Origin of the sequence: Pseudomonas sp. PARCl1, assembly GCF_947311875.1 — a bacterium.
GTDB classification, from domain to species: Bacteria; Pseudomonadota; Gammaproteobacteria; order Pseudomonadales; family Pseudomonadaceae; genus Aquipseudomonas; species Aquipseudomonas juntendi.
Genome location: NZ_CAMZMX010000038.1, coordinates 1 through 54,068, shown reverse-complemented (window position 1 = coordinate 54,068; position 54,068 = coordinate 1). Strand labels below are relative to the sequence as shown.

At 62.2% G+C, this 54,068-nt stretch carries 49 protein-coding genes and 6 tRNA genes; 35 read left to right on the top strand and 20 right to left on the bottom strand.

Translation table 11 applies throughout. The features are described 5' to 3' along the window. The first annotated feature begins 272 nt into the window (after positions 1–272). Both QME24_RS18685 and QME24_RS18680 read left to right on the top strand, forming a co-directional pair. Complete coding sequence (locus tag QME24_RS18685; protein ID WP_192439888.1) at positions 273–2,081, top strand: ABC transporter ATP-binding protein/permease; 1,809 nt, start codon at positions 273–275, stop codon at positions 2,079–2,081. Between the two features lie 49 nt (positions 2,082–2,130). Continuing rightward, entirely contained in the window at positions 2,131–2,691 is a 561-nt protein-coding gene (locus QME24_RS18680) for a histidine phosphatase family protein (RefSeq protein WP_192439889.1), read from the top strand. On the opposite strand, the gene QME24_RS18675 is transcribed toward QME24_RS18680, so the two are convergent. The 3 genes from QME24_RS18675 to QME24_RS18665 form a co-directional block, all read right to left on the bottom strand. Continuing rightward, entirely contained in the window at positions 2,673–3,458 is a 786-nt protein-coding gene (locus QME24_RS18675; RefSeq protein WP_009682648.1) for a sulfite exporter TauE/SafE family protein, read from the bottom strand. The two genes, QME24_RS18680 and QME24_RS18675, sit on opposite strands and share 19 nt — an antisense overlap. A gap of 132 nt (positions 3,459–3,590) precedes the next feature. Continuing rightward, positions 3,591–5,477: a methyl-accepting chemotaxis protein McpA gene (gene mcpA / locus QME24_RS18670; protein ID WP_192439890.1), complete on the bottom strand. Its 1,887-nt coding sequence runs from the start codon at positions 5,475–5,477 to the stop codon at positions 3,591–3,593. Positions 5,478–5,619: 142 nt separating this feature from the next. After that, positions 5,620–6,498: a LysR family transcriptional regulator gene (locus tag QME24_RS18665; RefSeq protein WP_280091448.1), complete on the bottom strand. Its 879-nt coding sequence runs from the start codon at positions 6,496–6,498 to the stop codon at positions 5,620–5,622. Between the two features lie 101 nt (positions 6,499–6,599). Between QME24_RS18665 and QME24_RS18660 the strand changes: the two genes are divergently transcribed. Then, a complete protein-coding gene (locus QME24_RS18660) occupies positions 6,600–7,028 on the top strand; it encodes a PACE efflux transporter (protein ID WP_009682645.1) in 429 nt (142 codons plus the stop codon). Between the two features lie 86 nt (positions 7,029–7,114). Here the strand turns inward: QME24_RS18660 and QME24_RS18655 are convergent, their stop codons facing one another. The 4 genes from QME24_RS18655 to folD form a co-directional block, all read right to left on the bottom strand. Continuing rightward, on the bottom strand, positions 7,115–7,783 hold the full coding sequence (locus tag QME24_RS18655; RefSeq protein WP_054905976.1) for a GntR family transcriptional regulator: 669 nt from the start codon (positions 7,781–7,783) through the stop codon (positions 7,115–7,117). Between the two features lie 16 nt (positions 7,784–7,799). Beyond that, positions 7,800–8,504 (bottom strand): FCD domain-containing protein, encoded by a 705-nt coding sequence (locus QME24_RS18650; protein WP_009682643.1) that lies wholly within the window; start codon positions 8,502–8,504, stop codon positions 7,800–7,802. A gap of 44 nt (positions 8,505–8,548) precedes the next feature. Further along, positions 8,549–9,859 carry a C4-dicarboxylate transporter DctA gene (locus QME24_RS18645; RefSeq protein WP_009682642.1) on the bottom strand — a complete coding sequence of 437 codons (1,311 nt, stop codon included), beginning with the start codon at positions 9,857–9,859 and terminating at the stop codon, positions 8,549–8,551. 427 nt (positions 9,860–10,286) lie between these two features. Further along, the gene (folD, locus tag QME24_RS18640; protein ID WP_009682641.1) at positions 10,287–11,141 is read right to left on the bottom strand and encodes a bifunctional methylenetetrahydrofolate dehydrogenase/methenyltetrahydrofolate cyclohydrolase FolD; all 855 of its coding nucleotides are present in this window, start codon (positions 11,139–11,141) and stop codon (positions 10,287–10,289) included. 270 nt (positions 11,142–11,411) lie between these two features. Here folD and QME24_RS18635 point away from each other — a divergent pair. The 13 genes from QME24_RS18635 to QME24_RS18575 all read left to right on the top strand — a co-directional run bounded on the left by QME24_RS18635 (position 11,412) and on the right by QME24_RS18575 (position 21,321). Beyond that, positions 11,412–11,488 (top strand) — tRNA-Arg (locus QME24_RS18635). 41 nt (positions 11,489–11,529) lie between these two features. Further along, a tRNA-His gene (locus QME24_RS18630) sits at positions 11,530–11,605 on the top strand. A gap of 51 nt (positions 11,606–11,656) precedes the next feature. Beyond that, positions 11,657–11,741: transfer RNA gene (locus QME24_RS18625), tRNA-Leu, on the top strand. A 36-nt stretch (positions 11,742–11,777) separates the two neighbouring features. Continuing rightward, positions 11,778–11,853: transfer RNA gene (locus tag QME24_RS18620), tRNA-His, on the top strand. Between the two features lie 51 nt (positions 11,854–11,904). After that, positions 11,905–11,989 (top strand) — tRNA-Leu (locus tag QME24_RS18615). A 36-nt stretch (positions 11,990–12,025) separates the two neighbouring features. Further along, a tRNA-His gene (locus QME24_RS18610) sits at positions 12,026–12,101 on the top strand. Positions 12,102–12,297: 196 nt separating this feature from the next. After that, complete coding sequence (locus QME24_RS18605; protein ID WP_009683823.1) at positions 12,298–12,597, top strand: DUF6388 family protein; 300 nt, start codon at positions 12,298–12,300, stop codon at positions 12,595–12,597. 247 nt (positions 12,598–12,844) lie between these two features. Continuing rightward, a complete protein-coding gene (gene tig / locus QME24_RS18600; protein ID WP_029884960.1) occupies positions 12,845–14,158 on the top strand; it encodes a trigger factor in 1,314 nt (437 codons plus the stop codon). Positions 14,159–14,250: 92 nt separating this feature from the next. Then, positions 14,251–14,892: an ATP-dependent Clp endopeptidase proteolytic subunit ClpP gene (clpP, locus tag QME24_RS18595; protein WP_009683825.1), complete on the top strand. Its 642-nt coding sequence runs from the start codon at positions 14,251–14,253 to the stop codon at positions 14,890–14,892. 108 nt (positions 14,893–15,000) lie between these two features. Next, positions 15,001–16,284, top strand: coding sequence for an ATP-dependent Clp protease ATP-binding subunit ClpX (gene clpX / locus QME24_RS18590; RefSeq protein ID WP_009683826.1), 1,284 nt, complete (start codon positions 15,001–15,003; stop codon positions 16,282–16,284). Positions 16,285–16,447: 163 nt separating this feature from the next. Beyond that, entirely contained in the window at positions 16,448–18,844 is a 2,397-nt protein-coding gene (gene lon, locus QME24_RS18585; protein ID WP_009683827.1) for an endopeptidase La, read from the top strand. A 152-nt stretch (positions 18,845–18,996) separates the two neighbouring features. Continuing rightward, entirely contained in the window at positions 18,997–19,269 is a 273-nt protein-coding gene (gene hupB / locus QME24_RS18580) for a nucleoid-associated protein HU-beta (protein ID WP_009683828.1), read from the top strand. Positions 19,270–19,449: 180 nt separating this feature from the next. Continuing rightward, positions 19,450–21,321 (top strand): SurA N-terminal domain-containing protein, encoded by a 1,872-nt coding sequence (locus tag QME24_RS18575; RefSeq protein ID WP_009683829.1) that lies wholly within the window; start codon positions 19,450–19,452, stop codon positions 21,319–21,321. Between the two features lie 66 nt (positions 21,322–21,387). Here QME24_RS18575 and QME24_RS18570 read toward each other — a convergent pair whose 3' ends face one another. After that, positions 21,388–22,428 carry a patatin-like phospholipase family protein gene (locus QME24_RS18570; protein ID WP_054905356.1) on the bottom strand — a complete coding sequence of 347 codons (1,041 nt, stop codon included), beginning with the start codon at positions 22,426–22,428 and terminating at the stop codon, positions 21,388–21,390. A gap of 178 nt (positions 22,429–22,606) precedes the next feature. On the opposite strand from QME24_RS18570, the gene QME24_RS18565 reads away from it, so the two are divergent. From QME24_RS18565 to QME24_RS18555, 3 genes are all read left to right on the top strand, one after another. Continuing rightward, positions 22,607–22,885 (top strand): hypothetical protein, encoded by a 279-nt coding sequence (locus QME24_RS18565; RefSeq protein WP_003259403.1) that lies wholly within the window; start codon positions 22,607–22,609, stop codon positions 22,883–22,885. A 14-nt stretch (positions 22,886–22,899) separates the two neighbouring features. Next, positions 22,900–23,679 (top strand): CHAD domain-containing protein, encoded by a 780-nt coding sequence (locus QME24_RS18560; protein WP_281690943.1) that lies wholly within the window; start codon positions 22,900–22,902, stop codon positions 23,677–23,679. A 77-nt stretch (positions 23,680–23,756) separates the two neighbouring features. Beyond that, a complete protein-coding gene (locus QME24_RS18555) occupies positions 23,757–24,554 on the top strand; it encodes a thioesterase family protein (RefSeq protein WP_054905358.1) in 798 nt (265 codons plus the stop codon). A gap of 23 nt (positions 24,555–24,577) precedes the next feature. On the opposite strand, the gene QME24_RS18550 is transcribed toward QME24_RS18555, so the two are convergent. The 3 genes from QME24_RS18550 to QME24_RS18540 form a co-directional block, all read right to left on the bottom strand. Next, positions 24,578–24,946 (bottom strand): Mpo1-like protein, encoded by a 369-nt coding sequence (locus tag QME24_RS18550; RefSeq protein WP_054905359.1) that lies wholly within the window; start codon positions 24,944–24,946, stop codon positions 24,578–24,580. A 74-nt stretch (positions 24,947–25,020) separates the two neighbouring features. After that, complete coding sequence (locus QME24_RS18545; protein WP_054905360.1) at positions 25,021–26,499, bottom strand: methyl-accepting chemotaxis protein; 1,479 nt, start codon at positions 26,497–26,499, stop codon at positions 25,021–25,023. Positions 26,500–26,637: 138 nt separating this feature from the next. After that, positions 26,638–27,432 (bottom strand): TatD family hydrolase, encoded by a 795-nt coding sequence (locus tag QME24_RS18540; protein ID WP_054905361.1) that lies wholly within the window; start codon positions 27,430–27,432, stop codon positions 26,638–26,640. A 153-nt stretch (positions 27,433–27,585) separates the two neighbouring features. On the opposite strand from QME24_RS18540, the gene QME24_RS18535 reads away from it, so the two are divergent. From QME24_RS18535 to greB, 4 genes are all read left to right on the top strand, one after another. Beyond that, positions 27,586–28,989, top strand: a complete 1,404-nt coding sequence (locus tag QME24_RS18535) for a transglycosylase SLT domain-containing protein (RefSeq protein WP_280091445.1) — start codon at positions 27,586–27,588, stop codon at positions 28,987–28,989. 113 nt (positions 28,990–29,102) lie between these two features. After that, positions 29,103–29,540 (top strand): DoxX family protein, encoded by a 438-nt coding sequence (locus QME24_RS18530; RefSeq protein WP_009683838.1) that lies wholly within the window; start codon positions 29,103–29,105, stop codon positions 29,538–29,540. 248 nt (positions 29,541–29,788) lie between these two features. Then, complete coding sequence (locus QME24_RS18525) at positions 29,789–30,097, top strand: hypothetical protein (protein ID WP_009683839.1); 309 nt, start codon at positions 29,789–29,791, stop codon at positions 30,095–30,097. Between the two features lie 10 nt (positions 30,098–30,107). Then, positions 30,108–30,581, top strand: coding sequence for a transcription elongation factor GreB (greB, locus tag QME24_RS18520; protein ID WP_009683840.1), 474 nt, complete (start codon positions 30,108–30,110; stop codon positions 30,579–30,581). Between the two features lie 48 nt (positions 30,582–30,629). Here the strand turns inward: greB and QME24_RS18515 are convergent, their stop codons facing one another. Next, positions 30,630–33,137, bottom strand: coding sequence for an FtsX-like permease family protein (locus QME24_RS18515; RefSeq protein ID WP_192439896.1), 2,508 nt, complete (start codon positions 33,135–33,137; stop codon positions 30,630–30,632). Further along, positions 33,137–33,820 carry an ABC transporter ATP-binding protein gene (locus tag QME24_RS18510; RefSeq protein WP_054905364.1) on the bottom strand — a complete coding sequence of 228 codons (684 nt, stop codon included), beginning with the start codon at positions 33,818–33,820 and terminating at the stop codon, positions 33,137–33,139. The genes QME24_RS18515 and QME24_RS18510 overlap by 1 nt, the downstream gene beginning before the upstream one ends. Positions 33,821–33,830: 10 nt before the next feature. Here QME24_RS18510 and QME24_RS18505 point away from each other — a divergent pair, with 10 nt between their 5' ends. The 3 genes from QME24_RS18505 to QME24_RS18495 all read left to right on the top strand — a co-directional run bounded on the left by QME24_RS18505 (position 33,831) and on the right by QME24_RS18495 (position 35,876). After that, on the top strand, positions 33,831–34,436 hold the full coding sequence (locus tag QME24_RS18505; RefSeq protein ID WP_009683844.1) for an arylesterase: 606 nt from the start codon (positions 33,831–33,833) through the stop codon (positions 34,434–34,436). Between the two features lie 58 nt (positions 34,437–34,494). Further along, positions 34,495–34,785, top strand: a complete 291-nt coding sequence (locus tag QME24_RS18500; RefSeq protein WP_009683845.1) for a hypothetical protein — start codon at positions 34,495–34,497, stop codon at positions 34,783–34,785. 113 nt (positions 34,786–34,898) lie between these two features. Beyond that, entirely contained in the window at positions 34,899–35,876 is a 978-nt protein-coding gene (locus tag QME24_RS18495; RefSeq protein ID WP_009683846.1) for a L,D-transpeptidase family protein, read from the top strand. 129 nt (positions 35,877–36,005) lie between these two features. Here the strand turns inward: QME24_RS18495 and oprI are convergent, their stop codons facing one another. Further along, positions 36,006–36,257 carry an outer membrane lipoprotei OprI gene (gene oprI, locus QME24_RS18490; protein WP_003259780.1) on the bottom strand — a complete coding sequence of 84 codons (252 nt, stop codon included), beginning with the start codon at positions 36,255–36,257 and terminating at the stop codon, positions 36,006–36,008. A 507-nt stretch (positions 36,258–36,764) separates the two neighbouring features. Between oprI and QME24_RS18485 the strand changes: the two genes are divergently transcribed. Further along, a complete protein-coding gene (locus QME24_RS18485; RefSeq protein WP_009683847.1) occupies positions 36,765–37,046 on the top strand; it encodes a GNAT family N-acetyltransferase in 282 nt (93 codons plus the stop codon). Positions 37,047–37,095: 49 nt separating this feature from the next. Here QME24_RS18485 and QME24_RS18480 read toward each other — a convergent pair whose 3' ends face one another. Further along, on the bottom strand, positions 37,096–38,172 hold the full coding sequence (locus tag QME24_RS18480) for a 3-deoxy-7-phosphoheptulonate synthase (protein WP_009683848.1): 1,077 nt from the start codon (positions 38,170–38,172) through the stop codon (positions 37,096–37,098). A gap of 232 nt (positions 38,173–38,404) precedes the next feature. On the opposite strand from QME24_RS18480, the gene QME24_RS18475 reads away from it, so the two are divergent. The 3 genes from QME24_RS18475 (at position 38,405) to cysB (ending at position 41,078) form a co-directional block, all read left to right on the top strand. Next, on the top strand, positions 38,405–39,352 hold the full coding sequence (locus QME24_RS18475) for a putative 2-dehydropantoate 2-reductase (RefSeq protein ID WP_054905365.1): 948 nt from the start codon (positions 38,405–38,407) through the stop codon (positions 39,350–39,352). A gap of 126 nt (positions 39,353–39,478) precedes the next feature. After that, positions 39,479–39,976 carry a universal stress protein gene (locus tag QME24_RS18470; protein WP_009683850.1) on the top strand — a complete coding sequence of 166 codons (498 nt, stop codon included), beginning with the start codon at positions 39,479–39,481 and terminating at the stop codon, positions 39,974–39,976. A gap of 127 nt (positions 39,977–40,103) precedes the next feature. Further along, entirely contained in the window at positions 40,104–41,078 is a 975-nt protein-coding gene (gene cysB, locus QME24_RS18465) for an HTH-type transcriptional regulator CysB (protein ID WP_009683851.1), read from the top strand. Positions 41,079–41,130: 52 nt separating this feature from the next. Here cysB and QME24_RS18460 read toward each other — a convergent pair whose 3' ends face one another. From QME24_RS18460 to QME24_RS18440, 5 genes are all read right to left on the bottom strand, one after another. Then, positions 41,131–41,865 (bottom strand): phosphoadenylyl-sulfate reductase, encoded by a 735-nt coding sequence (locus QME24_RS18460; protein ID WP_009683852.1) that lies wholly within the window; start codon positions 41,863–41,865, stop codon positions 41,131–41,133. Positions 41,866–41,951: 86 nt separating this feature from the next. After that, entirely contained in the window at positions 41,952–43,295 is a 1,344-nt protein-coding gene (gene pabB / locus QME24_RS18455; RefSeq protein ID WP_280091444.1) for an aminodeoxychorismate synthase component I, read from the bottom strand. 169 nt (positions 43,296–43,464) lie between these two features. After that, on the bottom strand, positions 43,465–44,445 hold the full coding sequence (locus QME24_RS18450; protein WP_009683854.1) for an alpha-L-glutamate ligase-like protein: 981 nt from the start codon (positions 44,443–44,445) through the stop codon (positions 43,465–43,467). Next, positions 44,445–45,980 carry an inactive transglutaminase family protein gene (locus tag QME24_RS18445; protein ID WP_029884945.1) on the bottom strand — a complete coding sequence of 512 codons (1,536 nt, stop codon included), beginning with the start codon at positions 45,978–45,980 and terminating at the stop codon, positions 44,445–44,447. The genes QME24_RS18450 and QME24_RS18445 overlap by 1 nt, the downstream gene beginning before the upstream one ends. Before the next feature lie 5 nt (positions 45,981–45,985). Then, on the bottom strand, positions 45,986–46,522 hold the full coding sequence (locus QME24_RS18440; protein ID WP_029884944.1) for an ATP-dependent zinc protease: 537 nt from the start codon (positions 46,520–46,522) through the stop codon (positions 45,986–45,988). 307 nt (positions 46,523–46,829) lie between these two features. Between QME24_RS18440 and QME24_RS18435 the strand changes: the two genes are divergently transcribed. From QME24_RS18435 to prpF, 5 genes are all read left to right on the top strand, one after another. Continuing rightward, a complete protein-coding gene (locus QME24_RS18435; RefSeq protein WP_009683857.1) occupies positions 46,830–47,546 on the top strand; it encodes a GntR family transcriptional regulator in 717 nt (238 codons plus the stop codon). Then, complete coding sequence (gene prpB / locus QME24_RS18430) at positions 47,543–48,433, top strand: methylisocitrate lyase (protein ID WP_029884943.1); 891 nt, start codon at positions 47,543–47,545, stop codon at positions 48,431–48,433. The genes QME24_RS18435 and prpB overlap by 4 nt, the downstream gene beginning before the upstream one ends. Positions 48,434–48,548: 115 nt before the next feature. After that, on the top strand, positions 48,549–49,676 hold the full coding sequence (gene prpC, locus QME24_RS18425; protein WP_054905367.1) for a 2-methylcitrate synthase: 1,128 nt from the start codon (positions 48,549–48,551) through the stop codon (positions 49,674–49,676). Positions 49,677–49,800: 124 nt separating this feature from the next. Further along, the gene (gene acnD / locus QME24_RS18420; protein WP_154211285.1) at positions 49,801–52,389 is read left to right on the top strand and encodes a Fe/S-dependent 2-methylisocitrate dehydratase AcnD; all 2,589 of its coding nucleotides are present in this window, start codon (positions 49,801–49,803) and stop codon (positions 52,387–52,389) included. A gap of 164 nt (positions 52,390–52,553) precedes the next feature. Beyond that, positions 52,554–53,744 carry a 2-methylaconitate cis-trans isomerase PrpF gene (prpF, locus tag QME24_RS18415; RefSeq protein ID WP_054905369.1) on the top strand — a complete coding sequence of 397 codons (1,191 nt, stop codon included), beginning with the start codon at positions 52,554–52,556 and terminating at the stop codon, positions 53,742–53,744. Positions 53,745–54,068 lie beyond the last annotated feature (324 nt).

Here is a 54,068-nt window from a genome sequence, read left to right as displayed (position 1 = left end):
TCGCCGATGGTAGTGTGGGGTTTCCCCATGTGAGAGTAGGTCATCGTCAAGATTCATTTCGCAAAACCCCTATCTGCGCATGCAGGTAGGGGTTTTGTCTTTGTGCTCCCCAAAAGGCCCCCGGCCTCACAACAATCCCTGTGGGAGCGGGCGTGCCCGCGAACACGGGCGCAGCCCGTGCCAGCCAGCTTTCATGAAATGTACGTCATGTATGCCTGAAGCGTTATAGGGCAGTGCTACGCTCGCGGAAATACTCAGCACGGACATTCACCATGGACATGAACTGGCACCAGGCCTTGCAAGAGAGCCTGAGTTGGCTGGCAATCGCCTCGTTCATCACCTTTGTCGGCTTCACAGCCGCCGCTATTCTGGCCGTACGCTACACCCGCTGGGGCAGCCAGTTCTGGCAACTTGCGGGGCCTTATTTCAGTTATAAACGCAGTTGGCGGCCACTGCTGGTGTTTGCGTTGCTGCTGGTGCTGACGTTGTTTTCCGTACGCCTCAATGTGCTGTTCTCGTTCTGGTACAACGGGTTTTACAGCGCTTTGCAGGGGCTGGACCAAGGGGCATTCTGGTACCTGCTCGGGGTCTTCGCCGTGCTGGCCAGCATCCATGTGCTGCGCTCGCTGTGCTCTTTCTATGTGAACCAGGCCTTCAGCATCACCTGGCGGGTATGGTTGACCGAGCGCCTGACCCGTGACTGGATGCACGGTGATGCTTACTACCGTGGACAATTTCTTGCTGAACCGATCGACAACCCCGACCAGCGTATCGAGCTGGACGTAAACGCCTTCGTCAGCAACTCCCTGTCCTTGGCCTTGGGGGCAGTCAGTGCGCTGGTGTCCCTGGTGGCGTTCACCGGGATCCTCTGGGGGTTGTCAGCGCCGTTGGCCGTGGCCGGTGTTGAAATTCCCAGGGCGATGGTGTTTGCCGTGTACCTGTATGTGGTCGTCGCCACCTGGATCGCCTTCCGCCTGGGCCAGCCTTTGATTCGCCTGAACTTCCTCAACGAAAAGCTCACCGCCAACTTCCGCTATGCGCTGATGCGCCTGCGTGAGAATGCCGAGAATGTCGCTTTCTACCAAGGTGCCGAGGTTGAGCGGGGCACCTTGCTGGGGCGCTTCGCGGCACTGATCGTGAATGCCTGGGCGCTGGTATTCCGAAACCTCAAGTTCAGTGGTTTCAACCTGGGGGTCAGCCAGGTGGCAGTCGTGTTCCCGTTCATTCTGCAGGCACCGCGCTTCTTCAGCGGGGCAATCAAGCTGGGTGACGTCATGCAAACGTCTCAGGCATTTGGGCAGGTGCAGGATGCACTGTCGTTCTTTCGTGAATCGTACGATGCATTCGCGCAGTACCGGGCTACGCTGGACCGTCTGACCGGTTTTCTCGATGCCAACGCGCAGGCAAGGGTATTGCCGCGGGTACTCACCGCGGAGCAGGCCCATGCGCTGCAGATTGCCGACCTGAAAGTGCTGCGCCCGGATGGACACGCCCTGATCACTGATCTGAACCTGAGCCTGCAAGCTGGCCAGGCGCTGTTGATCAAGGGGCCTTCAGGCAGCGGCAAGACTACCCTGCTACGCGCCCTGGCCGGCCTGTGGCCCTATGCCGAAGGGGAGGTGCGGCGCCCACTGGGCCATCAGGCGCTGTTCCTGTCGCAGCGTCCCTATTTGCCTTTGGGGGACCTGCGCACGGTCATTGCCTACCCGGCGGTGGGGCAGCCCGAGGATCAGGCGCGTATGCAGCAGGTACTGCACCAGGTCAATCTTGGGCACCTGGCCGAGCGCCTGGAGGTCAGCTGCGATTGGGCGCATATTCTGTCGGTGGGCGAGCAGCAGCGCCTGGCTTTTGCCCGGGTTCTGTTCAACCGGCCGCAGGTGGTGTTTCTTGATGAGTCCACCTCAGCGATGGATGAGGGGCTCGAGCATGCCCTGTATGCGCTGCTGCGCTCGGAAATGCCTGGGGCACTGTTGCTCAGTGTCGGGCACCGCAGCACCCTGGCAGGTTTTCATACTCACCGGCTGGAGGTGGATGGGCGTGGCGGTTGGTCATTGGTGGCGCAGGCGCCTGCGCTGGCATAGTGTTCAGCATGCCAAGCACTGTGCACCAGCCCGCCACCCGAGGCACTTGATGAAAGCTACCCGTTTGACCCTTATTTGCCATGCCCTGACTCAGGCCCAGAAGACCGGGCGCCTGCACTGCGCTGAAGACGGCATCCTGCCGCTTTCGCAACCGCCGGCGCCTCTCCTGCCAGCGGTGCAGTTGCTGACGGCGCCAGAGCGGCGCGCCTGCGAAACAGCGGCGTGGTTGTCGAGCACGGTGCATGTCGAGCCCGCCTTGGCCGATTGCGACCTCGGGCATTGGCAGGGCATGGCGCTGAAGCAGTTGCAGGCCGAGCAGCCAGAAGCGTTGGCCGATTGGTTGCAGGAGCCAGCCAGTAACGTGCATGGCGGGGAGTCGTTCGCTGCGCTGTGCCAGCGGATGGCCGCCTGGCTGGCGGCTTTCGACAGGCCGGGTGAATGGCTGGCGGTAACCCATCCGCAGGTCATGCGTGCCGTGCTGGTGCAGGTACTGGGCTGCCCGATGAGTGCCGGGCAGCGTATCGATGTGTTGCCGCTGTCACGCCTGGAACTGAGCCATACCGGGCAGTGGCGGCTGCGCCTGGGTGAGGTTCAGAACGCCAGCTTGTAGCCGATCAACAACAGCATGGCGGCCAGGCACGGACGCAGCACGCGGTCGGAGATCCGCCCGGTGAGGTGGCTGCCCAGGTAGATGCCCGGCAGAGAACCCAGCAGCAGGTAGCCCAGTAGCGACCAGTCCATATTGCCCATGCCGGCATGGCCAAGGCCTGCCACCAGCGTTAGCGGCACGGCATGGGCGATTTCCGTACCGACCAGGCGACGGGTGACCAGAAACGGGTACAGCAGGAATAACGCCACGGTACCCAGGGCGCCGGCGCCGATGGAGGTCAGGGTCACCATCACCCCCAGCACCACGCCGGTCAGCACGGTGAGGGTATTCAGGGTACCTGCGCTGAGGTGGTAGTGATCGCCGGCATGGTGGCTGGCGAAAGCCTGCAGCCGCGACTTGAACAGAATGGCCAACGCGGTGAGGATCAACACCACCGCCAGGCCTTGCTTGATGATGGCATTGAGCGCCGATGTGTCGGTATGCAGGGTGCTCAGGAACCACAGGGTCAATGCGGCCGCAGGCACGCTGCCGAGGCTGAGCAGGCCGGTGATCTTCCAGTCGATGTTCTTGTTGCGTGCATGCACCCAGACACCACTGGCCTTGGTGATGGCGGCATAGAGCAGATCGGTGCCGACGGCCGTCGCCGGGTTGATACCGAACCACAACAGGATCGGGGTCATCAGCGAACCGCCACCGACGCCGGTCATACCGACGATGAAACCCACGACCAGTCCCGCAATGGTGAAACCAAAAGAACCTACATCCATACGCTACTCGACCGCCCAACATTGCCCGTTATCGGATGCAGCCAGCATATAGATTTTTTTATAGCCAAATAGACTTGTTCGTTATTAGGTTATAACCGCGTAAAGATGGGGGCGCTGGGCGCCCCCGGCTTCTCAGATCCGGAAACTCCCCACCAGCTGCTTCAAGCGGCCGGCCTGCTGCGCCAGTTGATCGCAGTGGCGCAGGGTTTCATTAAGGTTCTCCACCCCTTGCTGGTTCAGCGCATTGATTTGGGTAATGTCCAGGTTGAGGCTTTCGACCACGGCGGTCTGCTCTTCGGTAGCGGTGGCCACCGACTGGTTCATGCCGTCGATCTCGCCAATACGCTGGGTGACGCTGGCCAGCCGTTCACCGGCCTGGTTGGCCACTTGCACGGTTTGCTCGCTGGACACCTGGCTGGTGTTCATGGTGTGCACCGCTTCGCGTGAACCGACTTGCAGGCTGGTGATCATGCGGTGGATTTCTTCTGCCGATTCCTGAGTCCGGTGGGCCAGGTTGCGCACCTCGTCGGCCACCACGGCAAAGCCTCTACCCGCTTCGCCCGCGCGTGCTGCCTCGATCGCAGCGTTCAGCGCCAGCAAGTTGGTCTGCTGCGAGATGCCTTTGATCACGTCCAGGATCTTGCCGATTTCATCAGTGCTGGCATTGAGCGTTTCAATCTGTGCGCACGATTCGCTGATGCGCTGCGACAGCGCAGTCATGGCGTTGATCGCTTCTTCCACCACTTCCCGGCCACCGTTGGCCTGCTCGCTGGCACCACTGGCATGCTGCGAGGCATCTGCGGCGTTGCGCGCGATTTCCTGGGTCGCGGCGCCCAGTTCGTTGATGGCTGCGGCCACGCTGTTGGTGCGCATGCTCTGCTCTTCGGAGCCACTGATCGACGCATTCGACGCGCTGACCACTTTCTCCGACAGGTCATGCACCAGGCGGGTGGCCGACGACACTTCGCTGATCGAGGCGTGAATGCGTTCGACAAAGCGGTTGAACGACGTTGCCAGTTCGCCGAATTCGTCCTGGTTCTGCACCACCAGACGGCGGGTCAGGTCGCCTTCACCCTCGGCGATATCGCGCATGGCACGGCCCATGGTGGTCAGCGGGCGCATCAGTAGTGGAATCAGCAGGCCCAGCAGGCCGGCAATGGCCGCCACGGCAATCAGCATGGCGATGATGGCCGATGTGCGGAACTGGCTGAGTGCGGCGTAGGCCTTGTCCTTGTCGATCGACAAGCCGATGTACCACTGGGCCGAAGGCAGCCCGGCGACCGGCGCGAACGAAATGATCCGGTCCTGGCCGTTCAGGGTGACATCCTGCATGCCGGCAGCGACGCGCAGGTCGCTGCCGGGGTAGATGTCCTTCAGGTTTTTCATGACCTGGTCTTTGTTCGGGCTGACGATCACCTGGCCATTGGCATCGGCGAGGAAGGCGTGGCCGAGCCCACCGAAATCCACCGAGTTGATGATCTCCACCAGGGTATCGAGGGTCAGGTCACCGCCAACCACACCGATCATTTCCCCCGTGGCCTTGCTTTTCACCGGGGTGGCGATAGTGACCATCAGGCCGCCGACCGCACCCTGGTACGGTGGCGTCAGCACCGTTTGCCCGGCATTGGCCGCCGCTGCATACCAGGGCCGTTGCCGTGGGTCGTAGCCGGCAGGCATCTGGGCGTCCGGGCGCTGGGTGAACACCCCGTTGGCCTGACCGAGGTAGGTGAACAGGAAGTTGCGGGTGTAGGAGGGTTGCTCGATCAACCCGGCCAGGGTCTCGCCGGCACCCTGCTGGCCGATATCCTGGGCCAGGTTTTCCAGCACCAGGATGCGGCCGCTCATCCAGTTTTGCACGCTGCTGGCGGTCAAGGCCCCGGCCTGCTGCACCGAGGCTTCTATGTTCTGGCGGATAGTGTTGCGTTGCAGGTAGTCGTTATAAAGCGTGAACAGGGCGAATGCCAGGACCACGACGCCGCAGGCACTGAGCAGGATCTTGTGGCGAAATTTCAGGTTCATGTTTCGAGACCTTGAGCCAATGTGGGGAGGACGCAGCGCGCTTATGACGTTCTGCGGGGCCTATCGACCGGGATATCGGCTCGGGGGGTAAAACATTGAAGTACTTACAGTAATTTCTTACAGACCTTTCGACAGACGGCACTCAGCCCTTGGCCAGTTGCTCTATCAGCAACCTCGCCGCTTGCTGCAGTGGCTGTTGTTTGCGCCACAGGATATGCACCGGCAGTTGCAACTCGTTGCGCGTATTACGAAAGGCCAGGCGCACCAAGCGCCCGGTTGCCAGCAGTGGGGCTACCCGAGACAACGGCAGGTCGCCCCAGCCCAGGCCGGCTTCGACCATCTGCAGGGCCAGGTCGAAGCTGTCGGTCGACCAGTGCGTGGCGCCGATCAGCGGGCGTGGATCGGCCAGCGGCAGGTCCCGGCTGCGCACGAGGATCTGGCGCACCCGGGTCAGGTCTTCGAGGTAGTGGATGCGTGCTTCACGCAGCGCCGGGTGGCTAGGGGCGAGGGTGGCTACCAAGGCTTCCATACCGATGTGCTGAAAGCCCCGGCGCGCATCCACCTGCAGGCCAGCGAAGGCCACGCAAAGATCGGCGCGGCCGCTGTCCAGCAAGTGCAGGGCCTCTTCCTGCGGGGCGCTGAGCAAAGCGATATCGAGCAATGGGTGGCGCACACCGAGGTCGGCGATAGCCGCCAGCAACGGGCGGTGATCGATGTCCGGCACCACCACCAGCGTCAGGCTGCTTTCAAGCCCCTGTGAGAGCTCCAAGGCATGGACTTGCAACAGCCCGAGTTGCTCGGCAATCAGCCTGGCGTGCGGTTCCAGGGCCAAGGCCCGGGCGGTAGGCCGAACTTCGCGGGGCCCGCGTTCGAACAAGCTGTATCCCAGCTCCGCTTCCAGATTGCCAATGGCCATGCTGACCGCCGACGGGACCCGTTTGAGGGCGCGAGCGGCGGCGGAGAACGAGCCGCGGTCGAGCACGGCAAGAAACAGCTGGATGTTGTCGCTGGAAAAGTTCATGGCAGCCTCCTGTCAGTAGATCTGACAGCTGCTGACTTTTGCTGTCAAGCGAGGTGAAGCATTATCGCGCCCTTCGTTATTGGGATTGGAGGGAAATGCAGGTGCAGGGTTTGAAGCGCAAGCTGGTGTACGTGACGTGCTATGAGCTGATAGGGCTGAGCATGTCGACCCTCGGGCTGGCTTATCTGTCAGAGACCCAGGCGTCGCATACCGGGCCATTGGCGGTGATGATCACTACCATTGCCATGCTCTGGAACCTGATTTTCAACACGTTGTTCGAGCGCTGGGAAAGCCGCCAGGCCAAGCGCGGCCGCAGCGTGGCGCGACGGGTGGCGCATGCGGTCGGCTTTCAGCTGACCCTGGTGGTGTATCTGATCCCGCTGATTGCCTGGTGGCTGGACATGACACTGGTAGAGGCACTGCTGGTGGACATGGCGTTCATTGTGCTGATCCCTTGCTACACCTTCGCCTACAACTGGGTGTTTGACCGGATCTTCGGCTTACCGACCTCGGCCATGGCCAAGGCTTGACTCGGGCGCTACAGGCCACCGCCTGGCACACCCGCTGCTGGACCGGTGCATGGCCGTCAGCAGCGGGCTTGGCCCTTGGGCGCGGGCTACGCCAGGTCGAGTTTCTCTTCCAGCCGGTCGAGGTGGGTGTGCATCAGCCCCAATGCCGCCTCGGCATCGCCTTGCTCCACGGCATCGATGATCGCCGCGTGTTCTTCCCACGCACAATGTTCGCAGCACGGCGACTCGTAGCGGGCAATGATCAGCGAGGTCATCGGCACCAGGCCGTTGAGAAACCGTGCCAGGGGCGCATTGGCCGCCACTTGCGCCAGTTTGAGGTGGAACTCGCCACCCAGGCGGATCGCCGCGCAACGCTCGCCACTTTCATGGTGCTGGCGCTCACGTTCAACCAACTGGCGCAGTTGGCGTATCTGCGCAGGGCGGGCGCGCTGCGCGGCCAGGGTGATCAGGGTGGTCTCCGCCAGCCGCCGGGCACTGAGCACCTGCCGCGCCTGCTCGGGGTCGGGGGCTGCCAGGTGCGCGGTGTGGCTAGGGCGCTGCACCACCACTTGCTGGTCACACAGGCGCCCGAGCACGCGGCGGATCACGGTACGGCTGACCCCAAACGCCTGGCCCAACGCCTGCTCGGGCAGCAGGCTGCCGGGGGGCAGGCGCTGCTCGAGAATGGCGTCGAACAGCCGTGGGTAGATTTGCTCGGCCGACAGGCGGGTTTCGCCGGCCGCGAGCAGGGCAGGCAAGTGGGGGGCGGCGTTCATGGTCGCTCTCCTCTGGTCATGGATGCAGGTGTTCATCCGGGATGTTCAGCGGGATGCCCATGCGCGCGCCCTCGGCCAGGATGTGCTGGCGCATCTGGGCACTGGCCAGGGCACTGTTGCGTTCGCGAATGGCGCGTACCACGGCCTCGTTCTCCTTCAGCCTTGCAGCCAGATGCTCCGGTGAGTTGCGCAGCATGTCGGCGCTCTGTTTAAGGGCGTTGCCGGTCTGCTGCACGACACTCTGGAAGATCGGGTTGGTGGTCAGGGCGAAGAGGGCCTCATGGAAAGCGATATAGGCCCTGACCCCAGCTTCGCTGTCATCGGCCTCCAGCGCTTCGCGCATGTCCATCAGGGTGAGGCGCAACTGGCCAACATCCTGGCTGTTGGCCGATTGTGCCACCAGGCCGACGATGAACGGTTCAAGGGTGTAGCGCAGTTCCAGTACGTCAGCCAGGCTGGCGGCGGCGCTGGTATCCAGCCCCGGTTCCAGGGCGGCAGCTTCGGCATCCAGCACCAGTACACCCTTGCCCGGCAGCGCGCGCACCAGGCCCAGGGTTTCCAGCACGGTTACCGCCTCGCGCAGGCTGGGCCGGCTGATGCCCAGTTGTTCAGCCAGCTCGCGCTGGCCTGGCAGCATGTCGCCGCTGCGCCACTGGCCGCGGGCCAGGGCCTGGCGGAGTTTTTCCACCACTGAATTGACGACGGTCGATGAGCTGATCACGGTTCGCTCCTTGAAGGGCCGGCATCAGTGCCGGCCACGTTCGCTCAGAATTCCTGCTGGTGGGCATTGGGCTGTTTGCGTGGCAACGGGGCAAAGCCGGGTTTGCCTGCCAGTACGTTGTTGGCACGCTCCAGGTCGATGTCCTTTTCCCAGCGGGCAATCGCCACGGTGGCTACACAGTTGCCGATCAGGTTGGTAAGTGCCCGGCCGATGCCCATGAACCAGTCCACCGCAAGTACCAGCACCAGGCCGACAACCGGAATCGCCGGTACGGCAGTCAACGTGGCCGCCAGGATCACCAGCGCCGAGCCAGGGATGCCGTGCGCGCCTTTCGAAGTTACCAGCGACACCAGCAGAATGGTCAGCAGGTCAGTCATCTCCAGCGGGGTGCCGGTGGCGTTGGCGATGAACACGATGGCCAGCGTCAGGTAGATGGAGAAACCGTCCAGGTTGAACGAGTAGCCGGTGGGAATCACCAGCCCCACCGTGGAACTGCCGATGCCCAGGTGTTCCAGCTTGCGCATGATCTGCGGCAGAACGGCGTCGGAAGAGGCGGTGCCCAGCACGATGGTCAGCTCTTCACGCAGGTACTTGATCAGTGGCAACAGTTTCAGGCCCGACAGGCGCATCACGGTACCCAGCACGATCAGCACGAAGCCTGCACAGGTCAGGTAGAACAGCGCTACCAGGCCGCCCAGGTGCTGCAGCGATTCCAGGCCGTACTTGCTGGTGGTGAAGGCGATGGCACCGAATACACCGATCGGGGCGAGGCGCACGATCATGCCCATGATGCGGAAGATCACATGGCTTAGTTCGTTGATCAGCCGCGAAATGCCGGCGGCCGAGTCGCCCACCAGGTTCAATGCGCTGCCGAACAGCACCGAAAACAGCAGCACCTGAAGGATGTTGTTGTCGGCGAAGGCGCCGATCACCGAGGTAGGGATCAGGTCCATGAAGAACGCTGCGGCGCCATGGATGTGTTGACCGCGCTCGGCCAGGCTGCTGGCATCGGCACTGGACAGTTGGTCCAGGTGAATATTGGCGCCGCTGCCGATGCCGCTGCTGAAGGCGAATACCAGGCCGATCACCAACGCCAGGGTGGTCAGCACTTCAAAGTAGATTACCGACTTCAAGCCGATGCGCCCGACCTTTTTCAGGTCGCCCGCGCCCGAGATACCACTGACCACCACGCAGAACACGATCAGGCCGATGAGCATCTTGATCAGCTTGATGAAGCCGTCGCCTAGGGGTTTGAGTTGTAGCGAAAGGTCGGGGAAGCTGAGGCCGCAGGCAATGCCGAGGGCAAGGCCAAGCACGACTTGCAGGAATATCGAACGCGAGCACCATTTGAGCATGGGAGAAGTCTCAGATCGGTGTCCTTGCTTCGGTAGCCGCACGGGGCGAAAGAGCGCAGGACTTAATTATTGTGGTCTTACCGGTTTGTTCAGCGCCAGGCCATAAAAGCGCGAAAAATCGTTCTTTGCAAGGATTTTTGGCCTTACCGGTCTGACCAGTTATGGGGCGAGTGGGCCTGCCGCGCTCTAGTTCGGTGCGCAGCGGGAAGTTCATGATTGAGCAGGGCGCGTGAGCGAACACGCCCCCGGTGCCGGTGATACCCTTGAACCTGATTCGAGCAGGGCCCGCCCCCTACGGCCAATGCAAGCTACCTGCCAATCCCGCCTTGCGGTCGCCATTTCTTCTCTTTGCATCAAGCCCGGGCCCTCGAGCCGGGCAAAAAAAAACGGCACCTGCCAGAGGTGCCGTTTTCGCTAGGTGCGAATTTTACTTGTGCAGCTCTTGCGCCGCGTACAGCGTGTTCTCCAGCAGGCACGCCCGGGTCATTGGCCCAACCCCGCCCGGTACTGGGGTGATCCAGCCGGCGCGGGGCAGGGCAGTCTCGTAGACCACATCGCCGACCAGCTTGCCATCTGCTTGGCGGTTGATGCCCACGTCGATCACGATGGCGCCTTCCTTGATCCACTCACCTTTGACCAGGCCCGGCTTGCCTGCGGCCACCACCACCAGATCGGCGCGGCCTACATGGCCGGCCAAGTCCTTGGTAAAGCGGTGGCATACAGTCACGGTGCAGCCGGCCAGCAGCAGCTCCATGGCCATTGGGCGGCCAACGATGTTGGAAGCGCCGACGATGACGGCGTTCATGCCGTACAGATCCTGGCCGGTGCTTTCCAGCAGGGTCATGATGCCTTTTGGTGTGCACGGGCGCAGCAGCGGAATACGCTGGGCCAGGCGGCCGATGTTGTACGGGTGGAAGCCGTCCACGTCTTTGTCAGGGCGAATGCGCTCGAGCAGCAGCGACGCCTCCAGGTGCGCCGGCAGCGGCAACTGCAGCAGAATGCCGTCGACGGCCGGGTCGTCGTTAAGACGGTCGATCAGCTCGGTCAGGGCTTCTTGCGTGGTCTCGGCGGGCAGGTCGAAAGCCTGCGAAATGAAGCCGACCTCTTCGCAGTCCTTGCGCTTGTGCGAGACATAGACTTGGGAGGCGGGGTCGGTGCCGACCAGGATCACCGCCAGGCCCGGCGTACGCAGGCCTTGCTGGCGACGCTCCACGACACGTTGAGCGATCTGCTGGCGCAGGCTGGCGGCGATTGCCTTGCCATCGATTAGGTGTGCAGTCATAGACGCGTGATTAACCATCGAGAAGGAAACAATAAAGAGCGCGCATTCTCGCACGACATGGGCGAAGGGCAAAGGCGGGTGGTCGGGCAAATCCCCTAAGCCCTTAAATAATTTAAATTTTTTTGAAAAAGGTGTTGACGACTTTCGGGGTCGCCTATAAGATTCGCCGCACTTGTCGGGCACAGCCTAGCACTGGTTGGCTAAGTCGGGCAGAATGGGTCGTTTGGCAGTTAGCTGTTAAATACTTGTTCGGTTAGGCTTGAAGCTTAAGCGCCCGTAGCTCAGCTGGATAGAGCATCCGCCTTCTAAGCGGATGGTCGCAGGTTCGAGTCCTGCCGGGTGCGCCATTAGGCAGCTTTGGCAAGCAAGTTGGCTGTAATGCAATATGGTGGGCGTAGCTCAGTTGGTAGAGCGCTGGATTGTGATTCCAGTTGTCGTGGGTTCGATTCCCATCGTCCACCCCATATTTTCGAAGGCGCCTCGATAGCATCTGGCGCCTTTGTTTTAAGCGTTACGCGGACGTGGTGAAATTGGTAGACACACTGGATTTAGGTTCCAGCGGCGCAAGCTGTAAGAGTTCGAGTCTCTTCGTCCGCACCATGTTTTTGTAAGGTTGTACCGTAACACCGCACTATGGTGGGCGTAGCTCAGTTGGTAGAGCGCTGGATTGTGATTCCAGTTGTCGTGGGTTCGATTCCCATCGTCCACCCCATATTTTCGAAGGCGCCTCGATAGCATCTGGCGCCTTTGTTTTAAGCGTTACGCGGACGTGGTGAAATTGGTAGACACACTGGATTTAGGTTCCAGCGGCGCAAGCTGTAAGAGTTCGAGTCTCTTCGTCCGCACCATGTTTTTGTAAGGTTGTACCGTAACACCGCACTATGGTGGGCGTAGCTCAGTTGGTAGAGCGCTGGATTGTGATTCCAGTTGTCGTGGGTTCGATTCCCATCGTCCACCCCATATTTTAAAGAGGCGCCTTGGTCGTGAGATCAGGCGCCTTTTTTGTTTTCATTGCTCCGTCATGCGGGCACTGCACGGTTCAGCACAAAATCTTCGTGATTCCCCCCTTGCAATGCTCTGGTGGCAGCCCAATAAAAGCTGTTAGATTTCAGCCGGTTGAAGCACCGGCCCCGTTGGCCGGCAGAGGAACAGCCCGATGATTGCAAAAGAAGCCCGTCAGGCCTTGGCGCTGCAGCGCTTTGCCGACGCCAACCCGCAGCTGCTCGAGGAGATTCGCGAGCTGGATGCGCGCGAGCAGGCCCAGCAAATCGAGTGGGCGTTCGAAGATGCGGCCCAGGAGCAGGGGCTGCAGCCCTGGGAGCTGGCGCTGCAACTGATCGCCGAAAGCCCGGAACAGTTGCGGGCCATGCGCCTTGAAACGCACCGCGAGGTCGCCGAGGCGCTGGGCCTGGAGTGGGAAGAATACTGTCAGTTCAACGAAATCGACCCTGAATAAAGGCAGCGAATTCGCCACTGGCAGTTGTTTGACAAGTTATTACGGCTGCACTGCGCCATGGGCAGGGTGCCGCTCTTGATGAAGGAGGCCCGGCGGCACGCCGTGCGGGCCTTGAAAGCTAATCGACCGGCGTGGTTTCCCGTCGTCCCGTGTGGGGTGACTTCTGCCGCGCGACTCACTAGAATGCTTGCCCTTGATTCTGGAGTCGGGCTAACGCCGGCTAACGTCTGTGCAACGAGGAATATCCATGCAAGTTTCTGTTGAAAACACTTCCGCTCTCGAGCGCCGCATGACCATCGCCGTTCCGGCCGAGCGCGTCGAGAACGAAGTCAACAAGCGTCTGCAACAGACTGCCAAGCGCGCCAAGGTTGCCGGCTTCCGCCCAGGCAAGGTGCCAATGAGCGTGATCCGTCAGCGCTTCGAAGCCGATGCACGCCAGGAGGCGTTCGGTGATCTGGTCCAGGCTTCCTTCTATGAGGCCATCGTTGAGCAGAAGCTGAACCCTGCAGGTGCCCCATCCGTCGAACCCAAGTCGTTCGAAAAAGGCAAGGACCTGGAGTTCGTCGCCATCTTCGAAGTGTTCCCGGAGTTCACCGTTTCCGGCCTGGAGTCGATCAACGTCGAGCGCCTGAGCGCCGAAGTGGCCGACGCCGACCTGGACAACATGCTGGAAGTGCTGCGCAAGCAGAACACTCGCTTCGAGGCTGTCGAGCGCGCCGCGCAGAACGATGACCAGGTCAACATCGATTTCGTTGGCAAGGTCGACGGTGAAGCGTTCGCCGGTGGCTCTGCCAAAGGCACCCAGCTGGTACTGGGTTCCGGCCGCATGATCCCGGGCTTCGAAGACGGTCTGGTGGGCGCCAAGGCTGGCGAAGAGCGCGTTGTCAACGTGACCTTCCCTGAGGACTACCAGAACCTGGACCTGGCCGGCAAAGCCGCCGAGTTCACCATCACCGTCAACAGCGTTTCGGCCCCTGTGCTGCCTGAGCTGAACGAAGAGTTCTTCGCCCAGTTCGGTATCAAGGAATCGACCCTGGAAGGCTTCCGCGCCGAAGTTCGCAAGAACATGGAGCGTGAGCTGCGCCAGGCAATCAAGACCAAGGTGAAGAACCAGGTCATGGACGGTCTGCTGGCCGCCAACCCGATCGAAGCGCCGAAGGCCCTGCTGGAAAACGAAGTCAACCGTCTGCGCGTCCAGGCTGTTCAGCAGTTCGGTGGCAACATCAAGCCTGACCAGCTGCCTGCCGAGCTGTTCGAAGAACAAGCCAAGCGCCGCGTAGTGCTGGGCCTGATCGTCGCCGAAGTGGTCAAGCAGTTCGAGCTCAAGCCGGACGATGCCAAGGTTCGCGAGATGATCGAAGAAATGGCTTCGGCTTACCAGGAGCCTGAGCAGGTCATCGCTTGGTACTACAAGAACGACCAGCAAATGAACGAAGTGCGTTCGGTTGTGCTGGAAGAGCAAGTTGTAGATACTGTTCTGCAGAAAGCTACTGTGACCGACAAGTCGGTCTCGTACGAAGATGCCGTAAAACCAGCCCAGGCACCTGCCGAAGCTGAGTAATACGTTTTCTCTCGTAGGAAAACCCCACAAGCCAGCCTTCGAGCTGGCTTGTGCGTTATCAAGCCATGACTATTTGGGAGTGAGCGCAGGACATGTCCCGCAATTCTTATATTCAGCAGAGCTCTGACATCCAGGCCGCAGGCGGCCTGGTCCCGATGGTTATCGAGCAGTCCGCCCGTGGCGAGCGTGCGTACGACATCTATTCGCGCCTGTTGAAGGAGCGAGTGATTTTCCTGGTTGGCCCGGTTGAAGACTACATGGCTAACCTGGTCGTAGCGCAGATGCTGTTCCTCGAAGCGGAAAACCCGGACAAGGATATCCATCTCTACATCAACTCCCCGGGCGGCTCCGTCACCGCGGGCATGTCGATCTACGACACCATGCAGTTCATCAAGCCGGACGTCTCGACCATCTGCATCGGCCAGGCCTGCAGCATGGGCGCCTTCCTGCTGGCCGCAGGTGCCAAGGGCAAGCGTCACTGCCTGCCGAACTCGCGCGTGATGATTCACCAGCCGCTGGGCGGCTTCCAGGGCCAGGCGACCGATATCGAGATCCATGCCCAGGAAATCCTCAATATCAAGGCGCGCCTGAACGAGTTGCTGGCCTACCACACCGGCCAGGATCTGGAGACCATCAAGCGTGACACCGAACGTGACAACTTCATGAGCGCCTCGCGCGCAGCCGAGTATGGTCTGATCGACTCGGTCTACGACAAGCGGCAACTGGCCTCCTGAACCGGGGGGTCAGAGCAGGTGGGTGCGCGAAGCGTCCACCTGCGGACTTGAAAAAGCCCGCAATTGCCTTCATCTTGTGTTGCAAGCCTACCGGATTGGATCGATCGAATGACTGACACCCGTAACGGCGAGGACAGCGGCAAATTGCTCTATTGCTCCTTCTGCGGCAAAAGCCAGCACGAAGTGCGCAAATTGATTGCCGGGCCCTCGGTATTTATCTGCGACGAGTGCGTCGACCTGTGCAATGACATCATCCGTGAGGAGGTGCAGGAAGCCCAGGCCGAGAGCAGCGCGCACAAATTGCCTTCGCCGAAAGAAATCAGCGGCATCCTGGACCAGTACGTCATTGGTCAGGAGCGCGCGAAAAAGGTGCTGGCTGTAGCGGTGTACAACCACTACAAGCGCCTTAACCAGCGTGACAAGAAGGGTGACGAAGTCGAACTGGGCAAGAGCAACATCCTGCTCATCGGGCCTACTGGCTCGGGCAAGACCCTGCTCGCCGAAACCCTGGCACGCCTGTTGAACGTACCGTTCACCATTGCCGACGCCACCACCCTGACCGAGGCCGGTTATGTGGGTGAAGACGTCGAGAACATCATTCAGAAGCTGTTGCAGAAGTGCGACTACGACGTGGAAAAGGCCCAGATGGGCATTGTCTACATCGACGAAATCGACAAGATCTCGCGCAAGTCGGACAACCCGTCCATCACCCGTGACGTCTCGGGCGAGGGCGTGCAGCAGGCGCTGTTGAAGCTGATCGAAGGCACCGTGGCCTCGGTACCGCCGCAAGGGGGGCGCAAGCACCCGCAACAGGAGTTCCTGCAGGTTGATACCCGCAACATCCTGTTCATCTGCGGTGGCGCGTTCTCGGGCCTTGAAAAGGTCATTCAGAACCGTTCCACCAAAGGTGGCATTGGTTTCGGCGCTGAAGTGCGTAGCAAGGAAGAGGGCAAGAAGGTTGGCGAGTCCCTGCGTGAGGTCGAGCCGGACGATCTGGTCAAGTTTGGCCTGATTCCGGAGTTCGTCGGCCGCCTGCCGGTTCTGGCTACCCTGGACGAGCTCGACGAGGCTGCATTGGTGCAGATCCTCACCGAGCCGAAGAACGCCCTCACCAAGCAGTATGCCAAGCTGTTCGAGATGGAAAGTGTCGACCTGGAGTTCCGCAGCGATGCGCTCAAGGCCGTGGCACGCAGGGCTTTGGAGCGCAAAACCGGCGCCCGTGGCCTGCGTTCTATTCTCGAAGGCGTGCTGCTCGACACCATGTACGAGATTCCTTCGCAGAAGGATGTCAGCAAGGTAGTGATCGACGAGAGCGTCATCGACGGCACTTCGCAGCCGCTGATGATCTACGAGAACACTGAGCCGCAAGCCAAGGCTGCGCCAGACGCCTGATACAGGCAAATGCCAGTTTGTGGTTGCAAGCATGAAGGGGCCTACGGGCCCCTTCATGCTTTTCCTGTGCTAATGCTTGTAATTTCCCAAGCCTGCCCCCACATTAGGTCCAAGCATCATTTCCACCGGTTTCCGGCCACAAGGCCGCTGTAGAGGCGAAATCATGAAGACCACCCTCGACTTGCCTCTTTTGCCATTGCGCGATGTCGTTGTATACCCGCACATGGTTATCCCGCTGTTTGTGGGGCGTGAAAAGTCCATTGAAGCCCTTGAGGCCGCGATGACGGGCGAAAAGCAGATCCTCCTGCTGGCCCAGAAAAACCCAGCCGATGATGACCCTGGCGAAGACGCCTTGTACCGTGTCGGTACTGTTGCCACCGTGCTGCAACTGTTGAAGCTGCCTGATGGCACCGTCAAGGTGCTGGTCGAAGGCGAACAGCGTGGCGCCGTCGAGCGCTTCACCGAAGTGGAAGGGCACATCCGTGCCGAAGTTTCGCTGATCGACGAAACCGACTCCGCCGAGCGCGAGTCGGAAGTTTTCGTGCGCACGCTACTGTCGCAGTTCGAGCAGTATGTGCAACTGGGTAAAAAAGTCCCTGCCGAAGTGCTGTCGTCGCTGAACAGCATCGAAGAGCCAGGGCGGCTGGTCGATACCATGGCTGCGCACATGGCCCTGAAGATCGAGCAGAAGCAGGAAATCCTCGAAATTGTCGACCTCACCGCCCGCGTGGAGCACGTGCTGGCACTGCTGGATGCCGAAATCGACCTGTTGCAGGTGGAAAAGCGCATTCGCGGTCGGGTCAAGAAGCAGATGGAGCGCAGCCAGCGCGAGTACTACCTGAATGAGCAGATGAAGGCCATTCAGAAAGAGCTCGGCGATGGTGACGAAGGCCACAACGAAGTCGAAGAGCTGAAAAAGCGCATCGAAGCTGCCGGCCTGCCCAAGGATGCCTTGACCAAGGCCCAGGCTGAGCTCAACAAGCTCAAGCAGATGTCGCCCATGTCAGCCGAGGCCACCGTGGTGCGCTCGTACCTCGACTGGCTGGTGCAGGTGCCGTGGAAGGCCCAGAGCAAAGTCCGCCTGGACCTGGCCAAGGCCGAGGAAATCCTTGATGCCGACCATTATGGTCTGGAAGAGGTCAAGGAGCGCATCCTCGAGTACCTCGCCGTACAGAAACGGGTGAAGAAAATCCGTGGTCCTGTGCTGTGCCTGGTAGGCCCACCCGGCGTCGGCAAGACTTCGCTCGCCGAATCGATCGCCACCGCCACCAACCGCAAGTTCGTGCGCATGGCACTGGGCGGGGTGCGTGACGAAGCCGAGATCCGTGGTCACCGTCGTACCTACATCGGTTCGATGCCGGGCCGCCTGATCCAGAAGATGACCAAGGTGGGTGTACGCAACCCGCTGTTCCTGCTCGACGAAATCGACAAGATGGGCAGCGACATGCGTGGCGACCCTGCCTCGGCGTTGCTCGAAGTGCTCGATCCGGAGCAGAACCACAACTTCAATGACCACTACCTGGAGGTCGACTACGACCTCTCGGACGTCATGTTCCTGTGCACCTCGAACTCGATGAACATTCCACCGGCGCTGCTGGACCGCATGGAAATCATCCGCCTGCCGGGGTACACCGAGGACGAGAAGATCAATATCGCCATCAAGTACCTGGTGCCCAAGCAGGTCAAGGCCAACGGCTTGAAGAAAGACGAGTTGGAGGTCGATGTCTCGGCGATTCGCGACATCATCCGCTTCTACACCCGTGAAGCCGGTGTGCGTGGCCTGGAGCGGCAGATCGCCAAGGTTTGCCGTAAAGTGGTCAAGGAACATACCGGGCAGAAGCAGGTCAAGGTCAAGGTGGCCAGCGAACAGCTGGAGCACCTGCTGGGCGTGCGCAAGTTCCGCTACGGCCTGGCCGAGCAGCAAGACCAGATCGGCCAGGTTACCGGCCTGGCCTGGACCCAGGTGGGCGGCGAGTTGCTGACCATCGAAGCCGTGGTTATCCCGGGCAAGGGCCAACTGATCAAGACGGGCTCGCTGGGCGATGTCATGGTCGAATCGATCACTGCCGCGCAAACCGTGGTGCGCAGCCGCGCCCACAGCCTGGGTATAGCCGCCGGCTTCCACGAGAAGCACGACGTGCACATCCACATGCCCGAAGGGGCCACACCGAAAGACGGCCCGAGTGCCGGTATCGGCATGTGCACGGCGTTGGTCTCGGCCCTTACGCAGATCCCGGTGCGCGCTGATGTCGCCATGACGGGTGAAATCACCTTGCGCGGCCAGGTGCTGGCAATTGGCGGGTTGAAGGAAAAACTGCTGGCAGCACACCGGGGCGGTATCAAGACGGTCATCATTCCGGAGGAGAACGTTCGCGATCTGAAGGAAATTCCGGAAAATATCAAACAGGATCTGCAGATCAAACCCGTCAAATGGATTGACGAAGTCCTGCAAATTGCGCTGCAATACGCCCCGGAGCCCTTGCCAGATGTGGCTCCCGAGATCGTCGCGAAAGAAGAAAAGCGCGACAGCGATGCCAAGGAAAGAATCAGCACGCATTAGTGGTTTTTGGCTGGGAGGCTTTCCTTGACAGTTTTTTCGAGGCCTTGCTATAAAGCGGCTCGTTATTGTCAACAAGCCTCCCAACGTACGTTTCGTAAGCTTTCCATTACATACTTAGAAACAAACTCAATAGAGAAATAAGGGGACTTAGAGTGAACAAGTCGGAACTGATTGACGCTATCGCCGTATCGGCTGACATTTCCAAAGCTGCTGCAGGTAAGGCTCTGGACGCTGTGATCGACTCCGTAACCGGTGCCCTGAAAGCAGGCGACGACGTCGTTCTGGTTGGCTTCGGAACCTTCACGGTCAAAGAGCGCGCCGAGCGCACTGGCCGTAACCCACAAACCGGCAAGGCGATCAAGATTGCAGCCGCCAAGGTTCCAGGTTTCAAGGCAGGCAAAGGCCTGAAAGACGCCGTCAACTAAGTCGTCTTCAGCCGGACCCGGCCAGGCCTGGTCCGAGCACGCTGATGGCGGGGCGCAAACGTTCCCGCCTGACACGTTTGCTAAGCAAAGGCGCATCCTCGGATGCGCCTTTCTTTTATCAGGATTCTACCCACGCTCCGCGGTTGTCGACGCAGTGGTACAGCCGTTTCTGGGGGACGCATGCTGCAAAATATCAGGGACAATTCACAAGGTTGGATTGCCAAGTCCATCATCGGCCTAATCGTCGTATTGATGGCGTTGACCGGTTTCGAAGCCATTTTTCAGGCCGCCACACATAGCCAGGACGCCGCCAAGGTAAACGGCCAGACCATCAGCCAGAACGAGCTGAGCCAGGCGGCCGACATGCAGCGCCGCCAGCTGATGCAACAGTTGGGCAAGGACTTCGACCCAGCGCTGCTGGATGAAAAACTGCTGCGTGAAGAGGCCCTCAAGGGCCTGATCAGCCGCAAGCTCTTGCTGCAGGGGGCTGAAGACGCCAAGTTTGCCTTCTCCGATGCCGCGCTGGATCAGGTGATCCTGCAAACGCCGGAGTTCCAGGTAGACGGTAAATTCAGCGCCGACCGCTTCGACCAGGTCATTCGCCAGATGGGTTATGGCCGCATGCAGTTCCGCGACATGCTGGCCGAGGAAATGCTCATCGGCCAGTTGCGCACCGGCCTGGCCGGCAGCAGCTTCGTCACCGACCAGCAAGTCGATGCCTTCGCCCGCCTCGAGAAGCAGACCCGCGACTTCGCCTCCCTGACCTTCAAGGCCGACCCGGCCGCGGTCAAGGTCAGCGACGCCGAGGTCAAGGCGCACTACGACCAGCACGCCAAGGAGTTCATGTCGCCTGACCAGGTGGTGATCGACTACATCGAGCTGAAAAAGTCTGCGTACTTCGACCAGGTCAAGGTGACCGACGAAGAGCTCAAGGCCCAGTACGAGAAAGAAATCGCCAACCTCGCCGAGCAACGCCACGCGGCGCACATCCTGATCGAAGTGAACGACAAGGTCAGCGACGCACAGGCCAAGGCCCGTGCTGAAGAGATCGAGCAGCGCCTGGCCAAGGGTGAGAACTTTGCCACCCTGGCCAAGGAGTTCTCCCAGGACCCGGGTTCGGCCGGCAACGGTGGTGACCTTGGTTTCGCCGGCCCGGGTGTGTATGACCCGGCCTTCGAAGAGGCGCTGTACAAGCTGCAGGATGGCCAGGTATCGGCGCCGGTGCGTACCCAGTTCGGTTACCACCTGATCAAGCTGTTGGGCGTACAGGCGCCAGAGGTGCCGAGCTTCGCCAGCCTGAAGGACAAGCTTACCCGTGACCTGAAGACCCCGCTGGTCGAGCAGCGTTACGTGGATGCCAGCAAGCAGCTGCAGGATGCTGCCTATGAGGCTTCCGACCTGGCCCAGCCGGCCCAGGACCTGAACCTCAAGGTCCACACCTCTGCACCATTCGGTCGCGAAGGCGGCGAAGGCATTACTGCCAACCGTTCGGTGGTGCAGGCTGCGTTTTCCGAAGAAGTACTCGACGAGGGGGCCAATAGTACCGCCATCGAGCTCGACCCGGAAACCACCGTGGTATTGCGCGTCAAGGAGCACCGCAAGCCTGAGCAACTGCCGCTGGAGGCAGTGGCCCAGAATATCCGCCAGCACCTGGCCAAGGAGAAGGCCACGGCCGAACTCAAGGCCAAGGCGGACAAGCTGATCGCCGGCCTGCGCGACGGTTCCATTGCTGCTGGCAGTGTGCATGAGGGCCAGGGCTGGAAAACCCACGAAGCCGTGACCCGCGGTGAGGAAGGCATCGATCCTGAGGAACTGCAGGCGCTGTTCCGCCTGGCGAAACCGCAAGCCAAGGACAAGCCGGTGTATGGCAGCGTCGTGCTGCGTGACGGTAGCCTGGTGGTGCTGCAGCTCAAGGGCGTCAACGAAGGCACTACCGCCACCGACGAAGAGAAGCAGCAGATTCGCCGCTACCTCGCCTCGCGTGCCGGCCAGCAAGATTTCGCGGCCTACCGCAAGCAGCTGGAAGCCAATGCCGACATCACCCGTTACTGACGTGATCGCTGCATGACGAACGGGCCGCCTAGTGCGGCCCGTTCTGTTTCTGCTGCCTGCTCCGGCCTAGCGCTTCACCCCTTCATGATTATCCAGCGTGTCCCGCGCGATCTCCCGCCCCAGGGCAATCAGCTCGGGCGCCTTGTAGAATTCGAAGAACCGGCATACCCGTTTCGGCACGTTGATCAGCACATCCGGCGGATAGCCGGCGATCTTGTACTGCGCCAATGAGGTCTGCATGACCTCGAAACTCTGGTTGATCAAGTCCAGCAGCGAGGCTGGGCCCACGTTGTCGATGATGAACGAACCGGTAGCCGACTTCGGCGCGCCTTCGCGCTCTGGCGCAGCCGCCGGCTGCTGTGTGCCCGGGCTGGCGGCTTCGCTTTGCCATGGGTTGGGCTGTGCCAGCCCTTCAGCGACGATTTCCTGTTCGATGCGGATCAATTCTTCGGCCGGTTTGCGCCGGAACGGCAGGTGTGCGCCCAATGAACTGAGCAAGGCATCGAAGCGCATCTTGAACGCCGCCGGGCGTTCGATCACCGGCAGCTGGTACTGCTTCTGGTTGGTGGCGTTGAGGTTGACCGCGATGATCAGGTCGCAATGGCTGGACACCACCGGTACGATCGGCAGCGGGTTCAGGATACCGCCATCAACCAGCATACGGTTGCCCTGCATTACCGGTGTAAACAGGCTGGGGATGGCCGCCGAGGCGCGCATGGCCTGGTGCAGGCAGCCCTCCTGAAACCATATCTCCTGCTGGTTGGTCAGGTCGGCGGCAACCGCCGTGTAGGGGATGCGCAGTTGCTCGATATTGATCTCGCCGACGATCTTGCGGATCTGCCCGAACACCTTGTCACCGCGGATGGCGCCCAGGCGAAAGCTGACATCCACCAGGCGCAGCACATCCAGATAATCAAGGCTCTCGATCCAGTTGCGGTACTCGTCCAGCTTGCCGGCGGCATAGATGCCACCGATGACTGCACCCATGGAGCAGCCAGCGATGCAGGCGATATCGTAACCCCGGCGCTCGATTTCCTCGATCACGCCTATGTGCGCATACCCTCGAGCCCCGCCCGAACCCAGTACCAGTGCCACGCGTTTACTCATCAACTTTCCCCGGCCAGTGCCATCATGCCCCTACAATGCACCCATCGTTGCCTCTGCTTCAATGTAGATTGTGTGCAGCTACTGTAGTAAAACCGCTTTGGCAAAGCCGGCCGGGCAGGGCACTTTTGAACTGCCGGGGCGTCGAAATGCCACCGTTTTTTTCCTTGAGGTATCACCGATGAAAGCCTGGATCTGCCTTCCCCTGATTGCTCTGGCCCTTGCCGGCTGCGCAGGCAAGACGGCCTACCGAGAAAGTTGTGCGACCCAGCTGGATGCCGCCTGGAAGGAGCTTGACCTGGCCAAGGCCGAAGGCTTTGCCGGCGCCGTGAGTTATTCCAAGGCTTTGTCGTTACTCACCGGTGCTAAAACCCAGCAGCAGTTCGAAGGTTATGAAAGCTGCACGCGCAAAGCCGAGAAGGCGCGCTTCTACATTCGTGAGTCCCGCGCCGGGCGTTGATCGAGGAGCGTTCCATGTCTGCCATGCTTGACTCCGTCGTTGCCCAGATACTGGCCTTGCAGGTGCGCCTGCTGGCGTGTCGCGAACGCCTGGCTGCCGATACCGACAGCGAGGCCCTGCATGACCTGCGTATTGCCGTACGGCGGCTACGCAGCCTGCTGCGGCCACTGAGGGGGCTGCCAGGGGTGGAGCAGCTGGAGGCCGCTGCAAGCGCGCTGGGGGCCCTGACCACGCCCTTGCGTGACCATGAAGTATTGGCTGCGCAACTGATCGCTAGCGGTTACACCGAAGCTGGGCAACGCCGCATGCAAGGCCGCGGTAGTGCATACGCCAGCGTTGCCCGCAGCCAGCAGTTGGCCCGGGTGCTGGCGATTGCAGATGCCTTTCCACTGTTCCTGCGCGCAGCGGGCCGCGAAGGCTTGGCCAAGGCATTGGGCAAACGCGTCGACAAGCGCTTGGTCAAGCAGTGGCACAAACTGCACCACGCCTTGCAGGACCCCAACCACGACCGTCACCGGCTACGTTTGTTGATCAAGCGTGCGCGCTATGGCGACGAGGCCTACCCGCAATTCCAGCATGCCAGCCAGAAACTGCAGCGTCTGCTGAAAAAAGCCCAGGCCGACCTGGGCGACTGGCACGATCGCTTGCAGTGGCTGCTACAGGCGCGCGACCACGCCGACCTGGCACCTTGCCAAGCCGTTTGGCAGCAGCAGTTGCAGGAGGCCGAGCAACGAGCCGATGTGACCTTGGCCGCGCTGGCCAAGGCCATTGCACGGCGCCAGCCCGGAAAATGACCGAAATGAGGGCTGTTCGTCCCGCGTTAGCTGGCTAGGATGGGCACACCCTTTTCGCCGCAGGCAGGAGCCGGTCCATGAATTTCAATCAACTGCTCGACGCCGTGCGGGCCAACCCCGACGCAGTCAGCATTCCGCCGACCTGGGCGCAAGGCCGAGCGGCATTTGGCGGCCTCATGGCGGCCCTTGTGTACGAGGCGATGCGCCTCAAGCTGTGTGACAGCCGCCCAGCGCGCTCCCTGGCCATCACCTTCGTGGCCCCTGCAGCGGCAGACGTACCTATCCGCTTCGAGGTGGAGGTGCTGCGCGAGGGCAAGGCGGTCAGCACCTTGCTTGGCCGCGCGGTACAGGAGGGCCAGGTGGTGACGCTGGTGCAAGGCAGCTTCGGGGCAGGGCGGCCTTCGGTCGTACAGGTACCGGCGTTACCGGCTACGGAAATGAAGGCGCTCGAAGAGGCGGCACCGGAGCTGCCCTATATCAAGGGGGTCACGCCGGAATTCATGCGCCATGTGGCCTTGCGCTGGGCCGTGGGCGGGCTGCCGTTCAGTGGTAATCAGTCGAGGAAGATGGGCGGTTGGGTGCGCTTGCGCGATGTCGCCGACGAACGCGTCAATGAGGCGCACCTGCTTGCCTTGGTCGATGCGTGGCCGCCGAGCCTGATGCCGTTCCTGAAGCAACCCGCAGCTGGCAGCACGCTGACCTGGACGATCGAGTTCATTCAGCCTGTGGTCACGGTGTCTACCCAGGACTGGTGCCGCTATTGCGTTGAAACCGAATATGCCCGGGATGGCTATGGCCATGCGGCAGCAGCCCTGTGGACCGCTCAAGGTCAATTGCTGGCGCTGAGCCGGCAGACTGTCACCGTGTTCGCCTGACAGGCCGGCACAGGGCCATCGGCTCAGCGCCGGTGCTTGTGGCGCTCCCGCCATGCCTTCAGCCAGGCGCCACTGAAAACAAAACGCGGGAAGGTGATGAACTGCTCCGTCAACAGGCGCTGCACGGCATCCTGGCGGTTAGCGAACGGCTCAGGTTGCTGGGCTTCCAGGCGGTGCCCCTGGCGCTGCAGGCCCAAGCCGGCAACCAAGGCGATGATACCCACCGCGATCTGGCTCAGGTCGAGCCCGAACAGGCCCGACAGTACCAGCAGCGCGCCCAGGATGAACAACGGGACGGCAATCAGGTGCAGCACCAGGTTTGTCGGGTGACGGTGGTTATGGTGGTAGCCGCGCCATTGCCAGGCGGGCAGGTTGGGCAGACGTTTACTCATGGGCATTTCCTCATCCAATGCCCAAAGCTTAGTGCTGCCCGCGCAGGGGGGCCAATCGAGGCTGGCTATGGTGGCTATAGCTTGAGCTGGCCGATGGCCTTGTTGAGCGCCCCAGCCAAGGTCGCCAGCTCGCTACTGGTGGTGGCCGAGCACACCGTCTGTTGCACGGTCTGCTCGGTGACATCACGAATGCTCACCACCGCGCGGTTCATTTCCTCGGCCACCTGGCTTTGTTGCTCGGCTGCCACGGCAATCTGCGTGTTGCTCTCGCGCATCTGCGCCACGGCACCGGTGATCTCGGCCAGGGCTTCACCGGCTTCCTGAGCCTGGCGCACGCAATCATCGGCCTTGTACGAGCTTTCCTGCATGAACTCCACCGCATCGCGGGTACCCGACTGCAGTGCCGAGACCATTGTGGTGATTTCGTCAGTGGAGGTTTGCACGCGCTTGGCCAGGTTGCGCACCTCATCGGCGACCACGGCGAACCCGCGGCCCAGGTCGCCGGCGCGTGCGGCTTCGATGGCGGCGTTGAGCGCAAGCAGGTTGGTTTGTTCGGCAATGCTGTGAATCACATTGACGACCCCGTTGATTTTCTGGCTGTCATCGGCCAACTGGCGAATCATCTCGGCGGTTTGCTGAACACCGCTGGACAGCCCGGAAATCGAATCCTGGACCCGGCTTACCACCTCTTTGCCGCTGCCGGCCAGGGTGTCGGCGGTTTGGGACAGGTCACGGGTAGCGCCGGCATGCTGGGCGATGTGGTGCACGGTTGCCGACATTTGGTTGATGGCGGTGGCCGCCTGGTCGGTTTCGCTTTGCTGGCCAAGCATGCCGTGGCGCACATCGTTCATGCTGGCGGCCAGGCGCGCAGCGCCCGAGTCCAGCTGCGCGGCAGTGTGGGCGACGGTGCTGACGACGCGGTGGTAGGTGGCCTGCATGGCGTTGAAGGCACCGGCCATCTGGCCGACCTCATCACCACAGGCCAGTGGCACACGGGCTGCCAGGTCGCCGGTTTTTTCCACGTGCAGTATCACATCCTTGAGGGTATTGAGCTGGCTGAGCAGAAAACGGATGAGCAGTTGCGAGGCAGCGAGCATGGCCAGCATCAGAATCAGGACACACACCGCGTAATTGCTGAAGCGTTCGAAGAACACCTGGCGCAGACTGGGCGACGGGGCCACTACCGCCATGTACTGATTGCCGCTGCGCACGACCTGTGCGCCGCGCAGCGGGTTGTCGCCCAGCACCCAGGCACCTGGCAGGTCCACCCAGCCCTGGCCGTCGCGCAGGGGCTCGAGCGGTTCACCGGCAAAGGTGGGCGTTTGCCCGGCTGACCAGCTGATCACATTGGCCTGGCGCGGTATTGGCTGCTGGCTTGGCCAGGCAGCCAGCAGCTCGGCTTGCTGCACCGCCTGTACCTGGGCCACCTCGGCGCGGGCGCGTTGCTCCAGGTGCACGGCATACACCACCAGCAGCAAGGTCGTGACAAAGGCCACCGCGTTGACGGCCCAGAATTTGTACTTCAAGGAAACATTGCTAAGCCAGGCACCCATGGGCAGGTCTTCTCTGAGTTGAGCGGAAACAATATTGGCAAGGTGCCATCATTGTGCCAGCTCGTGCCAGAGCCGTTGTTGATATGTATCAAGAAAAAACAACGGTGTTGTTCTCCTGCCTCAACCGGCCCCGTCAGCTCAGATCTGGAAGAACGCCCGTGCCGTGGCCGTGGTGTGCGCTGCCGTATGTTCGACCGTTTCACCCCGGTGCAAGGCCACTTCATGCAGTACTTGCGGCAAGAAGGCCGGCTCATTGCGGCCGTTCTTGGGTTTGGGGCGCAGGGTGCGGGGCAGCAGATAGGGGGCGTCGCTTTCCAGCATCAGCCGGCCTTCGGCAATGTTGCCCACCAGCGCGTGCAGGTGCGTCCCCCGGCGCTCGTCGCAGATCCAGCCGGTGATACCGATGTGCAGGTCCATGTCGAGGTAGGCGAACAGCGCCTCACGCTCCCCGGTGAAACAATGCACGACCGCCGCGCTCAGGTGGTCGCGGTAATCCTTGAGAATGGCCAGCAAGCGCTCGCTGGCATCGCGCTCATGCAGGAACACCGGCAGGCGTAGCTCAACGGCCAGCGCCAACTGGGCTTCCAGGGCTTTTTCTTGCAGGGGGCGAGGGGAGAAATCACGGTTGAAGTCCAGGCCGCATTCGCCCACAGCACGTACCCGTGCCTCGCTTAGCAGTTGGCGCAGCCGGCCTTCGCTACCGGCCTCCCATGCCTTGGCATCGTGGGGGTGCACGCCGGCAGTGGCAAACAGATGCGCGCCACTGGCGTCCAGTTGCTGGCACAACTCCAGTGCCTGTTCGCTGCCTGCCAGGCTGGTGCCCGTCAGCACCATTTGGGTCACCCCGGCTTCGATGGCGCGCTCGACGACGGCCGCCTGCTGGTCGTGGAAGCTGCTGTTGGTCAGGTTGACGCCGATATCGATCAGTTGCATGGTGGTATCTCGTGCCGCGGAGCGGCCAGCATAGCAAAAACCGGGTTTTTCTGAACAAAACCAAGAACTTCATGCTGTGGCCGGGGTCTTTTGCCGTCATTTATCACTTGGCGTGCGACCCTGGATGCCGCCCCCGAATGGATCTTTTTGCGCATGCGATTCTGGCTCACTTTCCTGTTGGCGCTCGGGTTGGTCTTGTCCGGGGCGGCCCTTGCGCAAACCCAAGGGCCGCAACATAACCCTGCGCCTGCCAAGGTTCGCGACTTGCAGCAGATCCGCAGCAGCAAGGTGCTGCGGGTGCTGGTCAACCAAAGCCGCAATAGCTCGGGCGAGGTCAAGGGCGAACCAGTCGGCATCGAGTATTACCGCCTGCGGGCCCTGGAACACTTCCTCAACGCGCGCAGCGACGACGATCAACAGATCGAGCTGCAGCTCATACCGCGGGCCAAGGAGCAATTGCTCGGCGCCCTGGCGCGTGGCGAGGGCGACCTTGCTGCACCGGGCGAGCTGTTGGACCCAGGCACTGTGCGCGGTGTCAGCAGCAGCGCACCGCTACTCGATCAGGTGCCGCTGACATTGGTCGGGCGCAAAGGCGAGCGCAGCTTCAGCAAGCTCGAGCAGCTGTCGGGGCGAACCGTGGCATTGACCAGTGCCAGCGCGGCGGGGCCATTCATCCAGCAGGCCAACCAGCAATTGGCCCTGCGCAAGCGGCCGCCGATCAAGGTGGAGTGGGTCGACTCGACATTGGCCGTGGAAGATGTGCTGGAGATGGTCCAGGCCGGCATCTACCACCTGACCGTGGTGGAGCAGCCTATTGCCCGGCGTTGGGCGCGGGTGATGCCGCGCCTGCGCCTGCACAGCGGTGTGCGGCTGGGGCCGCCGCAGGCCATGCGCTGGTATGTCGGGCGTGATGCGCCGCAGCTGCTCGCTGCAGTCGATCGCTTCCTCAAGGGTTACCGGGCGCCAGACAACCAGGATGCCGCGTTTGAGCGGATTTACCGCCGCCAGTATCGGGTGCACAACCCTTTGGCCAGCAAGGACCGCCGGCGTCTGGCAGCGCTGCGGGCCGTGTTGCAGAAGCATGGGCAGGCGCAACAGATCGACTGGCTGAACCTGGCGGCGCTGGCGTTCAAGGAGTCGACACTGAACCCGGCCGCACGCGGCAGCGGTGGGGCCCATGGGCTGATGCAGATCACCCCGGCAGCAGCCCAGCGTGTGGGGGTGAGCAACACGGCCACGGTAGACGGCAACGTGCTGGCCAGCGCGCGCTACCTGGCGCTGATCCGCCGCACGTTTTTCGCCAGCCCCAAAATCAACGAGCGCGAGCGCATGGCGTTCGTACTTGCTGCCTACAACCTTGGCCCCGAACGCGTTCAGGCCATGCGCGCCGAAGCTCGCCGACGCGGGCTCAATGGCAACCAATGGTTCTTCCAGACCGAGCGTATTGCCATGGAGCAGGTGGGCATGGGGCCGGTGAACTTCGTCAACAGTGTCAACAAGTACTACTTGGCATTCAACCGCGAACGTGCAGCGCTTGAACGTGTAGTCAAGCGATGAAGTATCGATTTATTAGATAGCTATGCTGGGTTTTTTGCGGTTCTAATATCTTAGAAACTGATTAAGATGGCGTCCATCTCAACATAACTGCATCGCCTCAAGGACGCTTCGCCATGAACAACAACACTCTCAATGCCCTGTTTTCCACCCGTGCCGGCGCTGGCCTGAGCATTATCCGCATACTGGTCGGCATCATCTTCATGGCGCATGGTGCGCAAAAGCTGTTCGGCATGTTTGGCGGCTATGGCCTGGAAGGCACCGGCCAGTGGATGGAAAGCATCGGCCTGGCGCCGGGTTATCTGATGGCCCTGTTGTCCGGTAGTGCCGAGTTCTTCGGCGGGTTAGCCCTGGTGCTGGGGCTGCTGGCGCGCCCGGCGGCGCTGGCACTGAGCGTGACCCTGATCGTGGCGATTTTCTCGGTGCACATTGGCAATGGCTTGTTCATGTCCAACAACGGCTACGAGTTTGCCCTGGCGCTGCTCGCCGGTACCGTTGCCGTGATGATCGAAGGTGCCGGGCGCTTCTCGCTGGACCGCCTGATCGCCCGCTGACCCTTTGCAAGCTGTGAGCGACAAGCCGCAAGCAAGGGCGGGCCTTTCCTCGGCCTGCTTCTGCTTGCGGCTTGTCGCTTGCAACTTGAAGCTCATCGCTCTAGCATACCGCCTGCGCCGATTTAAACAGCTACTTGCGGGGCGCAGGAAAGCCCCTTGTGCGGCTCGTCCGAAATACCGCTAAAGCGCTGGTTCGGTGACGCCTCCCACCGCTGCCCAGCGGGATTCGCGAGGCGGAGAGAAGCACCATGAGTTGCCCACGTACCAGTGTCTGTTTGAGCCCTTTGCCTGCACACCAGGCATCCCGCACGCCGCGCATCCTGCTCGGCGGCCAGCATCAGCCCACTCTTTTGCGTCACCTCGAAGGCCTGTCCCGGCGCAAGGGCCAAGCACGCGCATTCCTGATCCAGTTCGCCGATGACGCCTGCAATCTTGCGCAGTATGGGCAGGACCGTTTCGACCTTGCGGTCATTCAGTCGCCCGGCCCGCAGGACGCTGCCGAGGTCATCGGCCACCTCACCCGTATCGCGCGCCAGGGCCTGATCACCCGCCGCTGAGGAGCGTTTGTTGAGCACCAACATCATCACCAGCGAAGGCCACGCGGCGCTGAAGAAAGAGCTGGACCACCTGTGGCGGGTCTATCGCCCCGAGATCACCCAGAAGGTCGCCTGGGCGGCGTCGCTGGGGGACCGTAGCGAGAATGCCGACTACCAGTACAACAAGAAGCTGCTGCGCGAGATCGACCGCCGGGTGCGGTATTTGCGCAAGCGTCTCGAGGATGTGAAGGTGGTGGCCTATTCGCCCGAGCAGGAAGGCAAGGTGTTTTTCGGCGCCTGGGTCGAGATCGAGAACGACGACGGCGAGACCATGAAGTTTCGCATCGTGGGTTATGACGAAATCTACGGCCGCAATGACTACATCTCGATCGACTCACCCATGGCCCGCGCCTTGCTGAAGAAGCAGGAGGGTGACGAGGTGCTGGTACACACACCTACCGGTGAAGCCACATGGTATGTGAACAGCATCAGCTACGGCCAGTGAATTGCGGCTGCATGTGCCGGCCCGGATGCCGGGCCGGCACATGCAGCCTCAAGTGTCCCGCAGTACCGCCAAAGGGCTGGCATTGAGCGCCCGCCGCGTGCCTATCACCCCCGCGCCGCCTACCAGCAAAGCCCCTGTCAATGGCAGCAACAGCAACCAGGGGTGCGGCCCCCACTGCAGATTGAAGGCATAGCGGTAAAGCACCAGGGTGATCAGTTCGCAACCCAGGGCCGCCAACAACCCGCTGGCTGCCCCGAGCAGGCCGAACTCGATCCGCCGTGCCCTGACCAGCAGCGGCCTGGGCGCGCCCAGTGCACGCAGCAGGGCGCCTTGGCGAATGCGCTCATCCAGCGTTGCCTGCAAACCGGCGAACAGCACCGCCAGCCCTGCCGCCAGGACGAACAGCAGCACATATTCCACGGCCAGGGTCACCTGAGCGAGGATGCTGCGCAGTTGGTCGAGCAGGGCATCGACCTGCAGGATGGTCACTGCCGGGAACGCACGTGACAGGGTCACCACGTCCAGGTCGTGCCCCGGCGCCAGGTAGAAGCTGGTCAGGTAGGTGGTCGGCAGACCTTGCAGGGTGCCGGGTTGGAAGATCATGTAGAAGTTGGGCTGGAAGCTGTCCCAATGCACACTGCGCAAGCTGCTGACCCTGGCTTGGCGCTGTTGGCCGCCGATATCGAACGTCAGCAGGTCGCCAGTCTGAAGCTTCAGGCTCTTGGCCAGCTCTGCCTCCACCGATACCCCGGGGATTTCGTGTTCGCCGGGCAATGCTTGCCACCAGCTCCCGGCTGTCAACGCATTGCCTTCGGGCAGTTCGGCGGCCCAGGTCAGGCTGAGGTCGCGCTGCACGGCGCGCTCGCCTGCCGAATCCTTGCTGACGATCTGCTGCACCGGTTGTTGGTTGATCTGCACCAGCCGCCCCGGTGTCACCGGGTATAGTGGGGCCGCGACGGCGTTGACCTGCTGCAGGTGCTGAGCGAACGGCTCGCGGTCGTCTGGCAGGATATTCAGGGCGAAATAGTTGGGCGCATCCTTGGGTAGCTGGGCCTGCCAGGTGTCGAGCAATTCCGCCCGCAGCAGGGCGACCAGGGCCATGGCCAGCAGGATCAGGCCGAACGCCAACGCCTGGCCAGCGGCGGCCATGGGGTGGCGCAGCAACTGGCCCAACCCCAGGCGCCAGGTCAGCGGGGCGCCGGCCAGCAAGCGGCGCAGGCTGCGCAAGCCGAGCAGCAGCAGGCCACCGAGCAACAGCGCAGCAACCAGGCCGCCAGCCAGCAGGGCGAAGGTCAGCAGCAGGTCCAGGCTTAGCCGCCACATGATCAGGCCTAGCGCGAACAGGGCTGCACCGTAAACCAGCCAACTGCTGGGCGGTATCGGCAACAGGTCGCGGCGCAGTACGCGCAATGGCGGCACCTGGCCCAGCGCCGCGATCGGTGGCAGGGCAAAGCCGGCCAGTGCTACCAGCCCTGTGGCGATGCCGGCCAGGGCCGGTAGTACGCCCCCGGCTGGGACCACGCTGGGAAGCAGGCCGTGCAGTACGCGGAACAGGCCCAGCTGGGCAAGCCAGCCCAGCAGCGCGCCGGCCAGCGCCGCTACTACGCCGAGCATGGCCAGTTGCAGGCAGTACAGGCCAAGGGCCTGCCGGCGCGACAGGCCCAGGCAACGCAGCAGGGCACTGGCGTCCAGGCGCCGTGCAGCGTAGCGGCTGGCCGACAAGGCTACGGCCACGCCGGCCAGCAACACTGCCACCAGGCTGGCCATGTTCAGGTAGCGTTCTGCCTTGCCCAGGGCGCCGCCGATCTGCTGATTGCCATCGCGGGTATCGCGCAGGCGCTGGTTGGCGGCCAGGCCTTTCTCAATTGCCTGGCGGTACTGCGCCAGTGCTTCGCTGTCGCCACGCCACAGGTCCCGGTAGGTAACCCGGCTGCCGGGCTGGATCACCCCGGTCGCCTGCAGGTCGGCCAGGTTGATCATCACCCGCGGCGTGAGGCTGTAGAAGTTGTTGGCGCGGTCCGGCTCATAGGTCAGTACCCGGCTCATGCGCAGGGTTTTCATGCCGACGTCGATGCTGTCGCCTATCGACAGCCCCAAGGCCGCCAACAGGCGCGGTTCCACCCATGCTTCACCGGGCGCCGGCCCGCCACCCGGGCGTTCAGCACCATATGGGGCCGCGGCGCTGCGCAGCTGCCCACGCAGGGGGTAGGCGCTATCGGCCGCTTTCACGCTGGACAGCTGGATACCGCTATCGCCGCCGACCACACTGGTGAACTCGACCACCTGAGCGTGGCGCAAGCCCAGTGCCTGGCCGGCCGCGAGTTGTTGTTCTCGGGCCGGGGCGCTGCCTTGCAACACCAGGTCGGCGCCAAGGAATTCGCTGGCGCGCAGTTGCATGGCGCCGTTCAGGCGGGCACCGAAATAGCCGATGGCGGTGCTGGCTGCCACCGCTACCAGCAGGGCGAAGAACAACACCCGCACTTCGCTGGCACGAAGGTCGCGAAGCAACTGGCGCAGGGCCAGGCCGCACAGGCGGGACAGCGGCATGTGCTTCATCAGGCCTCCACCGCTGCCACCAGGCGGCCTGCGTCCAGCCGGATCTGGCGGCGGCAGCGGCGGGCCAGGCGTTCGTCATGGGTAACCAGCACCAGTGTGGTGCCACGCTCCTGGTTCAGCTCGAACAGCAGGTCGCTGATACGCTCGCCGGTGTGGCTGTCCAGGTTGCCGGTGGGTTCATCGGCGAACAACACGGCAGGGTGCGCGGCGAAGGCGCGGGCGATGGCCACCCGTTGTTGCTCGCCCCCGGACAGCTGGCGTGGCGTGTGGCTGAGGCGCGCGCCAAGGCCGACCCGTTCAAGCAAGTTGCGCGCTTGCTCGCGGGCATCGCTGCGCCCGTCAAGCTCCAGCGGCAGCATGACATTCTCCAGGGCGTTGAGGCTGTCCAGCAGTTGGAACGACTGGAACACGAAGCCGACATGTTCGGCGCGCACCCGGGCGCGCTGGTCTTCATCCAGCGGCCCGAGGTCGTGCCCGGCAAGTATCACCTTGCCAGCGCTGGGTTGGTCCAGGCCGGCGAGCAGGCCAAGCAGCGTCGACTTGCCCGAGCCCGAAGCGCCGACGATGGCCAGGCTGTCGCCCTGGGCCAGGTCGAGGGACAGGGCGTGCAGGATGGCGAGGTCACCTTCCGCACTGGGGACCACTTTGCTAAGGTTCTGCGCAACGAGAATGCTGGGGCCCATGGAGAATCCGATGCGAATAAGGTGGCTGAGTGCCGGTCTGGCCCTGTATTGCCTGGCCCAGAGCGCGGCGGCGGGAACGTTGCTGGTGGTTGGCGATAGTATCAGCGCCGGTTTTGGCCTGGATAGCCGCCAGGGGTGGGTCTCTCTGTTGCAGACCCGGCTGGAGAAGGAAGGTTTCGACGCCAAGGTGGTCAATGCGTCGATCAGTGGCGACACCAGTGCGGGTGGCCAGGCGCGCTTGCCCGCGCTGCTTGCAGCGCATAAGCCCAGCCTGGTGGTACTGGAGCTGGGCGGCAACGATGGCCTGCGCGGGCAGCCGCCTGCGCAATTGCAACAAAATCTTGCTTCGATGATCGAGCGCTCGCGGCAGGCTGGCGCCAAAGTGGTGCTGCTGGGCATGCGCCTGCCGCCCAATTACGGTGTGCGCTACACCCGTGCGTTTGCCAACGTGTATGAGCAGTTGGCGGCGGACAAAAAGGTCCCGCTGGTGCCGTTTTTCCTTGAAGGGGTAGGGGGTGTGCCAGAGTTGATGCAGGCTGATGGCATTCATCCGGCCCAGGGTGCCCAGCAGCGCTTGCTGGAAAATGCCTGGCCGGCGATAAAACCCTTGCTGTGATGCTTTAAACGGGGGCAGCTTTCGGCTAATGTTGCGCCCCCCGTTTCGAGTGCCACCGATGCCGCGCCCCGCCTGGTCCCTGTACGCCTACCAATTGATCGAGCCCGATGAGCAGCTTGACCTGTTTGCCTGCCAGGAGGTCCGCGTGCACCTGGTGGCCCGGCAGCTCGAGTTGGGTGTGCCGGTAGACCGTACCTTGTGCGGTGGGCTGCTGCCCGCGCAACCGCGCTGGTCGGGGGTGCCGCGCTCGATCTATCGCGATGGCCGCCTGTGCGAGCTGTGCCGGGCCATCCTCGATGCCCAGCGGCGGGGCATGCGCCCGGTGTGGCCTGAGCTGCACGGCAGCTGAACGACTCGCACCTTTCATCATCTGAAACGCTTGCCGCTCAGCAATGCCTCCCGCTGGCACCAGTGCAGGTGTACAATCGATTCTCTTGACCCACCTTTCGAAGGATTTACCGGATGTTGCCGCGCTTTCCTGCCGTCACCCGTAGCCTGTCCCTGGCCGCCCTGCTGGTAGCAGGCCCCGCTGCTGCGCTGGAGCTGCCACTGCCACCTCCTGGTGAAGACATCGTCGGCCAGGTGCATGTGATCAAGGCCAAGTACGAGGACACCTTCGCCGATATCGGCACCGCCAACGACCTCGGCTACCTGGAAATGATCGCTGCCAACCCGGGTGTGGACCCGTGGTTGCCGGGCGCCGGCACCGAGATCATCCTGCCCACCCGCTACATCCTGCCACCGGGCCCGCGCGAAGGCGTGGTCATCAACCTGGCCGAGTACCGGTTGTACTACTACCCGAAAGGTCAAAACGTGGTGTACACCTTCCCGCTCGGTATCGGTCGTGAAGGCTGGGGTTCGCCGATCGCCAACACCAAGATCATCGCCAAGACGCCGAACCCGACCTGGACCCCGCCCGCATCCATCCGCAAAGAGCACGCGGCAGACGGCGATATCCTGCCTGCGGTGGTGCCGGCAGGCCCGGACAACCCACTGGGGCCGTTCAAGTTCACCTTGGGCGTGCCCGGCTACCTGATCCACGGTTCGAACAAGAAGTTCGGTATCGGCATGCGCACCAGCCACGGTTGCTTCCGCATGCTCAACAACAACGTGTTGGAACTGTCCAAGCTGGTGCCGGTGGGTACGCCGGTGCGCATCATCAACGAGCCTTACAAGTTTGGTATCAGTGGCGGCAAGGTGTACCTCGAGGCACACACCCCGCTGGATGACCAGGGCAATCCGTCGGTAGTCGACAAGCATACCGCTGTCATCAATGCCTTGCTCAAGCGCGAAGACCTGGCCAACAACCTGCGCATGAACTGGGACATGGTGCGTGATGTGGTGGCTGCAGAAGATGGCATGCCGGTAGAAATTGCCGTACCGGTCGAAAACCAGGCAGGCGCACCGGTGGTTTCCAGCATTCCCCCAGAACTGCAGTAAGGCAGTGGCGATACAGGGAGGCCCGCCTTTGTGCGGGCCTTTTCGTAACAGTTGGAAGGCGCGGCAACGAGCAGGCAAAAAAAAGCCGACCCACAAGTGGGTCGGCTTCTTAACAATCCGTAAGGATTATTACTTGCGGCTGGCTTTGTCCAGCATACGCAGAGCGCGCTCGTTGGCTTCGTCAGCGGTCTGCTGAGCCTTCTGAGCGGCTGCCAGTGCGTCGTCAGCCTTACGGTAGGCTTCATCGGCACGGGCTTGAGCGCGAGCGGCTGCGTCTTCAGTCGCAGTCAGACGAGCTTCAGTTTCTTTGGAGACGCTGCTGCAACCGGTAGCCAGAACTGCGGCCAGAGCCAGAGCAGAGAATTTCAGAACGTTGTTCATCGTGTTCCCCTTCAAGGACTTTCTATTAAATAGCCATCTCTCGGAAAAGAGAAACTGGCCGGCGTACATAGTACTCATTACTTGTAGTAAGTAAACTGACTGAGCGCAAGAACTGCAAAAAAAATGTTGCTTGACGTGCCCCCGACACGCTGCGCGAGCTGGGCGTGATCAACAACCTGCCGTGCCCGCAAGCAAGTGTAATACAGGAACTTTTTTGTTGAACTAAGGGTGACTTGTACGGTCTTTCGGCGTCTTAAAGCCTAGAGCATCCAGCGGCTGCAGGGGCAACGGCATTAAGTGAAGAGGGTAGCGCCAGGCCCTTTTTAACTGTCGAAACCTTGAGTAAATCCGCATGCCGCGCCTACTATCTTGTGAGCGCCAGAAGACTCGAACGATTGCAATCGTCCAGTGGTCGTATGGGCAACAGGTGGCGTAGAGCATTCTGTGCCGGATTAAACCACCATCGGTTAGGGAAGGGTCTACCTGAAAGACCTGCGAGGAGTAGTGATGAGCGAATCGTTGACCATCCACCATGACCAGGCCGGTCATCAGTTCGAGACCACCGTGGACGGTCATCGTGCCTACCTGACGTACATGGACCTGGGCAAGCAAACGCTGGATATCTATCGCACCTTCGTGCCTAACGCCCTGCGCGGCCGTGGCATCGCTGCCGCGCTGACCGAGCAGGCACTGGCTTATGCCGAGCAGATGGGCTACACGGTGATACCGTCGTGCTCATACGTGGAGCGCTACATGGAGCGCCAGCAGCGGCACTCCACCAAGGCCTGAGCCAAGCCATGAGAGCGGGCCATGGTGAGCCCGCTCATTAGGGCGTCAATCAGCCACGCTTGCGCTGCGGCAATACATCTTTGAGCTTGGCACGCATGCTGCGCAGCGTTTTTTCGGTTGCCGACCAGTCGATGCAGGCATCGGTAACCGACACGCCGTATTGCAGGTCTTCCAGGTTCTTCGGAATCGACTGGCAGCCCCAGTTCAGGTGGCTTTCGACCATCAGGCCGATGATCGACTGGTTGCCTTCGAGAATCTGGTTGGCGACGTTCTCCATCACCAGTGGTTGCAGGGCCGGGTCCTTGTTGGAGTTGGCGTGGCTGCAGTCGACCATGATGTTTGCCTTGATCTTGGCCTTGGCAAGGTCTTGCTCGCACAGCGCAACGCTGACCGAATCGTAGTTGGGTTTGCCATTACCGCCGCGCAGTACCACGTGGCCGTATGGGTTGCCCTTGGTGGTGACGATCGACACGCCGCCTTCCTGGTTGATACCCAGGAAGCGATGTGGCTTGGACACCGACTGCAAGGCGTTGATGGCGACGGTCAGGCCGCCATCGGTGCCGTTCTTGAAACCTACCGCCGATGACAGCCCCGAGGCCATCTCGCGGTGGGTTTGCGATTCGGTGGTACGGGCGCCGATAGCCGACCAGCTGATCAGGTCCTGCAGGTATTGCGGGGAGATAGGGTCCAGCGCTTCGGTCGCGGTCGGCAGGCCCATTTCCGCCAAATCCAGCAGCAGCTTGCGGCCGATGTGCAGGCCGTCCTGGATCTTGAACGAGTCATCCAGGTACGGGTCGTTGATCAGGCCTTTCCAACCGACCGTGGTGCGCGGCTTTTCAAAGTACACGCGCATGACCAGGTACAGGGTGTCGGACACCTCTGCGGCCAGTACTTTCAGGCGCTCGGCATATTCGTGAGCGGCCTTGATATCGTGGATGGAGCAAGGGCCGACCACAACGAACAGGCGATGGTCCTTGCCGTCGAGAATATTGCGCACCACTTCACGGCCGGCAGTCACGGTCTGCAGGGCCTTGGCGCTGAGGGGGATTTCCTTCTTGAGCTGATCAGGGGTGATCAGGGTCTCGTTGGAGGCAACGTTCAAGTCATCGATCGGTAAATCAGCCATCGTGTTACTCGTCAGGTCACGGGTGCCGGCCGCCAACAATCCCCGTGCGGCCCAGCAGCAAGAATAATCGCAACGGGGAGCCGAACCTTAGCGCGTTACAAGGGGCGGGACAATGGGCTGAGCCCAGTCATTGTGGGGTTTTTACCTGTACCAAGGGTTGAAGCGCGAATGGCCTGCCCAACGTTGCCCAACCGGTGTAAAAAGAACGCCTACCTGTTAGCTGGAGATTGGCATGCATTCGCGCGCACTACGTATTGGCATCATTGGCAGTGGCGCCATTGGCGGCTTCTATGGGTTGATGCTGGCCAAGGCCGGTTTCGATGTGCATTTTCTGCTGCGTAGCGAGTACCCGGCGGTATGTGAGCATGGCCTGAGCCTGGACAGTGCCGAGCACGGCACGCTGCACATGAAGGTGCAAGCCTATGCCAGGGCCGCCGATATGCCGCCCTGTGACTGGTTGTTGATCGGGGCCAAGGCGACCAGCAACGACCACCTGGCCCCGTTGATCGTGCAGGCTGCCGCACCGGGTGCCAAGGTGGTGCTGTTGCAGAACGGCCTGGGGGTCGAGGAGCAGCTGCGCCCGGCACTGCGCAGCGACATGCACCTGCTGGGCGGGCTGTGCTTCATCTGTGTCAACCGGCAGGGGCCAGGGGTGATCCGGCATCAGGCCTTGGGTACCGTGAACCTGGGGTACCACAGCGGGCCTGCCAGCGATGGTGGTACGGCGCTGGTCAGTGAGGGCACAGGCTTGTTCCAGGCGGCGGGCATCGACTCGCACGCCATGCCGAACCTGGCGCTGGCGCGCTGGCAGAAACTGGTATGGAACGTGCCTTACAACGGGCTCTCGGTATTGCTGGGTGCCAGCACCACTGCATTGATGGGCAACGCCGCCAGCCGTGAACTGGTCCTGGCGCTGATGGCAGAAGTTGTGCAGGGTGCCGCAGCATGCGGCCATACGCTGCCGGAAGGCTACGCCCAACACCTGTTCCAGGTCACCGAGCGCATGCCTGATTACTGGCCCAGCATGTACCACGACCATGCACACAAGCGCCCATTGGAGTTACAGGCCATTTATGCCGAGCCGCTGGCGCTGGCGCGGGCGGCTGGCTGCCGCTTGGCGCGCATGGAAATGCTCTACCAGGCGCTGTTGTTCATCGACCAGCACCAAGGCCGGGTCTGAGCGTTTCGAGGGGGTATTCCCAGCCCGATACAGCTCACCCGTGCAGCGCGCCGGACGGCGAAGCGTGCCTCTGCCGCGCTGCTAAGCTGAAGCTTGATCTGCCGCAGCGGCAGTCCAGGAGGTCGAATGATCCGCTCCATGCTGTACGCCACCGACCTCGGTGTCTATGCCCCGTTTGTCATGCAACATGCGCTGGCGCTGGCGCGGACATTCGGGGCTGAGTTGTACGTGATCCATGCGGTCGAGCCCATGGGCCAGTTCGCTGAATCTCTCCTGCAAAGCTACCTCGACGAGCAAACGCTCGACCAGTTGCACAGCCAGGGGGTGAATACGGTAATGGCCAATATAGAGCAGCGCGTGCTGGAGAACTTTCGCGATGAGCTGGGCGAGGAGGCCGACCTAGCCGTCATCAAGGCCGTACGGGTTCGCCAGGGCGACCCGGCGCAGGTCATTCTGGATCAGGCGCAACGGCTCAGTGTCGACCTGCTGATTTTTGGTAGCCACAGTGCCGGTGCCGGGGTGGATGTGCCAATCGGCCGCACGGCGGTGCGGCTGCTGCAACTGTCGCCGGTCCCGGTCTACATGGTGCCGTTGGCGCAGCATTTGGGGCGTAGGAAAACGTGAGCGCGGCTGTAGGGCATATCCTCAGCATGTAACAAAATTGTTCTAGATTTATTTCCGGAACCACTAATATAGTTATATATCGTCGCTGCTTGCTGCCGCTGACTCATCGCTGAACCGAGGGAAATCTATGAAGCTTCAACAACTGCGCTACATCTGGGAAGTGGCGCATCATGACCTCAATGTCTCCGCGACGGCGCAGAGCCTGTATACCTCCCAGCCGGGTATCAGCAAGCAGATCCGCCTGCTGGAAGACGAGTTGGGTGTTGAAGTATTCGCGCGCAGTGGCAAACACCTGACCCGCGTTACCCCGGCCGGTGAGCGCATCATCAATACCGCGGGCGAAATCCTGCGCAAGGTCGAGAGCATCAAGCAGATCGCCCAAGAGTTCTCCAACGAGAAAAAGGGCACGCTGTCCATCGCCACCACCCATACCCAGGCGCGCTACGCGTTGCCGCCGGTGATCAGCAGCTTCATCAAGCAATACCCGGAAGTGTCCCTGCACATGCACCAGGGCTCGCCGATGCAGATTGCCGAAATGGCCGCAGACGGCACGGTCGACTTTGCCATTGCCACCGAGGCACTGGAGCTGTTCGGCGACCTGGTCATGATGCCTTGCTACAAGTGGAACCGTTGCGTGGTCGTGCCGCAAGGTCACCCACTGGCCAAGCTGCCCAAGCTGACGTTGGAGGCCGTAGCCGAATACCCGATCGTGACCTATGTGTTCGGTTTCACCGGGCGCTCCAAGCTGGATGAGGCCTTCAACCACCGCGGCCTTACGCCGAAGGTAGTGTTCACTGCCGCCGACGCCGACGTGATCAAGACCTATGTGCGCCTAGGGCTGGGCGTGGGCATCGTTGCCGGCATGGCAGTGGACGCCAAGCTCGACAGCGACCTGGTGGCACTCGATGCCAGCGAGCTGTTCGAGGCCAGCATCACCAAGATCGGTTTCCGCCGTGGCACCTTCCTGCGCGGCTTCATGTGTGACTTCATCGAGAAGTTCGCGCCGCACCTGACCCGCGAAGTGATGGCCAAGGCAATCCAGTGCCACAACAAGCAGGAGCTCGAAGCGCTGTTCGAAGGGGTCGAGCTGCCCGTGCACTGAAACGCGAACACCGGGGGCTTTGCGCCCCCGGTTCTACAGCGGCGTTACGGGTTCAAGCCTTGCTGATCAGGTTGCCAGCGTGCAACCCGCACTCCTTCTGGGTGGACTCTTCCCACCACCAACGCCCTTCACGTTCATGCTGGTTCGGCAGCACCGGGCGCGTGCAGGGCTCGCAGCCGATGCTGATGAAGCCACGTTCATGCAGGCTGTTGTACGGCAGCTCCAGCATGCGGATATAACCCCACACTTCTGCGCTGCTCATCTGCGCCAGCGGATTGAACTTGTACAGCGTGCGCTCGGGCGTGGAGAAGGCGCTGTCGATTTCCAGCGCTGCCACCTGGCTGCGAGTGCCAGGGCTCTGGTCACGGCGCTGGCCAGTGGCCCAGGCGCTGACGGTTGCCAGCTTGCGCCGCAACGGCTCGATCTTGCGAATGCCGCAGCACTCGCCATGGCCGTCCTTGTAGAAACTGAACAGGCCCTTTTCCTTGACGAATGGGTCAAGCTGGGCGCGGTCCGGGCTGAGGATTTCGATCGGCAGGCCATACTGCTCGCGCACCTGGTCGATGAACCGGTACGTTTCCGGGTGCAGGCGGCCTGTGTCGAGGCTGAATACCTTGACCTGCTTGTTAAGCTTCCAGGCCATGTCGACCAGCACCACGTCCTCGGCGCCGCTGAAGGAAACCCACAGGTCGTCGCCGAAGTGCTCGAAGGCAAGCTTGAGGATGTCTTGCGGGGATTTGTTGGCATAGGTCGCGGCCAGGGCGGCGACGTCGAAGGGTTGGCTCATCAGGCGGTTTCCATCTTGGCTGTGGCGCTGTGCGCTCGTAGTGGGGGTGATGGTAACAAAAAAACAAGGTCTGGACGGGCTGGCGCTCACAGGCCTTGCAGTGTCTGCAGCAATACCCGCACCTTGGCAATCGACTCTTCGTACTCGGCCTGCCACTCGGAATCGGCCACCACTGCGCCGCCACCCCAGCAACTGACCTGGCCATCCTTGACCAGCAGGCTGCGAATGGCGATCGAGCTGTCCATTTCGCCACGCACGTCCACATACAGCAGGGAGCCGCAGTACAGTGCCCGCCGCGTGGGCTCCAGCTCGTCGATGATCTGCATGGCGCGGATCTTCGGCGCGCCGGTAATCGAGCCGCCAGGGAAGCTGTCGGCGATCAGGTCCAGGGCGTCCTTGTCGCTGGCCAAGCGGCCGGTAATGCTACTGACCAGGTGGTGCACGTTGGGGTAGCTCTCCAGGCTGAACAGCTCCGGCACCTTCACCGAGCCCACCTCGCAGGTACGCCCCAGGTCATTGCGCAGCAGGTCGACGATCATCAGGTTTTCCGAGCGGTCCTTGGGGCTGTGCAACAGCGCCTGGGCATTGCGCCGGTCTTCGCCCGGGTCGCTGGCGCGTGGGCGCGTGCCCTTGATCGGGCGGGTCTCGACTTGGCGTTGGCTGACGCGAATGAAGCGCTCGGGTGAAAAGCTGAGCAGGGCGCTGCCGTCGGCCAACTGCTGATAGCCCGAAAAGGGCGTCGGGCAGGCCTGGCGCAGTGCCTTGTAGGCCTGCCACGGGTCGCCCTTGCACGGCGCGCGAAAGCGCTGGGTGAGGTTGATCTGGTAGCAGTCACCGGCTTGGATATAGCGCTGCACCTGGTCGAAGGCGGCCTGGTACTGCGCAGGCTGCAAGTCGCCGGCCATGGGGGCGAGCAGTTGAAAGTCGCCATCGGGCGTGTGCTCGCTGCCGGCGAAGAGGTTGATCAGGCGTTCGCGCTCGTGTTGCGCCAGGCTTGGGTGAAACACCAGCTGGCTGGTGCCGCACTGGTGGTCGCTGACCAGCGCCCAGGCATACAGGCCCAGTTGCGCGTCGGGCAGCCCGAGGTCATCCACGGCGTTGCTTGGCAGGTGTTCAAGGCGGCGGCCGAAGTCATAGCTCAGGTAGCCGATCAGGCCGCCGGCGAAAGGCAGTTCTACGCCGCTGGGCAAATCGGCGCTGCCCAGGCGCGCCAGGCCCTCGCGCAGGCGAGCGAGAAAGGCGCGGCCATCCTCTGCGGGTTCGGCTTGCAGTTGTTGCAGCGGCCAGGCACTGAGCAGATCGAAGCGCCCGCGCTCGGCACCAGGGCGGGCGCTGTCGAGCAGGATGGCGCCGGGCGCCTGGCGCAGGCGGGCGAAATAGGCGGCTGGGTCGGGTTGGTAGGGCAGGGGGTGTAGCGTACAGGTCGGCATCAGTATGGACGGCGATGTAAAAGCGAGGAGGGCGATTGTAGACCTGTGCGGGAGCAGCGCCTAGCACTGGGCGCGACATTCAACCCTGTGTTTGGCGCCTGGGGCTGGCTGCGACGCAAGGCCGCTGCCACAGGAGCACCTGCCCCTTGTGGCAGCCGCCTCGGCGATGTCAGCCCGGGTGTACGTGCCCGAACAAGCCCTGCGACACCTTCACCCGCTGCTCGACGTCCTCCGTCAGGCCGTCCTTGGCCAGTGCTTCGATGTGCGCTTCGATGGCATGGGTGCGCTGGGTCAGCCCGCAGTCGTTGGCGATCTGGATGTTCAGCCCTGGGCGGGCGTTGAGCTCCAGAATCAGCGGGCCTTTGTCCTGGTCCAGGACCATGTCCACGCCGATATAGCCCAGCCCGCAAAGCTCGTAGCACCCGGCGGCCAGCTTCATGAAGCCGTCCCAGTTCGGCAGTTGCACGCCGTCCACCGCGTTGGTGGTGTCCGGGTGCTTGCTGATGATGTTGTTCAGCCAGGTGCCGCGCAGGGTCACGCCGGTAGCCAGGTCGACCCCTACGCCGATGGCGCCCTGGTGCAGGTTGGCCTTGCCGCCGGACTGCCGGGTGGGCAGGCGCAGCATGGCCATGACCGGGTAGCCCATCAGCACGATGATGCGGATGTCGGGCACGCCTTCATAGCTGATGCTCTTGAAGATCTGGTCGGGTGTGACCCGGTATTCGATCAGCGCCCGGTCACGGTGCCCGCCCAGCGAGTACAGGCCGGTGAGGATGCTCGAGACCTGGTGCTCGATTTCCTCGTGGCTCATGATCTTGCCGGAAACGGTGCGGTAGCGGTCCTCGAAGCGGTCGGCGATCACCAGGATGCCGTCACCGCCGGCACCTTGGGCCGGCTTGATGACGAAGTCGTTGCGGCCGCCGATGATCTCGTGAAGCTTGTCGATCTGCTTCTCGGTCTCGATGACACCGTACATTTCCGGTACGTGGATACCTGCCGCGAGGGCGCGCTCCTTGGTGATGATCTTGTCGTCGACAATCGGGTACAGGCTGCGCTTGTTGTACTTCAGCACATAGTCTGCGTTACGCCGGTTGATGCCCATGATGCCCCGGGCCTCCAGGGCTTTCCACGTCTTGATCAGGCCAAACATCACACGTCTGCCTTTTTCACGAATGCCTTGAAGCGCATCAGCTCGGTCAGACGGTAGCCGCGATAACGGCCCATCGCCAGCATGAAGCCGACCAGGATCAGCAGCACGGCCGGGAAGGTGAACACGAAATACACCAGCTCTGGCACCATCATCAGCAGGTGGGCCAGTGATGCGGCAAACAGGGTGCCGATGGCCACTTTCATGGCATGGCCGCCGCCACGCTCTTCCCAGGTGATCGACAGGCGTTCGATGGTCATGGTCAGGATCACCATCGGGAACAGGGCTACCGACAGCCCGCGCTCAAGGCCCAGCTTGTGGCTGAACAGGCTGATCGCCGCAATCAGCACCACGACGAAGGTCAGCACCACGGACAGGCGCGGCAGCATCTGCAGTTTCAGGTGCTCCAGGTACGAACGCAGTGACAGGCCCAATGCCGTGATGACCGTGAACAACACGATACCGAAGCCCAGCTGGGTTTCGCGGAAGGCCAGGGCGATCAGCACCGGGGTGAAGGTACCCAGGGTCTGGATACCGATCAGGTTGCGCAGCACCAGGATCACCAGCACACCAATCGGGATCATGACCATGATCATGAAGGTCTGCTGGGTTTGCAGGGGCAGGCCGTACAGCGAATATTCGAGGAAGTCGGCGTCGGTGTTCTCGTCAGTCAGCTTGGCCAGGCGAATGGCGTTCATTTCACTGTTGTTCATGCTGAACGTGACGTTGGCCTTCTTGCCGCCATCGACGGTAATCAGGTTGTCGTCACCGGTCCACCACAGCAGTCGGTCGCTGGGCAGGCCCTGTTCGCCCGTGTCCGGGTTGAAGTAAAGCCAGTCGTTGCCGTTGTAGCTGCGCAGCCACAGCTCGGGGGTTTGCGGGGTGTCGGCCACCAGGCGGATGGTGTGCACCTTTTCCATCGGTACGTGGGCAATCGACAGCAGCAGGTCGATCACCTGGGCCTTTTTCATCGGTGAGGTATCGCCGGCCAGCAGCAGTTTGACGTTGTCATCGTTGAGGTTGTTGACCCGCTTGATGGTTTCGCTGACGAACGTCTCGACGTCGGCCGAATGCTGGCGGATAGGCGCCATCAGCGCCTCGGCGGCGATTTTTTCGGGGCCGTCGATGGCCAGGCTGTCACGGAAGGTCGGGCCTTTTACCGCGGTTTTTTCGTTGCTGTAGCGCTTGGTCAGCACCAGGCGGTAGTACAGCGTCTGGTTGCCGCTGGCGCGACGGGCCGACCAGGTGACCTTGCGGTTGCCATCGGCACGGTTGACGCTGACCCCGTAGTTGTTGGAGATGAAGCTCTCGTTGAGGCTGACGTAGTCGCGGTTCAGTGGCGGCACGAACATCTGCACCTTGACCGGGTCCTTGGTGCTGGCCACGAACTCGACCTTGGCGTCGATGTTCCACAGGTCGTCGGTTTCATCCTCGGTCACCGGGATGCCGAGGAAGAAGATCTGATAAGCCGTGACTGCCACGCCCAACAACACCAGTACGGTGATCAGGACTTTCAGATGGAGGGTAAGAGAGCGCATCGGGATTACTCTGCTTTGGGAGCGTCGGTGGCACAGGCAGGTTTGCCGGCCGCGTATTTAAGGCTTGGGTCGACCAGCGCGTCGAAGTGCTTGAGCGCCTCGGAGCCGATCAGCAGCGGGAACTGGAAGGCGCTGCGGTCGGTGAGGTTGACTTCGATGGTGCGCAAGGCCTGGCCCATGCAGATTTCGAGTTCGATGACCGGGCGGGCGGTGTAGGCCTTGCCCGATTCAGCATCATAGTCGCCCGCTCGGCGCTTGATTTTGCTGACGCGGGCCAGGGGCCGTTCGATCGGGTGCGAGTGGGCGGCATCGATGGCCAGGTAGAAGCGCACCCAGCTTTCGCCGTTGCGCTTGAAGCGCTTGATGTCGCGGGCGCTGAGCGAGGCAGTTTTGGCGCCGGTGTCGAGTTTGGCCGCCACTTCCAGGTCCAGGTCGCCCAGGCGTGCGTATTCATTGAGACCGTACACGGTCTTGCCGGCCGCCTGGCCAATGGCCGGCAGCAGGGTGAGGCAAAGCAGCAATAAAACGGGTGTGAGTCTCATAATCCTGGCGCGATGCAGTGCAAGGTTCTAGGCAAGGTTCAGGTCAAGGTGACTGGCAACTACTGCGCAAGCTTCCTCGTTCATCTGTCAACAAGCATGACTGCATGACAGACAGGCTATCCATACCCCAACAGAGGCGCGGCATTCTATCACGACGACGTATTGACGCCAGCGGTGCGCGATCTGACAGCGCTTGGCTTGCCTAAGTTCGTTCTTAGACGATTGTCGACAATATTGAATTTGTCTTTGACTTGAGTGGCATAGGTGGTTAACTTCTGGCGAATAGATTTCCCAAGGTGTCGACAATATGCAAGACCTTTCCACCCCTGGCCCGATGCTGGCAGACGAATCGGAAACCTTGTCGGAAAACGTCTTCCGGCGTATTCAGGCGGCCATCGTCAAAGGGGAAATTGCCCCTGGCAGCAAGATCTCCGAGCCAGAGCTGGCACGCACCTATGGCATCAGCCGCGGGCCGCTGCGCGAGGCCATCCACCGCCTGGAAGGCCAGCGCCTGCTGGTGCGGGTGCCCCATGTAGGCGCACGGGTGGTATCGCTCAACCATGCCGAACTGATCGAGCTGTACGAGATTCGTGAGTCCCTGGAAGGCATGGCCTGCCGCCTGGCCGCTGAACGCATGAGCCAGGCCGATATCGACGAGCTGCGCCGGGTGCTCGATACCCATGAGCGGGATGCCGCGTTCCAGGCTGGCCTGGGTTACTACCAGCAGGAGGGCGACTACGACTTCCATTACCGCATCATCCAGGGCAGCGGTAACCAGACGTTGGTCAAGATGCTGTGTGGCGAGCTGTACCAGCTGGTGCGCATGTACCGTATCCAGTTCTCGGCCACGCCCAACCGGCCACGCCAGGCCTTTGCCGAACACCACCGCATTCTCGATGCCATCGCCGAACGTGACGGCGAACTGGCCGAACTTCTGATGCGCCGTCACATCGGTGCGTCCAAGCGCAATATCGAGCGTCACTATCTGGACGCCCACAACAATAACCCACGAGGTGAGAAATGACTGTGAACAGCACACCCGGTCAGCGTTTTCGCGATGCCGTCGCCGCTGAACACCCGCTGCAGGTGGTTGGCGCCATCAATGCCAACCATGCCTTGCTGGCCAAGCGCGCCGGTTTCAAGGCCATCTACCTGTCCGGTGGCGGTGTTGCGGCAGGCTCCCTGGGCCTGCCGGACCTGGGTATCACTGGCCTGGACGATGTGCTCACCGACGTGCGCCGTATTACCGATGTGTGCGACCTGCCGCTGTTGGTGGATGTCGATACAGGCTTCGGTGCCTCGGCTTTCAACGTGGCGCGCACCGTGCGCTCGATGAGCAAGTTCGGTGCGGCGGCGATCCATATCGAGGATCAGGTCGGGGCCAAGCGTTGCGGCCACCGGCCGAACAAGGAAATCGTCAGCCAGCAGGAAATGGTCGACCGCATCAAGGCAGCCGTCGATGCCCGTAGCGACGACAGCTTCGTGATCATGGCGCGTACCGACGCCTTGGCCGTCGAAGGCTTGAACGCTGCCCTGGACCGTGCCGCAGCGTGCATCGAGGCGGGTGCCGACATGATCTTCCCGGAAGCGATCACCGAGCTGCAGATGTACAAGACCTTCGCTGACCGGGTGAAGGCACCCATCCTGGCCAACATCACCGAGTTTGGCGCCACTCCGCTGTACACCACCGAAGAGCTGGCTGCGGTCGATGTTTCGCTGGTGCTGTACCCGCTGTCAGCGTTCCGCGCCATGAACAAGGCAGCCGAGAATGTGTACACCGCGCTGCGCCGCGACGGCACGCAGAAGAACGTGATCGACACCATGCAGACGCGCATGGAGCTTTACGATGCCATTGGCTACCACGCCTTCGAGCAGAGCCTCGACGCGTTGTTTGCCCAGAAGAAGGGCTGAGCCTGTGACAACTCCAGCCCCGCATGGCAGCGGGGTTGCCCGCGAAAGGGCGGGTACAGGCGAGCCCGATTAGCCAGCCAGATTTCCATAACAAGTTCAAGAAAGGAGAAACACCATGGCCGAAGCAAAAGTACTCAGTGGCGCAGGCCTGCGCGGTCAGGTGGCCGGCCAGACTGCGCTGTCCACCGTGGGCCAGGCCGGTGCCGGTCTGACCTACCGCGGTTACGATGTGCGTGACCTGGCCGCTGGTGCCGAATTCGAAGAGGTCGCCTACCTGCTGCTGTACGGCGAGCTGCCCTCCCAGGCTGAACTGGCCGACTACAAGCACAAGCTCAAGGGCATGCGTGACCTGCCACCGGCACTCAAGGAAGTGCTCGAGCGCATTCCTCGCGACGCCCACCCCATGGACGTGATGCGCACCGGTTGTTCGGTGCTCGGTACCCTCGAGCCCGAGCTCACCTTCGAAGCCCAGCGCGACAAGACTGACCGGCTGTTGGCCCTGTTCCCGGCGGTGATGTGCTACTGGTACCGCTTCACCCACCATGGCGTGCGCATCGACTGCAGCAGCGACGAAGACACCCTGGGCGGCCACTTCCTGTACCTGCTGCACGGCAAGAAGCCCAGCGGGCTGCACGTCAAGGTCATGAACGTGTCGCTGATCCTCTACGCCGAGCACGAGTTCAACGCCTCGACCTTCACGGCCCGGGTGTGCGCTTCGACCCTGTCCGACCTGTATTCCTGCGTTACCGCAGCCATCGGCACGCTGCGCGGCCCGCTGCACGGGGGTGCCAACGAGGCGGCCATGGAGCTGATAGAGCGCTTCCAGAGCCCGCAGGAAGCCACTGCCGAGCTGCTGCGCATGCTCGAGCGCAAAGACAAGATCATGGGCTTCGGGCATGCCATCTACAAAGAGTCCGACCCGCGCAACGAGGTGATCAAGGGCTGGGCGAAGCAATTGGCCGATGAGGTGGGCGACAAGGTGCTGTACCCGGTTTCCGAAGCCATCGACAAGACCATGTGGGAGCAGAAACGCCTGTTCCCCAATGCCGACTTCTACCATGCCTCGGCTTACCACTTCATGGGTATTCCGACCAAGCTGTTCACCCCGATCTTCGTCTGTTCGCGCCTGACTGGCTGGGCGGCGCACGTGTTCGAGCAGCGCGCCAACAACCGCATCATCCGCCCGAGCGCCGAGTATGTCGGCGTCGAGCAGCGCCAGTTCGTGCCGATCGAGCAGCGCTGAGGCATGGATCGCCAGGGCTGCTGCGCAGCCCAATCGCGGCACAAGGCCGCTCCCACAGGGACTGCGCAGCGCCCCCATTGGCGAGATCTGTATACCGAGTACCGTGACCGAGCCTGATAACGATATGAATACTGCATACCGCAAGCCCCTGCCAGGCACCGACCTGGACTACTTCGATGCGCGCGCGGCCGTCGAGGCGATCAAGCCCGGCGCCTACGACGGCCTGCCGTACACCTCGCGCGTTCTCGCCGAAAACCTGGTGCGTCGCTGCGACCCGGCCACCCTCGACGCCTCGCTGAGCCAACTGATCGAGCGCAAGCGCGACCTCGATTTCCCGTGGTTCCCGGCGCGCGTGGTGTGCCATGACATCCTCGGCCAGACCGCGCTGGTCGACCTCGCCGGCCTGCGTGACGCCATCGCCGACAAGGGCGGCGACCCGGCCCAGGTCAACCCGGTGGTGCCGGTACAACTGATCGTCGACCACTCGCTGGCTGTCGAGTGCGGCGGCTATGACCCGCAAGCGTTCGACAAGAACCGCGCCATCGAAGACCGACGTAACGAGGACCGCTTCCACTTCATCAACTGGACCAAGAAAGCGTTCAAGAATGTCGACGTGATCCAGCCGGGTAACGGCATCATGCACCAGATCAACCTGGAGAAGATGTCGCCGGTGGTGCACTGCGACCATGGCATCGCCTACCCGGATACCTGCGTGGGCACTGACAGCCACACCCCGCACGTCGATGCCTTGGGCGTGATCGCCATTGGCGTGGGTGGCCTGGAAGCGGAAAACGTGATGCTTGGCCGAGCATCGTGGATGCGCCTGCCGGAAATCGTCGGCGTCGAGTTGACCGGCAAGCTGGCGCCGAACCTCACCGCCACCGACCTGGTGCTGGCCCTGACCGAGTTCCTGCGCAAGCAGAAGGTGGTCGGCGCCTACCTGGAGTTCCACGGTGAAGGTGCGCGCGCCCTGACCCTGGGGGACCGCGCGACCATCTCCAACATGGCCCCGGAGTACGGCGCTACGGCGGCCATGTTCGCCATCGACCAGCAGACCATCGATTACCTGCGCCTGACCGGCCGTGAAGAACAGCAGGTCAAACGGGTGGAAACCTATGCCAAGGTCGCCGGCCTCTGGGCCGACAGCCTGGCCGGCGCGGTATACGAGCGTACCCTGAGCTTCGACTTGTCGAGCGTGGTACGCAACATGGCCGGCCCGTCCAACCCGCATGCCCGCGTGGCCACCAGCGAGCTGGCGGCCAAAGGCATTGCCGGCAGCTGGCAGCAAGTGCCAGGGCAGATGCCTGATGGTGCGGTGATCATTGCCGCCATCACCAGCTGTACCAACACCAGCAACCCGCGCAACGTGATCGCCGCAGGCCTGATTGCGCGCAACGCCAACAGGCTGGGCCTCACCCGCAAGCCGTGGGTCAAGTCATCGCTGGCCCCGGGCTCCAAGGCGGTGCAGCTGTACCTGGAAGAGGCTGGCCTGGAGAAAGAACTGGAGCAACTGGGCTTTGGCATCGTCGCCTTCGCCTGTACGACCTGCAACGGCATGTCTGGTGCCCTGGACCCGGTGATCCAGCAGGAAATCATCGACCGTGACCTGTACGCCACCGCCGTGCTGTCGGGCAACCGCAACTTCGACGGGCGTATCCACCCGTATGCCAAGCAAGCCTTCCTGGCCTCGCCACCCTTGGTGGTCGCCTATGCGATTGCGGGCACCATTCGCTTCGACATCGAAAAGGACGTGCTGGGCGTGGTCGATGGCCAGGAAATCCGCCTCAAGGACATCTGGCCCAGTGACGAAGAGATCGACGCCGTGGTGCGTGCGGCGGTCAAGCCGGAGCAATTCCGCAAGGTGTACATCCCGATGTTCGCCATCGAGGAAGACCGCGGGCCGAAAGTGGCACCGTTGTATGAGTGGCGGCCAATGAGCACCTATATTCGCCGGCCGCCTTACTGGGAAGGCGCCTTGGCCGGTGAGCGTACCCTGCGTGGCATGCGCCCACTGGCGGTGCTGCCGGACAACATCACCACCGACCACCTGTCGCCATCCAACGCGATCATGCTCGACAGTGCTGCGGGCGAGTACCTGGCGAAAATGGGCCTGCCAGAAGAAGACTTCAACTCTTACGCGACCCACCGCGGTGACCACCTGACCGCCCAGCGCGCGACCTTTGCCAACCCCAAGCTGTTCAACGAGATGGTGCGCAACGCAGACGGCAGCGTGAGGCAAGGCTCGCTGGCGCGGATCGAACCGGAAGGCCGGGTGACCCGCATGTGGGAGGCGATCGAGACTTACATGCAGCGCAAGCAGCCGCTGATTATCGTGGCCGGTGCCGACTACGGCCAGGGCTCATCGCGTGACTGGGCGGCCAAGGGTGTGCGCCTGGCCGGTGTCGAGGCCATTGTCGCAGAAGGTTTCGAGCGCATTCACCGCACCAACCTGGTAGGCATGGGCGTGCTGCCGCTGGAGTTCAAACCCGGCACCGACCGCAAGACCTTGGGGCTGGACGGTAGCGAAACCTATGACGTGCTGGGTGCGCGTACGCCGCGCGCTACGCTGACCCTGGTGATTACCCGGGCCAGCGGCGAGCGCATCGATGTGCCGGTGACCTGCCGCCTGGACACGGCCGAGGAAGTGTCGATCTACGAAGCGGGCGGGGTGCTGCAGCGCTTCGCCCAGGACTTCCTCGAAGCTACCGCCTAACCCCCAGAGCAGGGGCCGCGTTGCGGCCCATCGCCGGCGAGCCAGCTCCCACAGGAGTCGCGCAATCTCGATGGCAGCACGGTCCCTGTGGGAGCTGGCTTGCCGGCGATGGGCTGCAAAGCAATCCCGAGGGTCTCATGCCCATCAGACAGGACAGCAAAGCAATGGCTCACGTACCGCAAACAAGAATACCCGCCACCTACATCCGTGGTGGCACCAGCAAAGGCGTGTTCTTCCGCCTGCAAGACCTGCCCGAGCCGGCGCAGGTCCCAGGCCCTGCCCGCGACGCGCTATTGCTGCGGGTCATCGGCAGCCCCGACCCTTACGGCAAGCAGATCGACGGCATGGGCGGCGCGACCTCCAGCACCAGCAAGACCGTCATCCTGTCGCCCAGCATCAAGCCGGGCCATGATGTCGATTACCTGTTCGGCCAGGTCAGCATCGACAAGGCCTTTGTCGACTGGAGCGGCAACTGCGGCAACCTGTCTGCTGCGGTCGGGTCGTTCGCCATCAGTAGCGGCCTGGTCGACACCGCGCGCATTCCACGCAACGGCGTGGCCACCGTGCGTATCTGGCAGGCGAACATCGGCAAGACCATCATTGCCCATGTGCCGGTCACTGAAGGCATGGTGCAGGAAACCGGAGACTTCGAGCTGGATGGGGTAACGTTCCCGGCAGCGGAAGTGCAGTTGGAGTTCCTTGACCCGGCTGCGGACGAGGACGGTGCCGGCGGTGCCATGTTCCCGACCGGCAACTTGGTCGACGACCTTGAGGTGCCGGGTGTCGGCACCTTCAAGGCCACCTTGATCAATGCCGGCATCCCGACCATTTTCATCAATGCTGCCGATATCGGCTACACCGGCACGGAGTTGCAGGACGCCATCAACGGTGACCCGCAAGCGCTGCTGCGCTTCGAGGCCATCCGTGCCCATGGCGCCGTGCGTATGGGCCTGATCGACCATGTCGACCAGGCTGCCGGGCGTCAGCACACACCGAAAGTGGCCTTCGTCGCACCACCCAGCACCTACACGGCGTCCAGTGGCAAGGCGGTAATGGCAAGCGAGATCGACCTGTTGGTACGGGCCTTGTCGATGGGCAAACTGCACCATGCCATGATGGGCACCGCGGCGGTGGCGATCGGTACGGCGACGGCCATTCCCGGTACGCTGGTCAACCTGGCAGCGGGCGGAGGCGAGCGCAGCGCCGTGCGTTTCGGCCATCCCTCGGGCACGCTGCGGGTCGGCGCCGAAGCCCGCCAGGTAAACGGCGAGTGGACAGTGACCAAGGCAATCATGAGCCGCAGTGCTCGGGTGCTGATGGAGGGCTGGGTTCGCGTGCCTGGCGACAGCTTCTAACCCACGCCTGGCGCTCGGCCTCAAGCGGGGCCGCTGCGCGGCCCTATCGCTGGCCAGCTCCCACAGGGAGCGCGCCAGGGCTGACAGGTGTTTGCCACAAGATGTCACACGCGCTGAAGATGCAGTGGCGAGCACCTGACAACCCTGGTGCGCCACCCTGTGGGAGATTCTATGGTTTCTGGCAAGGGTAGCCGGAGCATCTTCAGCGCCTGTGAGATCGAGCGCCGCCCGCGCGGCGCAATCCCGAGCTGCGCTCGCTCCTACGTTTGTTTCGGGCCAGTAACGCCTGTGACAGGCGCGCGCGGCCGCCTGGTTTGTACGGCG

Coding starts and splice junctions, on each gene's coding strand:
- QME24_RS18685 (WP_192439888.1), top strand. CDS start 273: ATGGACATGAACTGGCACCAGGCCTTGCAAGAGAGCCTGAGTTGGCTG.
- QME24_RS18680 (WP_192439889.1), top strand. CDS start 2,131: ATGAAAGCTACCCGTTTGACCCTTATTTGCCATGCCCTGACTCAGGCC.
- QME24_RS18675 (WP_009682648.1), bottom strand. CDS start 3,458: ATGGATGTAGGTTCTTTTGGTTTCACCATTGCGGGACTGGTCGTGGGT.
- mcpA (WP_192439890.1), bottom strand. CDS start 5,477: ATGAACCTGAAATTTCGCCACAAGATCCTGCTCAGTGCCTGCGGCGTC.
- QME24_RS18665 (WP_280091448.1), bottom strand. CDS start 6,498: ATGAACTTTTCCAGCGACAACATCCAGCTGTTTCTTGCCGTGCTCGAC.
- QME24_RS18655 (WP_054905976.1), bottom strand. CDS start 7,783: ATGAACGCCGCCCCCCACTTGCCTGCCCTGCTCGCGGCCGGCGAAACC.
- QME24_RS18645 (WP_009682642.1), bottom strand. CDS start 9,859: ATGCTCAAATGGTGCTCGCGTTCGATATTCCTGCAAGTCGTGCTTGGC.
- folD (WP_009682641.1), bottom strand. CDS start 11,141: ATGACTGCACACCTAATCGATGGCAAGGCAATCGCCGCCAGCCTGCGC.
- QME24_RS18605 (WP_009683823.1), top strand. CDS start 12,298: ATGATTGCAAAAGAAGCCCGTCAGGCCTTGGCGCTGCAGCGCTTTGCC.
- tig (WP_029884960.1), top strand. CDS start 12,845: ATGCAAGTTTCTGTTGAAAACACTTCCGCTCTCGAGCGCCGCATGACC.
- clpP (WP_009683825.1), top strand. CDS start 14,251: ATGTCCCGCAATTCTTATATTCAGCAGAGCTCTGACATCCAGGCCGCA.
- clpX (WP_009683826.1), top strand. CDS start 15,001: ATGACTGACACCCGTAACGGCGAGGACAGCGGCAAATTGCTCTATTGC.
- lon (WP_009683827.1), top strand. CDS start 16,448: ATGAAGACCACCCTCGACTTGCCTCTTTTGCCATTGCGCGATGTCGTT.
- QME24_RS18575 (WP_009683829.1), top strand. CDS start 19,450: ATGCTGCAAAATATCAGGGACAATTCACAAGGTTGGATTGCCAAGTCC.
- QME24_RS18570 (WP_054905356.1), bottom strand. CDS start 22,428: ATGAGTAAACGCGTGGCACTGGTACTGGGTTCGGGCGGGGCTCGAGGG.
- QME24_RS18565 (WP_003259403.1), top strand. CDS start 22,607: ATGAAAGCCTGGATCTGCCTTCCCCTGATTGCTCTGGCCCTTGCCGGC.
- QME24_RS18560 (WP_281690943.1), top strand. CDS start 22,900: ATGTCTGCCATGCTTGACTCCGTCGTTGCCCAGATACTGGCCTTGCAG.
- QME24_RS18555 (WP_054905358.1), top strand. CDS start 23,757: ATGAATTTCAATCAACTGCTCGACGCCGTGCGGGCCAACCCCGACGCA.
- QME24_RS18550 (WP_054905359.1), bottom strand. CDS start 24,946: ATGAGTAAACGTCTGCCCAACCTGCCCGCCTGGCAATGGCGCGGCTAC.
- QME24_RS18545 (WP_054905360.1), bottom strand. CDS start 26,499: ATGGGTGCCTGGCTTAGCAATGTTTCCTTGAAGTACAAATTCTGGGCC.
- QME24_RS18540 (WP_054905361.1), bottom strand. CDS start 27,432: ATGCAACTGATCGATATCGGCGTCAACCTGACCAACAGCAGCTTCCAC.
- QME24_RS18535 (WP_280091445.1), top strand. CDS start 27,586: ATGCGATTCTGGCTCACTTTCCTGTTGGCGCTCGGGTTGGTCTTGTCC.
- QME24_RS18530 (WP_009683838.1), top strand. CDS start 29,103: ATGAACAACAACACTCTCAATGCCCTGTTTTCCACCCGTGCCGGCGCT.
- QME24_RS18525 (WP_009683839.1), top strand. CDS start 29,789: ATGAGTTGCCCACGTACCAGTGTCTGTTTGAGCCCTTTGCCTGCACAC.
- QME24_RS18515 (WP_192439896.1), bottom strand. CDS start 33,137: ATGAAGCACATGCCGCTGTCCCGCCTGTGCGGCCTGGCCCTGCGCCAG.
- QME24_RS18510 (WP_054905364.1), bottom strand. CDS start 33,820: ATGGGCCCCAGCATTCTCGTTGCGCAGAACCTTAGCAAAGTGGTCCCC.
- QME24_RS18505 (WP_009683844.1), top strand. CDS start 33,831: ATGCGAATAAGGTGGCTGAGTGCCGGTCTGGCCCTGTATTGCCTGGCC.
- QME24_RS18500 (WP_009683845.1), top strand. CDS start 34,495: ATGCCGCGCCCCGCCTGGTCCCTGTACGCCTACCAATTGATCGAGCCC.
- QME24_RS18495 (WP_009683846.1), top strand. CDS start 34,899: ATGTTGCCGCGCTTTCCTGCCGTCACCCGTAGCCTGTCCCTGGCCGCC.
- oprI (WP_003259780.1), bottom strand. CDS start 36,257: ATGAACAACGTTCTGAAATTCTCTGCTCTGGCTCTGGCCGCAGTTCTG.
- QME24_RS18485 (WP_009683847.1), top strand. CDS start 36,765: ATGAGCGAATCGTTGACCATCCACCATGACCAGGCCGGTCATCAGTTC.
- QME24_RS18480 (WP_009683848.1), bottom strand. CDS start 38,172: ATGGCTGATTTACCGATCGATGACTTGAACGTTGCCTCCAACGAGACC.
- QME24_RS18475 (WP_054905365.1), top strand. CDS start 38,405: ATGCATTCGCGCGCACTACGTATTGGCATCATTGGCAGTGGCGCCATT.
- QME24_RS18470 (WP_009683850.1), top strand. CDS start 39,479: ATGATCCGCTCCATGCTGTACGCCACCGACCTCGGTGTCTATGCCCCG.
- cysB (WP_009683851.1), top strand. CDS start 40,104: ATGAAGCTTCAACAACTGCGCTACATCTGGGAAGTGGCGCATCATGAC.
- QME24_RS18460 (WP_009683852.1), bottom strand. CDS start 41,865: ATGAGCCAACCCTTCGACGTCGCCGCCCTGGCCGCGACCTATGCCAAC.
- pabB (WP_280091444.1), bottom strand. CDS start 43,295: ATGCCGACCTGTACGCTACACCCCCTGCCCTACCAACCCGACCCAGCC.
- QME24_RS18450 (WP_009683854.1), bottom strand. CDS start 44,445: ATGTTTGGCCTGATCAAGACGTGGAAAGCCCTGGAGGCCCGGGGCATC.
- QME24_RS18445 (WP_029884945.1), bottom strand. CDS start 45,980: ATGCGCTCTCTTACCCTCCATCTGAAAGTCCTGATCACCGTACTGGTG.
- QME24_RS18440 (WP_029884944.1), bottom strand. CDS start 46,522: ATGAGACTCACACCCGTTTTATTGCTGCTTTGCCTCACCCTGCTGCCG.
- QME24_RS18435 (WP_009683857.1), top strand. CDS start 46,830: ATGCAAGACCTTTCCACCCCTGGCCCGATGCTGGCAGACGAATCGGAA.
- prpB (WP_029884943.1), top strand. CDS start 47,543: ATGACTGTGAACAGCACACCCGGTCAGCGTTTTCGCGATGCCGTCGCC.
- prpC (WP_054905367.1), top strand. CDS start 48,549: ATGGCCGAAGCAAAAGTACTCAGTGGCGCAGGCCTGCGCGGTCAGGTG.
- acnD (WP_154211285.1), top strand. CDS start 49,801: ATGAATACTGCATACCGCAAGCCCCTGCCAGGCACCGACCTGGACTAC.
- prpF (WP_054905369.1), top strand. CDS start 52,554: ATGGCTCACGTACCGCAAACAAGAATACCCGCCACCTACATCCGTGGT.